The organism is Paraburkholderia xenovorans (assembly GCF_046030735.1).
Taxonomy (GTDB): domain Bacteria; phylum Pseudomonadota; class Gammaproteobacteria; order Burkholderiales; family Burkholderiaceae; genus Paraburkholderia; species Paraburkholderia xenovorans_A.
Genome location: NZ_JAQQBV010000001.1, coordinates 113,683 through 169,750 on the forward strand (window position 1 = coordinate 113,683; position 56,068 = coordinate 169,750).

54 protein-coding genes, 1 other RNA gene and 1 riboswitch (2 of these 56 running past the window's edge) are annotated in these 56,068 nt (G+C 63.6%); of the genes, 31 read left to right on the forward strand and 24 right to left on the reverse strand.

Annotation, left to right across the window (positions count from 1 at the left end; genetic code table 11):
* The 5 genes from leuS to PQQ51_RS00540 all read left to right on the forward strand — a co-directional run.
* Nucleotides 1-2,445, forward strand: the 3' portion of a protein-coding gene (leuS, locus tag PQQ51_RS00520; protein ID WP_408493913.1) for a leucine--tRNA ligase. It extends 156 nt beyond the left edge of the window; 2,445 of the gene's 2,601 nt are visible here — the last part of the coding sequence; its start codon lies beyond the left edge, outside the window; its stop codon occupies nt 2,443-2,445.
* 74 nt (nt 2,446-2,519) lie between these two features.
* Nucleotides 2,520-3,071 (forward strand): LPS-assembly lipoprotein LptE, encoded by a 552-nt coding sequence (locus PQQ51_RS00525; protein WP_408493915.1) that lies wholly within the window; start codon nt 2,520-2,522, stop codon nt 3,069-3,071.
* 66 nt (nt 3,072-3,137) lie between these two features.
* Entirely contained in the window at nt 3,138-4,256 is a 1,119-nt protein-coding gene (gene holA / locus PQQ51_RS00530) for a DNA polymerase III subunit delta (RefSeq protein ID WP_408493916.1), read from the forward strand.
* 248 nt (nt 4,257-4,504) lie between these two features.
* Nucleotides 4,505-5,776: a glutamate-5-semialdehyde dehydrogenase gene (locus PQQ51_RS00535; protein WP_408493917.1), complete on the forward strand. Its 1,272-nt coding sequence runs from the start codon at nt 4,505-4,507 to the stop codon at nt 5,774-5,776.
* Between the two features lie 75 nt (nt 5,777-5,851).
* Nucleotides 5,852-6,268, forward strand: a complete 417-nt coding sequence (locus PQQ51_RS00540) for a CopD family protein (protein ID WP_408493918.1) — start codon at nt 5,852-5,854, stop codon at nt 6,266-6,268.
* Between the two features lie 65 nt (nt 6,269-6,333).
* Here the strand turns inward: PQQ51_RS00540 and PQQ51_RS00545 are convergent, their stop codons facing one another.
* On the reverse strand, nt 6,334-7,188 hold the full coding sequence (locus PQQ51_RS00545) for a MurR/RpiR family transcriptional regulator (protein WP_408493919.1): 855 nt from the start codon (nt 7,186-7,188) through the stop codon (nt 6,334-6,336).
* Between the two features lie 305 nt (nt 7,189-7,493).
* Here PQQ51_RS00545 and edd point away from each other — a divergent pair, with 305 nt between their 5' ends.
* From edd to PQQ51_RS00565, 4 genes are all read left to right on the forward strand, one after another.
* Entirely contained in the window at nt 7,494-9,398 is a 1,905-nt protein-coding gene (edd, locus tag PQQ51_RS00550) for a phosphogluconate dehydratase (RefSeq protein WP_408493920.1), read from the forward strand.
* Between the two features lie 111 nt (nt 9,399-9,509).
* The gene (locus PQQ51_RS00555; protein WP_408493921.1) at nt 9,510-10,151 is read left to right on the forward strand and encodes a bifunctional 4-hydroxy-2-oxoglutarate aldolase/2-dehydro-3-deoxy-phosphogluconate aldolase; all 642 of its coding nucleotides are present in this window, start codon (nt 9,510-9,512) and stop codon (nt 10,149-10,151) included.
* A 334-nt stretch (nt 10,152-10,485) separates the two neighbouring features.
* A complete protein-coding gene (locus PQQ51_RS00560) occupies nt 10,486-11,871 on the forward strand; it encodes a GntP family permease (RefSeq protein WP_408493923.1) in 1,386 nt (461 codons plus the stop codon).
* Nucleotides 11,872-11,881: 10 nt separating this feature from the next.
* Entirely contained in the window at nt 11,882-12,376 is a 495-nt protein-coding gene (locus PQQ51_RS00565; RefSeq protein ID WP_408493924.1) for a gluconokinase, read from the forward strand.
* A gap of 94 nt (nt 12,377-12,470) precedes the next feature.
* Here PQQ51_RS00565 and purB read toward each other — a convergent pair whose 3' ends face one another.
* The gene (purB, locus tag PQQ51_RS00570; RefSeq protein WP_408493926.1) at nt 12,471-13,859 is read right to left on the reverse strand and encodes an adenylosuccinate lyase; all 1,389 of its coding nucleotides are present in this window, start codon (nt 13,857-13,859) and stop codon (nt 12,471-12,473) included.
* Between the two features lie 172 nt (nt 13,860-14,031).
* On the opposite strand from purB, the gene PQQ51_RS00575 reads away from it, so the two are divergent.
* The 6 genes from PQQ51_RS00575 to PQQ51_RS00600 all read left to right on the forward strand — a co-directional run bounded on the left by PQQ51_RS00575 (nt 14,032) and on the right by PQQ51_RS00600 (nt 19,821).
* A complete protein-coding gene (locus PQQ51_RS00575; protein WP_408493928.1) occupies nt 14,032-14,994 on the forward strand; it encodes a LysR family transcriptional regulator in 963 nt (320 codons plus the stop codon).
* A 139-nt stretch (nt 14,995-15,133) separates the two neighbouring features.
* A complete protein-coding gene (locus PQQ51_RS00580) occupies nt 15,134-16,456 on the forward strand; it encodes a Glu/Leu/Phe/Val family dehydrogenase (RefSeq protein ID WP_408493929.1) in 1,323 nt (440 codons plus the stop codon).
* A 249-nt stretch (nt 16,457-16,705) separates the two neighbouring features.
* A complete protein-coding gene (locus tag PQQ51_RS00585; RefSeq protein ID WP_028196397.1) occupies nt 16,706-17,599 on the forward strand; it encodes a glutamate/aspartate ABC transporter substrate-binding protein in 894 nt (297 codons plus the stop codon).
* Between the two features lie 82 nt (nt 17,600-17,681).
* A complete protein-coding gene (locus PQQ51_RS00590; protein ID WP_408493930.1) occupies nt 17,682-18,422 on the forward strand; it encodes an amino acid ABC transporter permease in 741 nt (246 codons plus the stop codon).
* Complete coding sequence (gene gltK, locus PQQ51_RS00595; protein WP_408493932.1) at nt 18,422-19,099, forward strand: glutamate/aspartate ABC transporter permease GltK; 678 nt, start codon at nt 18,422-18,424, stop codon at nt 19,097-19,099. Before PQQ51_RS00590 ends, gltK begins: the two co-directional genes overlap by 1 nt.
* On the forward strand, nt 19,096-19,821 hold the full coding sequence (locus PQQ51_RS00600; RefSeq protein ID WP_012434314.1) for an amino acid ABC transporter ATP-binding protein: 726 nt from the start codon (nt 19,096-19,098) through the stop codon (nt 19,819-19,821). The genes gltK and PQQ51_RS00600 overlap by 4 nt, the downstream gene beginning before the upstream one ends.
* A 91-nt stretch (nt 19,822-19,912) precedes the next feature.
* On the opposite strand, the gene PQQ51_RS00605 is transcribed toward PQQ51_RS00600, so the two are convergent.
* Nucleotides 19,913-20,857 (reverse strand): class II glutamine amidotransferase, encoded by a 945-nt coding sequence (locus tag PQQ51_RS00605; RefSeq protein ID WP_408493934.1) that lies wholly within the window; start codon nt 20,855-20,857, stop codon nt 19,913-19,915.
* 177 nt (nt 20,858-21,034) lie between these two features.
* Here PQQ51_RS00605 and pyrC point away from each other — a divergent pair, with 177 nt between their 5' ends.
* From pyrC to rnpB, 3 genes are all read left to right on the forward strand, one after another.
* Nucleotides 21,035-22,120 carry a dihydroorotase gene (pyrC, locus tag PQQ51_RS00610; RefSeq protein ID WP_408493935.1) on the forward strand — a complete coding sequence of 362 codons (1,086 nt, stop codon included), beginning with the start codon at nt 21,035-21,037 and terminating at the stop codon, nt 22,118-22,120.
* 11 nt (nt 22,121-22,131) lie between these two features.
* Nucleotides 22,132-22,971, forward strand: a complete 840-nt coding sequence (locus PQQ51_RS00615; protein WP_408493937.1) for a DUF3025 domain-containing protein — start codon at nt 22,132-22,134, stop codon at nt 22,969-22,971.
* 179 nt (nt 22,972-23,150) lie between these two features.
* Nucleotides 23,151-23,565: RNase P RNA component class A (rnpB, locus tag PQQ51_RS00620), an RNA gene on the forward strand.
* Nucleotides 23,566-23,672: 107 nt separating this feature from the next.
* Here rnpB and PQQ51_RS00625 read toward each other — a convergent pair.
* Nucleotides 23,673-24,095 carry an OsmC family protein gene (locus PQQ51_RS00625; protein WP_408493939.1) on the reverse strand — a complete coding sequence of 141 codons (423 nt, stop codon included), beginning with the start codon at nt 24,093-24,095 and terminating at the stop codon, nt 23,673-23,675.
* Nucleotides 24,096-24,776: 681 nt separating this feature from the next.
* Between PQQ51_RS00625 and rplM the strand changes: the two genes are divergently transcribed.
* From rplM to erpA, 3 genes are all read left to right on the forward strand, one after another.
* Nucleotides 24,777-25,205, forward strand: a complete 429-nt coding sequence (gene rplM / locus PQQ51_RS00630) for a 50S ribosomal protein L13 (RefSeq protein WP_074262452.1) — start codon at nt 24,777-24,779, stop codon at nt 25,203-25,205.
* 11 nt (nt 25,206-25,216) lie between these two features.
* Entirely contained in the window at nt 25,217-25,609 is a 393-nt protein-coding gene (rpsI, locus tag PQQ51_RS00635) for a 30S ribosomal protein S9 (protein WP_073429098.1), read from the forward strand.
* Nucleotides 25,610-25,873: 264 nt separating this feature from the next.
* Nucleotides 25,874-26,239, forward strand: coding sequence for an iron-sulfur cluster insertion protein ErpA (erpA, locus tag PQQ51_RS00640; protein WP_408493940.1), 366 nt, complete (start codon nt 25,874-25,876; stop codon nt 26,237-26,239).
* A 101-nt stretch (nt 26,240-26,340) separates the two neighbouring features.
* Here the strand turns inward: erpA and PQQ51_RS00645 are convergent, their stop codons facing one another.
* Entirely contained in the window at nt 26,341-27,471 is a 1,131-nt protein-coding gene (locus PQQ51_RS00645) for an anhydro-N-acetylmuramic acid kinase (RefSeq protein WP_408493941.1), read from the reverse strand.
* A gap of 238 nt (nt 27,472-27,709) precedes the next feature.
* Here PQQ51_RS00645 and tyrS point away from each other — a divergent pair, with 238 nt between their 5' ends.
* From tyrS to PQQ51_RS00660, 3 genes are all read left to right on the forward strand, one after another.
* Nucleotides 27,710-28,960 carry a tyrosine--tRNA ligase gene (tyrS, locus tag PQQ51_RS00650; RefSeq protein ID WP_408493942.1) on the forward strand — a complete coding sequence of 417 codons (1,251 nt, stop codon included), beginning with the start codon at nt 27,710-27,712 and terminating at the stop codon, nt 28,958-28,960.
* A 34-nt stretch (nt 28,961-28,994) separates the two neighbouring features.
* Complete coding sequence (gene dtd, locus PQQ51_RS00655) at nt 28,995-29,453, forward strand: D-aminoacyl-tRNA deacylase (protein ID WP_408493943.1); 459 nt, start codon at nt 28,995-28,997, stop codon at nt 29,451-29,453.
* Nucleotides 29,454-29,565: 112 nt separating this feature from the next.
* Nucleotides 29,566-30,243, forward strand: a complete 678-nt coding sequence (locus PQQ51_RS00660) for a histidine phosphatase family protein (RefSeq protein ID WP_408493945.1) — start codon at nt 29,566-29,568, stop codon at nt 30,241-30,243.
* 71 nt (nt 30,244-30,314) lie between these two features.
* Here the strand turns inward: PQQ51_RS00660 and ruvB are convergent, their stop codons facing one another.
* The 3 genes from ruvB to ruvC form a co-directional block, all read right to left on the reverse strand.
* Nucleotides 30,315-31,379: a Holliday junction branch migration DNA helicase RuvB gene (gene ruvB / locus PQQ51_RS00665; protein WP_408493946.1), complete on the reverse strand. Its 1,065-nt coding sequence runs from the start codon at nt 31,377-31,379 to the stop codon at nt 30,315-30,317.
* Nucleotides 31,380-31,488: 109 nt separating this feature from the next.
* Nucleotides 31,489-32,070: a Holliday junction branch migration protein RuvA gene (gene ruvA / locus PQQ51_RS00670; protein ID WP_408493947.1), complete on the reverse strand. Its 582-nt coding sequence runs from the start codon at nt 32,068-32,070 to the stop codon at nt 31,489-31,491.
* 141 nt (nt 32,071-32,211) lie between these two features.
* A complete protein-coding gene (gene ruvC, locus PQQ51_RS00675) occupies nt 32,212-32,754 on the reverse strand; it encodes a crossover junction endodeoxyribonuclease RuvC (RefSeq protein ID WP_408493949.1) in 543 nt (180 codons plus the stop codon).
* 214 nt (nt 32,755-32,968) lie between these two features.
* On the opposite strand from ruvC, the gene PQQ51_RS00680 reads away from it, so the two are divergent.
* Entirely contained in the window at nt 32,969-33,208 is a 240-nt protein-coding gene (locus PQQ51_RS00680; RefSeq protein ID WP_408494282.1) for a hypothetical protein, read from the forward strand.
* Between the two features lie 131 nt (nt 33,209-33,339).
* On the opposite strand, the gene purH is transcribed toward PQQ51_RS00680, so the two are convergent.
* From purH to PQQ51_RS00705, 5 genes are all read right to left on the reverse strand, one after another.
* Nucleotides 33,340-34,905, reverse strand: a complete 1,566-nt coding sequence (gene purH / locus PQQ51_RS00685; protein WP_408493950.1) for a bifunctional phosphoribosylaminoimidazolecarboxamide formyltransferase/IMP cyclohydrolase — start codon at nt 34,903-34,905, stop codon at nt 33,340-33,342.
* Between the two features lie 45 nt (nt 34,906-34,950).
* Nucleotides 34,951-35,184, reverse strand: a complete 234-nt coding sequence (locus PQQ51_RS00690; RefSeq protein WP_007180440.1) for a Fis family transcriptional regulator — start codon at nt 35,182-35,184, stop codon at nt 34,951-34,953.
* Nucleotides 35,181-36,248, reverse strand: a complete 1,068-nt coding sequence (dusB, locus tag PQQ51_RS00695; protein ID WP_408493951.1) for a tRNA dihydrouridine synthase DusB — start codon at nt 36,246-36,248, stop codon at nt 35,181-35,183. Before dusB ends, PQQ51_RS00690 begins: the two co-directional genes overlap by 4 nt.
* Before the next feature lie 230 nt (nt 36,249-36,478).
* Nucleotides 36,479-37,696 (reverse strand): UbiH/UbiF/VisC/COQ6 family ubiquinone biosynthesis hydroxylase, encoded by a 1,218-nt coding sequence (locus PQQ51_RS00700; RefSeq protein WP_408493953.1) that lies wholly within the window; start codon nt 37,694-37,696, stop codon nt 36,479-36,481.
* A 6-nt stretch (nt 37,697-37,702) separates the two neighbouring features.
* A complete protein-coding gene (locus PQQ51_RS00705; RefSeq protein WP_408493954.1) occupies nt 37,703-39,109 on the reverse strand; it encodes an aminopeptidase P N-terminal domain-containing protein in 1,407 nt (468 codons plus the stop codon).
* 264 nt (nt 39,110-39,373) lie between these two features.
* On the opposite strand from PQQ51_RS00705, the gene PQQ51_RS00710 reads away from it, so the two are divergent.
* The gene (locus PQQ51_RS00710; RefSeq protein WP_408493955.1) at nt 39,374-39,988 is read left to right on the forward strand and encodes a glutathione S-transferase C-terminal domain-containing protein; all 615 of its coding nucleotides are present in this window, start codon (nt 39,374-39,376) and stop codon (nt 39,986-39,988) included.
* A gap of 105 nt (nt 39,989-40,093) precedes the next feature.
* Here PQQ51_RS00710 and lnt read toward each other — a convergent pair whose 3' ends face one another.
* The 7 genes from lnt to PQQ51_RS00745 form a co-directional block, all read right to left on the reverse strand.
* Nucleotides 40,094-41,788 carry an apolipoprotein N-acyltransferase gene (gene lnt / locus PQQ51_RS00715; protein WP_408493956.1) on the reverse strand — a complete coding sequence of 565 codons (1,695 nt, stop codon included), beginning with the start codon at nt 41,786-41,788 and terminating at the stop codon, nt 40,094-40,096.
* 58 nt (nt 41,789-41,846) lie between these two features.
* The gene (locus PQQ51_RS00720) at nt 41,847-42,740 is read right to left on the reverse strand and encodes a CorC family transporter (protein ID WP_201644024.1); all 894 of its coding nucleotides are present in this window, start codon (nt 42,738-42,740) and stop codon (nt 41,847-41,849) included.
* Between the two features lie 297 nt (nt 42,741-43,037).
* Nucleotides 43,038-43,733 (reverse strand): gamma-glutamylcyclotransferase, encoded by a 696-nt coding sequence (locus PQQ51_RS00725; protein ID WP_408493957.1) that lies wholly within the window; start codon nt 43,731-43,733, stop codon nt 43,038-43,040.
* A 33-nt stretch (nt 43,734-43,766) separates the two neighbouring features.
* Entirely contained in the window at nt 43,767-44,237 is a 471-nt protein-coding gene (ybeY, locus tag PQQ51_RS00730) for an rRNA maturation RNase YbeY (protein ID WP_408493958.1), read from the reverse strand.
* A gap of 78 nt (nt 44,238-44,315) precedes the next feature.
* Complete coding sequence (locus PQQ51_RS00735; protein ID WP_408493960.1) at nt 44,316-45,395, reverse strand: PhoH family protein; 1,080 nt, start codon at nt 45,393-45,395, stop codon at nt 44,316-44,318.
* Between the two features lie 34 nt (nt 45,396-45,429).
* Nucleotides 45,430-46,803, reverse strand: a complete 1,374-nt coding sequence (gene miaB, locus PQQ51_RS00740) for a tRNA (N6-isopentenyl adenosine(37)-C2)-methylthiotransferase MiaB (RefSeq protein ID WP_408493961.1) — start codon at nt 46,801-46,803, stop codon at nt 45,430-45,432.
* A gap of 198 nt (nt 46,804-47,001) precedes the next feature.
* Nucleotides 47,002-47,976, reverse strand: a complete 975-nt coding sequence (locus PQQ51_RS00745) for a LysR family transcriptional regulator (RefSeq protein ID WP_408493962.1) — start codon at nt 47,974-47,976, stop codon at nt 47,002-47,004.
* 146 nt (nt 47,977-48,122) lie between these two features.
* On the opposite strand from PQQ51_RS00745, the gene PQQ51_RS00750 reads away from it, so the two are divergent.
* The 5 genes from PQQ51_RS00750 (at nt 48,123) to ribB (ending at nt 51,766) form a co-directional block, all read left to right on the forward strand.
* A complete protein-coding gene (locus PQQ51_RS00750; protein WP_408493963.1) occupies nt 48,123-48,524 on the forward strand; it encodes a VOC family protein in 402 nt (133 codons plus the stop codon).
* 23 nt (nt 48,525-48,547) lie between these two features.
* Nucleotides 48,548-49,714 (forward strand): MFS transporter, encoded by a 1,167-nt coding sequence (locus PQQ51_RS00755; RefSeq protein WP_408493964.1) that lies wholly within the window; start codon nt 48,548-48,550, stop codon nt 49,712-49,714.
* Between the two features lie 192 nt (nt 49,715-49,906).
* Complete coding sequence (locus PQQ51_RS00760) at nt 49,907-50,596, forward strand: helix-turn-helix domain-containing protein (protein ID WP_408493965.1); 690 nt, start codon at nt 49,907-49,909, stop codon at nt 50,594-50,596.
* 134 nt (nt 50,597-50,730) lie between these two features.
* Nucleotides 50,731-50,900, forward strand: a riboswitch (FMN riboswitch).
* Nucleotides 50,885-51,007 (forward strand): hypothetical protein, encoded by a 123-nt coding sequence (locus PQQ51_RS00765; protein ID WP_408493966.1) that lies wholly within the window; start codon nt 50,885-50,887, stop codon nt 51,005-51,007. It overlaps the preceding riboswitch by 16 nt.
* Before the next feature lie 39 nt (nt 51,008-51,046).
* Nucleotides 51,047-51,766, forward strand: a complete 720-nt coding sequence (gene ribB / locus PQQ51_RS00770) for a 3,4-dihydroxy-2-butanone-4-phosphate synthase (RefSeq protein ID WP_408493967.1) — start codon at nt 51,047-51,049, stop codon at nt 51,764-51,766.
* Nucleotides 51,767-51,872: 106 nt separating this feature from the next.
* Here the strand turns inward: ribB and PQQ51_RS00775 are convergent, their stop codons facing one another.
* From PQQ51_RS00775 to glpD, 4 genes are all read right to left on the reverse strand, one after another.
* Nucleotides 51,873-52,559, reverse strand: a complete 687-nt coding sequence (locus PQQ51_RS00775; RefSeq protein ID WP_408493968.1) for an HAD family hydrolase — start codon at nt 52,557-52,559, stop codon at nt 51,873-51,875.
* Nucleotides 52,560-52,707: 148 nt separating this feature from the next.
* Nucleotides 52,708-53,421 carry an MIP/aquaporin family protein gene (locus PQQ51_RS00780; RefSeq protein WP_408493970.1) on the reverse strand — a complete coding sequence of 238 codons (714 nt, stop codon included), beginning with the start codon at nt 53,419-53,421 and terminating at the stop codon, nt 52,708-52,710.
* Between the two features lie 97 nt (nt 53,422-53,518).
* Entirely contained in the window at nt 53,519-55,018 is a 1,500-nt protein-coding gene (gene glpK, locus PQQ51_RS00785; protein ID WP_408493971.1) for a glycerol kinase GlpK, read from the reverse strand.
* Nucleotides 55,019-55,151: 133 nt separating this feature from the next.
* Nucleotides 55,152-56,068: the 3' portion of a glycerol-3-phosphate dehydrogenase gene (gene glpD, locus PQQ51_RS00790; RefSeq protein WP_408493972.1), read on the reverse strand. Its footprint extends 613 nt past the window's final position; the window shows 917 of its 1,530 coding nt (coding positions 614-1,530); the start codon falls outside the window, past its right edge; its stop codon occupies nt 55,152-55,154.

The following is a 56,068-nucleotide window of genomic DNA, read 5'->3' on the forward strand; positions in this document are numbered from 1 at the left end:
GTGCGCAACTACACGATCAACGACGTGATGTACCGCTATCTGCGGATGAACGGCTACAACGTGCTGATGCCGATGGGATGGGACGCGTTCGGCATGCCGGCGGAAAACGCGGCGATGGCGAACAACGTGCCGCCCGCGAAATGGACCTACGACAACATCGCTTACATGAAGAAGCAGATGCAGTCGATGGGCCTCGCGATCGACTGGTCGCGCGAAGTCGCCACCTGCAGCCCGGATTACTACAAGTGGAACCAGTGGCTGTTCCTGAAGATGCTGGAAAAGGGCATCGCGTACAAGAAAACCGGCACGGTGAACTGGGATCCGATCGATCAGACCGTACTCGCCAACGAGCAGGTGATCGACGGCCGCGGCTGGCGCTCGGGCGCGCTGGTCGAAAAGCGCGAAATCCCGATGTACTACATGCGCATCACGCAATACGCGGACGAACTGCTGAACGATCTCGACGGCCTCGGCTGGCCCGAGCGCGTGAAGATCATGCAGCAGAACTGGATCGGCAAGAGCTTCGGCGTAAACTTCGGCTTCCCGTATGAGATCGACGGTGAACAGAAGCTGTTGCGCGTGTTCACCACGCGTGCCGACACGATCATGGGCGTGACCTTCTGCGCGATCGCCGCCGAGCATCCGCTCGCCACGCGTCTCGCGCAGGACAAGCCGGAATTGCAGGCGTTCATCGAAGAATGCAAGCGCGGCGGCGTGGCGGAAGCCGATGTCGCGACGATGGAAAAGAAGGGCCGGGGCACCGGCTTCTACGTCACGCATCCGTTGACGCAGGAGCAGGTCGAAGTGTGGATCGGCAACTACGTGCTGATGAGCTACGGCGAAGGTGCGGTGATGGGCGTGCCGGCGCACGACGAGCGCGACTTCGCGTTCGTGAAGAAATACGGTCTGCCGATCAAACAGGTGGTGGCCGTGGAAGGCAAGCCGTTTTCCACCGAAGCCTGGGAAGAGTGGTACGGCGAGAAGACCGGCACGCTGATCAACAGCGGCAAGTACGACGGTCTCGCGTACGAGCAGGCGGTCGACCGGATTGCCGCGGACCTGAAGGAACTCGGCCTCGGCGACAAGCAGATCACGTGGCGTCTGCGTGACTGGGGCGTGTCGCGCCAGCGTTACTGGGGCACGCCGATTCCGATCATCCACTGCCCGACCTGCGGCGACGTGCCGGTGCCGGAAAAAGATCTGCCGGTGGTGCTGCCGGAAGACCTCGTGCCGGACGGCACGGGCAACCCGCTCGCGAAGTCCGAAGCGTTCGTGAACTGCGTCTGCCCGACTTGCGGCGGCGCGGCGAAGCGCGAAACCGACACGATGGATACCTTCGTCGATTCGTCGTGGTACTTCTACCGCTATGCGTCGCCGGATGCGAAGACCATGGTCGACGAGCGCACCGACTACTGGGCGCCGATGGATCAGTACATCGGCGGCATCGAGCACGCGATTCTTCACCTGCTGTACTCGCGCTTCTGGGCGAAGGTGATGCGCGACCTCGGTCTGATCAAGTTCGGCGAGCCGGCGAAGAATCTGCTCACGCAGGGCATGGTGCTCAACGAAACCTATTACCGCGAAAACGAAGTGGGCAAGAAGACGTGGTACAACCCGGCCGACGTCACCGTCTCGTTCGACGACAAGGGCCGCCCGGTTGGCGCCGTGTTGAACTCGGACGGCCAGCCGGTGGTGCTCGGCGGCGTCGAAAAGATGTCGAAGTCGAAGAACAACGGCGTCGATCCGCAATTGCTGATCGATCAGCATGGCGCTGACACCGCGCGTCTGTTCGTGATGTTCGCCGCGCCGCCCGAGCAGCAGCTCGAGTGGTCCGGCTCGGGGGTGGAAGGCGCGAGCCGCTTCCTGCGTCGTGTGTGGAACTTCGGTCAGGCGAACGAGGGCGCGCTGCGTACAGGCGGCAACGGCGGCACGTTCGACGCCGCGAAGCAGAACGATGCCGACAAAGCGCTGCGCCGCGAAATCTACAGCGTGCTGAAGCAGGCGGACTTCGACTATCAGCGTCTGCAATACAACACGGTGGTGTCGGCGGCCATGAAGATGCTCAACGCGCTCGACAGCGCGAAGAGCGCGCAACCGGCGGTGCTGCGCGAAACTTACAGCGTGATGCTGCGCGTGTTGTACCCGGTGGTGCCGCATCTGACGTTCCAGTTGTGGCAGGAGCTCGGTTACGCCGACGAATTCGGCTCGCTGCTCGACGCGGCGTGGCCGAAGGTCGACGAACAGGCACTGGAACAGGCTGAAATCGAACTCGTGCTGCAGGTGAACGGCAAGGTGCGCGGCGCGCTCACGGTGGCGAAAGACGCGTCGCGTGAAGCCATCGAAAAGCTCGCCGCCGCTCACGAGGCGGTCGAGAAGTTCAGCGAAGGCCGTGCCCCGAAGAAGATCGTCGTGGTGCCGGGCCGACTCGTGAACGTGGTCGTTTGACGGCGCATGCCGACATGGCGGCGGGGCGGTGCCCGTCCCCCGCTGCGCAATCCACTGCGAACCCAGGAGCCAATGTGACTCGCAGATTGTTTCTGACGCTGGCTTGCAGCGTGATGATGTTGTCCGCTTGCGGCTTCCAGCTGCGCGGCCAGCAGGACTATGCGTTCAAACGCCTGTTCATCGCCGGCGGCTCGGCGGCGGGCAGTGCGCGTCTCACGCGTCTCGTGCAAGGCGGCAGCGACACCGTGGTGGTGACTTCGCCGGCTAATGCCGATGCGACTTTGCAGATCACCGAAAGCCGCGGCTTGAGTACGCTGACGTTGAATTCGCTGGGGGTTGTCGAAGAGTACCAGGCGAATCTGTCGATGCAATACACGCTGATCGGCAAGGACGGCACGGTGCTGATTCCGCCGAGCATCATTGCGCTGAACCGCGCGATGACTTATAGCGACCAGTACTCGCAGGCGAAGGTGGCGGAATCCGACCTCCTGTTCGCGGACATGGAAAGCGACGCGATCGATCAACTGTCGCGGCGTCTTTCGCTGGTGAAGTCGATGCATCCGGCGCCTGGGCAGGAAGTGCCGGGAGTGGCGCCGCGTGCGCCGTTGCCGCCGCCGCCGCTGTGAGTGTCGTGGCCGATTCATACCGGGTTTGCCGCCTTTGTCTTTGTTCAACCTCGCCGATCGGTAGCCATGCAACTGCGACTTGACGCGCTCGAAGCGCATCTCGCCAAGGGACTCGCCGGACTGTACGTCGTGTTCGGCGATGAGCACCTGCTCGCCCAGGAAGCCGGCGATCGCATTCGCGCCACGGCGCGCGCGGCCGGCTTCACCGACCGATCGGTGTTCACCGTCGAGCGCGGCTTCGACTGGAGTTCGCTGCTCGGCGCGAGTCAGTCGATGTCGCTGTTCGGCGATCGTCAACTGGTCGAGTTGCGCATTCCATCGGGCAAGCCCGGCAAGGAAGGCGGGGATGCACTGAAGGCGCTCGCCGCCGCCGTCAACGACGACGTGCTGACAATGATCACGCTGCCGCGGCTCGACGCGGCCACGCAGAAGTCGGCGTGGTTTGCCGCGCTGTCCGAAGCGGGTGTCGCGCTGAAGATCGATCCGGTCGAGCGCGCGCAATTGCCGAACTGGGTCGGCCAGCGGCTCGCGGCGCAAGGTCAGCGCGTGGCGGCCGGAGAGGAAGGGCGGCGCGCGCTGGCGTTTATCGCCGAGCGCGTGGAAGGCAACCTGCTCGCCGCGCATCAGGAAATCCAGAAGCTCGGGCTGCTGTATCCGGCCGGATCGCTCAGCTTCGAACAGATTCACGACGCCGTGCTGAACGTCGCGCGTTACGACGTTTTCAAGCTGAACGAAGCGATGCTGGCGGGCGATGTCGGCCGCCTGTCGCGCATGCTCGACGGCTTGCGCGGCGAAGGCGAGGCCGCGGTGCTGGTGCTGTGGGCGGTCGTCGAAGAAGTGCGCACGCTGTTGCGAATCAAGCGCGGCGTGTCGGCGGGCAAGCCGCTCGCGGTGCTGGTGCGCGAGAACCGCGTGTGGGGTCCGCGCGAGCGGCTGATCGGCCCGGCGCTGTCGCGTGTGACCGAGGGCACGCTGGAGAAGGCGCTCGCGTTGGCCGCGCGGCTGGATCGGCAGGTGAAGGGGCTGTCCGGCGGCACGCCGGGCAACCATCGCAACGATCCGCCGCCCGATCCGTGGGACGGCCTGTTCGAACTCGCCATGACGGTGGCTGCGCCGAAAACCGCGGCCGCACCGCCGCCACGACCTCGTACGGCGCCGGCAGCGTCGGCACGAAGGCCAGTCTGATCAAAGGCGGCCGGCGGTAGGTTCACAGGTTGATCGAACCGTCGCGCCAACGTGTCGCAGCCGGCGCCGATTGCGCAGTCCGGTGCGTGATTGGCCGGCATCGACGGCCCGAGCGAGCCGGCGTCAGCGGTGCTCACGGCCGCCGCCGCGGCAAGCACAGCGCCTTCTCCCGACTTACAATCGCTTGATCTTTCGCTAATTCTGTCCGTCCGCTGCACGTGAACGTGCGCGGCACCACGAGAATCACCATGGATATCGACCAGTACATGACCGACCTCGGCCGCCGCGCGCGCCACGCTTCGCGTGCGATGGCGCGGGCGTCGACGGCGGCAAAGAATGCGGCGCTCGCGGCGGTGGCCGAAGCGATCGAGCGCGACGCGGCGTCGCTGAAAGAGGCCAATGCGCGCGACCTCGCGCGAGCCCGCGACAAAGGTCTCGACGCGGCGTTCATCGATCGCCTGACGCTGTCGGACAAGGCGTTGAAAACGATGGTCGAAGGCTTGCGGCAAGTCGCCGCGTTGGCCGATCCGATCGGCGAGATCAGCAACCTCAAATTTCGCCCAAGCGGCATCCAGGTCGGCCAGATGCGCGTGCCGCTGGGCGTGATCGGCATCATCTACGAATCGCGGCCGAACGTGACGATCGACGCAGCCGCGCTGTGCCTGAAGTCCGGCAACGCGACGATTCTGCGCGGCGGTTCGGAAGCGCTCGAATGCAACACCGCGTTGGCGAAGCTGATCGGCGAAGGGCTGGAGGCCGCCGGTTTGCCGCAGGACGCGGTGCAGGTGGTGGCCACGTCCGACCGCGCCGCGGTCGGCAAGCTGATCACGATGACCGAATACGTCGACGTGATCGTGCCGCGCGGCGGCAAGAGTCTGATCGAGCGCTTGATGAAAGAAGCGCGTGTGCCGATGATCAAGCACCTCGACGGCATCTGCCACGTGTACGTCGACGACCGCGCGGATCTCACCCGCGCGTTGACGGTGTGCGACAACGCGAAGACGCACCGCTACGGCACCTGCAACACGATGGAAACGCTGCTGGTCGCGCGCGGCATCGCGGCGGAAGTGTTGCCGCCGCTGGGCAAGCTGTACCGTAGCAAAGAGGTCGAATTGCGCGTGGACGCCGCCGCGCGCGCGGTGCTCGCCGAGGCGGGCGTGGGTCCGCTCGTCGACGCGACCGACGAAGACTGGCGCACCGAATACCTGGCGCCGGTGCTGGCGATCAAGGTGGTCGACAATCTCGACGCGGCGATCGAGCACATCAACGAATACGGCTCGCATCACACCGACGCGATCGTCACCGAAGACCACGACCGCGCAATGCGCTTTCTGCGCGAAGTGGATTCGGCAAGCGTGATGGTCAACGCGTCGACGCGTTTCGCCGATGGTTTCGAATTCGGTCTGGGCGCGGAAATCGGCATCTCGAACGACAAGTTGCACGCGCGCGGGCCGGTGGGGCTGGAAGGGCTCACGTCGCTCAAGTACGTCGTGCTTGGGCATGGCGAAGGGCGCCAGTAATTCCTTTGAGTAACACCACGAACGCGCCACGAAGAGTGCGGACCTTCACGATAACGAGCCGCACAAGGACAACTGATGCTTTGGGTAAAAACGTTTCACATCGTTCTGGTTGCCTCATGGTTCGCCGGCCTGTTCTATCTGCCGCGCATCTTCGTCAATCTGGCGATGGAAACGGAACCCGCGGCGACCGCGCGTCTTCTGACAATGGCCCGCAAGCTGTTTCGCTTCATGACGTTCATCGCGGTGCCGGCGCTCGCGTGTGGGCTGTGGCTATGGCTCGCGGTCGGCATCGGCCGCGGCCAGGGCTGGATTCACGCGAAGGTCGGTGTGGTCGTGCTGCTGATCGTTTATCACGCCTATTGCGGCGTGCTGCTGCGGACCTTCGAGCGCGGTGAGAATCGTCGCACGGACAAGTGGTATCGGATGTTCAACGAATTGCCGGTGCTGGGGATGCTTGCGGCAGTGGCGCTGGTGGTGATCAAGCCGTTCTGAAGCAAAAACGCGGACCCGTTGTCGCGGTCCGCGTGTCACATCTGTTCAACGCAATAGTTCGTGCGCTACGCGCCCGTCGCCGGGTCCTGAATCCGCCGCCGCGACAAGACGTCCTTCGCCTGCGCCAGTTTCTCGACCAGCTCCGGTCCGCGGCTCAGCGCCACTCCCACCGCCAGGATATCGCCGATCGCCAGATGCGATACGCGCGAGGTCATCGGCGAAAAGATGTCTGTGTCTTCATCGACGTTGGCAAACAGGCCGACGCTCGCCAGCCGCGCCAGCGGCGAATTGCCGTGCGTGATCGCGATCACCTTCGCGCCCGCCGCCAGTGCCGACTTCGCCGCGTCGACGATATCGCGCGTGCGGCCCGTGTTCGAAATCGCCACCACCACGTCGCCTTCGCCCAATAGCGACGCCGACATCAGAAACGTGTGCGGGTCCGCATACGCGACGCTCGGCATGCCCAGCCGAAAGAACTTGTGCTGCACATCCAGTGCGGCGATACCCGAGCCGCCCGCGCCGTAAAACTCGATACGCCGCGCCTTCGCCAGCAAATCGATGGCCGCCGCCACGCTATCCGACGACAGATTGTTGCGCACCTGGATCAGTGCGCCGATGGTCCGGTCGAGCACCTTCGCGGCGACGCCGGGCGCTGGTTCGTCGGGACGCACGTCGCGGTAGACAACCGGCACTTCGGCCGCAATGCCCTGTGCAAGCCGGATCTTGAACTCGCGAAAGCCCGAAAAGCCGAGCGCATGACAGAACCGCGCGATGGTCGGCTGGCTCACGCCGGCGCGCGCGGCCACTTCCGTCATCGACAGATCCAGCACCTCGCGTGGCGCTTCGATCACGTAATCGGCCAGCTTGCGCTCGGACGGGCGCAACTGGTCGCGCATCTCTTCCACCTGGGACAGCATCATCGGAGAACTCGCACTATGCTGAAGAATGCGTGGACTATATCCGATTGCCGAGGAAGGTACAAAAACTACATATCGTGATGTAGGTGTAATCCCTAGGTTCGGCCCTAAATGCCGCATAAGGCCAGCCTGTAAGGCGGTAAGGCCCGTTGACAGATGCCGCATCGCAGCAAGACTCGTCATTGCGATCGTGTAGTTTTTCTACTAAGATTGCGGCGTCGACTGATTCGACATTCCCCCGCGATACCTACCTGGCATAAAGCGCGCGCATTGAACGAGCACGTGTCGCCAGCGACGAAGGAGCTCCGATGGTTTCCCCGCATTCGCAATTGTTGAAGGTCACGCAACGCGTGATCGAGCGCAGCAAGCCCACGCGCGAGGCCTATCTGGCCCGCATCGAACAGGCGCAGGGCAAATTCCCGGCGCGCGGCGCGCTGTCGTGCGCGAACCTGGCGCACGGTTTTGCCGGCCTCGAAGGCAACGACAAGCTGGTGATCAAGCAGATTCGCCAGCCGAACATCGGCATCGTCTCCTCGTACAACGAAATGTTGTCGGCCCACGCGCCGTACAAAAACTACCCGGACATCATCAAGGACGCTGCGCGTGAAAACGGCGGCGTCGCGCAATTCGCGGGCGGCGTGCCGGCCATGTGCGATGGCGTCACGCAGGGCAACGCGGGGATGGAGTTGTCGCTGTTCTCACGCGAAGTGATCGCGATGAGCACGGCGGTCGCGCTCACGCACAACATGTTCGACGCGGCGCTGTGCCTCGGCATCTGCGACAAGATCGTGCCGGGCCTGTTGATCGGCGCGTTGCAATTCGGCCATCTGCCGACGATTTTCGTGCCGGCGGGTCCGATGGGCAGCGGCCTGTCGAACGACGACAAAGCGAAGACGCGCCAACTGTTCGCCACCGGTCAATGCGGCCGCGACGCGCTGCTCGAAGCGGAAGCCGCCGCGTATCACAGCCACGGCACCTGTACTTTCTACGGCACCGCCAACAGCAACCAGATGCTGATGGAAGTGATGGGCCTGCATCTGCCGAGCGCGGCCTTCGTGCATCCGCACACGCCGCTGCGCGACGCGCTGACCGCGCAGGCCGCGCGGCGCGTGCTCGATCTGACGGTGGAGCGCGGCAATTACACGCCGATCGGCCATGTGGTCGACGAGAAGGCGATCGTCAACGGCATCGTCGCGTTGCTGGCGACGGGCGGCTCGACCAATCACACGCTGCATCTGGTCGCGATCGCGCGGGCGGCCGGCATCGTGATCGACTGGGACGACTTCGATACGTTGTCGCAAGCGGTGCCGCTGCTCGCGAAGATCTACCCGAACGGCAAGGCCGACGTGAACCACTTCCACGCGGCGGGCGGCGTCGCGTTTCTCGTGCGCAATCTGCTGGAAGGCGGCTTGCTGCACGAAGACGTCAACACGGTCGCGGGCAAGGGCCTGCATCACTACACCGAAGAGCCAAAGCTGCTCGACGGCAAGCTGCAATGGGTGCCGGGCGCGGCGCAAAGCGAAGACACGACGGTGCTGCGCGGCATCAAGGAACCGTTCCAGCCGGACGGCGGTTTGCGTCTGATGCAGGGCAAGCTCGGTCGCGGCGTGATCAAGATTTCGGCGGTCGCGACGCAGCATCGCAAGGTGAGGGCGCCGGCCATCGTGTTCGATTCGCAGGAAGCCGTGCAGGCCGCGTTCGACAACGGCGAGCTGAAGCGCGATTTCATCGCCGTGGTGCGCTTTCAGGGCGCGCGCGCAAACGGCATGCCCGAGCTGCATCGTTTGACGCCGCTGCTCGGTGTGTTGCAGGATCAGGGTTTCCACGTCGCACTGGTCACCGACGGCCGCATGTCGGGCGCGTCGGGCAAGGTGCCGGCGGTGATTCATCTGTCGCCGGAAGCGTTGCTGCAAGGGCCGATCGGCAAGGTGCGCAGCGGCGACACGCTGGTGATCGACGCCGATGCCGGCGTGCTCGACATCGAAATCGACGCGGCTGAATGGGCGGCGCGCGAAGGCGCTTTGCCGCAGCACCAGGCGGAAAACGAAGTCGGCTTCGGCCGCGAGCTGTTCGGCGTGTTCCGGGCGGCAGCGGCGCCGGCGGAGTTGGGCGCGTCGGTGTTCGGTCCGCTGGTCGGCGAGCACGCGACGCGGCACGGCGAACCGGCGAGCGCGAAGACCCACGCCGAAGAACACGCGAAAGCACACGGCTGAAAGCACGAAGGGCACGAAAGGCTCGACGGCCAAGCCGCAAAACACGTGAACGAACGAACACCCAAGCACCACTCAAGCCAGCTAAACGCTGCAGAAACAAGGAGTCTGACTATGACGTCGAAAACAGTAAGCGATATCGTGCGCCTCGGCCCGGTGATTCCGGTGCTCGCGTTCGACTCGGTCGAGCAGGGCGAAAACGTATCGCGGGCACTGCACGCGGGTGGCGTGAAGGTGCTGGAAATCACGCTGCGCACCGCAGCGGGCCTCGAAGCGATCGAACGCGCGAGCCAGTTGGCCGAAGACATCGTGGTGGGCGTCGGCACGATCACGAAGCCCGAGCACTGCGCTCAGGCGAAGAAAGCGGGCGCGCAGTTCGGCGTATCGCCGGGCCTCACGAAAGACATGCACAAGGCCGCACAGGACGCCGGCTTGCCGCTGCTGCCGGGCGTGATGACGCCCACCGACATCATCACCGCGCTCGAACTCGGCTACGAGATCGTGAAGTTTTTCCCGGCCCAACAAGCCGGCGGCGTGCCGATGCTGCAAGCTTTTCACGGTCCGTTTCCGACGCTGAAGTTCTGCCCGACCGGCGGCATCACCGCGGAAACGGCCACGCATTTCCTGTCGCTGCCGAACGTGGTGTGCGTCGGCGGTTCGTGGCTCACGCCGAAAGCCGCGCTGGCCGCGCAGAACTGGGACGAGGTGACCCGTCTCGCGCGTGCCGCCAGCCAGTTGGCCGCGCCTTCGCACTGAGTCGAAACAGCCGGCGTTCAGGTCTTTTTTCGCAGGACTTGATGAAGGAGCCTCGTCGTTGCAGCCGTTCAGGTTGTCGCGACGAGGCTTTTTTATGCGCGACGCACCGGACTCGCGCACGTTCCAAGGCTACAGACAGTAAAATTCAGCGTCCGCGCGGCCTGACCGGTTTCACGCACTGCAGCAGGCCGCCGTGAGACAGACGCCAGCCGCGTTTCACATACACATACGAAAACGCTGGGTCGCCGCAAGGTTTCTGGCGGTCCCCGACGGGGCCGCCACGAAGCGCCAGCTTGGCGGCGCCCACAATCAATAACGCAAAAGGAGGAGCTTCATGGAAGCTGTCCACGGCAGCACGCTGCTGGTCTTCGCAGTGATCGCCATCGCCTTGCTGATTTTGCTGATCACGCGCTACAAGGTTTATCCGTTCCTCGTCCTGATCATCGTGTCGCTGCTGCTCGGGCTCGCGTCCGGCATGCCGATCGGCACCATCGTCAAATCGTTCGAAACGGGTAACGGCAACACGCTCGGCCACATCGCGATCGTGGTGGGCCTCGGCACGATGCTCGGCAAGATGATGGCCGAATCGGGCGGCGCCGAGCGTATCGCCACCACATTGATCGACAGGTTCGGCGAGAAGAACATTCATTGGGCGATGATGGTCGTCGCGATCATCGTCGGCTTGCCGGTGTTTTTCGAAGTCGGTTTCGTGCTGCTGATTCCGATTGCGTTCAACGTCGCGAAGCGCACCGGCAAGTCGCTGCTGCTGATCGGCCTGCCGATGGTCGCGGGTTTGTCCGTCGTGCACGGTCTGATTCCGCCGCACCCGGCCGCGATGCTCGCGGTGCAGGCGTATCACGCCGACATCGGCAAGACGATCGCGTACGGTCTGATCGTCGGCATTCCGACGGCGATCGTCGCCGGTCCGCTGTTCGCGCTGCTGATCAGCCGCGCGATCAAGCTGCCGAAAGACAACGCGCTCGCCGCCCAATTCCTCGGTTCCGCCGACAGCGCGAAAGACGCCGACGGCAACGCTGCGCCGAAACGCGAACTGCCGAGCTTCGGCATCACGCTGTTCACGATTCTGTTGCCGGTGATCCTGATGCTGATCGGCAGCTGGGCAGACCTCGTGTTCGCGCCGAAAACGCTCGCCAACGATCTGCTGCGTTTCGTCGGCAACTCCGACGTCGCGCTGCTGATCGCGGTGCTGGTCAGCTTCTGGACCTTCGGTGCGAGCCGCGGCTTCAATCGCGAGCAGATCCAGAAATTCTGCGGCGAATGTCTGGCGCCGATCGCGGGCATCACGCTGATCGTCGGCGCGGGCGGCGGCTTCGGCCGCGTGCTGATGGACAGCGGCATTTCGAAGGAAATCGTCAATGTGGCCACGGCGATGCATCTGTCGCCGCTGCTGTTCGGTTGGCTCGTGGCCGCGCTGATCCGTCTCGCGACGGGTTCGGCGACGGTGGCGATGACCACCGCGTGCGGCATCGTCGCGCCGATCGCATCGGCGAGCGGCGTGCAGGTCACGCCGGAATTGCTGGTGCTCGCCACCGGCTCGGGCTCGCTGATCTTCTCGCACGTGAACGACGGCGGCTTCTGGCTGATCAAGGAATACTTCGGTATGACGGTGGGGCAGACCTTCAAGACATGGTCGCTCCTCGAAACCATCATTTCGCTGATGGGCTTGGGTTTGACCTTCGCGCTAGCGACGGTCGTGTAAGGAGTTTTTGATGATTCTGATCGCAATGGGCGTGTCGGGCGCCGGCAAAACGAGGATTGGCGAAATGCTGGCTGAACGCCTGCAGTGCGCCTTCACCGACGGCGACGCATTTCACAGCGCCGCGAACAAGGAGAAGATGCACAAAGGCATTCCGCTCACCGACGAAGACCGCTGGCCGTGGCTGAAAACGATCCGCGCGGCGATCGAGGAAAAGCAGAAGGCGGGCGAGACGGCGGTGTTCACGTGTTCGTCGCTGAAGCGCTCGTATCGCGACATCCTGCGTAACGGCGACGAGGACGTGATCTTCGTGTACCTCAAAGGCTCGCGCGAAGTGCTGGAAGAGCGGCTGACTACGCGTACCGGTCACTTCTTCGATCCGTCGCTGCTGCAAAGCCAGCTCGACACGCTCGAAGAGCCGGGCGAGGATGAGGCGATCACGGTGAGTATCGAGCTGTCGCCGGAAGCGATCGTCGAAGAGGTGCTGGTGCAGGTGGAAAAGCGCTGAGGTTTCCGGCTCGCGCCTGGTTGGCTTCGGCGATAAAAAAGGCGCTCCGTTCACACGGAGCGCCTTTTTTCATGCGGTCAGCTTAGGCGGGACTTCAAGCAATCCGCTTGGCCAGTTCAACCGCCTTGCCGATGTACGAAGCCGGCGTCATTGCGAGCAAACGGTCTTTCGCGTCTTGCGGAATCGCGAGGCCGCTCACGAACGTTTGCAGCGCTTCGCGCGTGATGCCCTTGCCGCGCGTCAGCTCTTTCAACTGCTCGTACGGGTTCTCGATGCCGTAACGGCGCATCACCGTTTGCACCGGCTCGGCCAGCACTTCCCAGCAGTTGTCGAGATCTTCGTTCAGACGCGCTGCGTTCACTTCGAGCTTGTCCAGGCCGCGGATCAGCGAGTCGTACGCAAGCAGCGAATAACCGAACGCGACGCCGATATTGCGCAGCACGGTCGAGTCGGTCAGATCGCGCTGCCAGCGCGAGATCGGCAGCTTGTCGGCGAGGTGGCGCAGCGTGGCGTTCGCGAGACCCAGGTTGCCTTCCGAGTTTTCGAAGTCGATCGGGTTGACCTTGTGCGGCATCGTCGACGAACCGATTTCACCGGCCTTCGTGCGCTGCTTGAAGTAACCGACCGAGATGTAGCCCCACACGTCGCGGTCCAGATCCAGCAGGATCGTGTTCGCGCGCGACACCGCGTCGAACAGCTCGGCCATGTAATCGTGCGGTTCGATCTGGATCGTGTACGGATTGAACGTGAGCTTTAGGCGCTGTTCCACCACGTCGCGCGAAAACCCTTCCCAGTCGAATTCCGGATACGCGGACAGATGCGCATTGAAGTTGCCGACCGCGCCGTTCATCTTGCCGAGCAGCTCGACCTTCGCGATGCGCTGGATCGCGCGTTCCAGACGCGCGGCGACGTTCGCGATTTCCTTGCCGAGCGTGGTCGGGCTCGCCGGCTGACCGTGCGTGCGCGACAGCATCGGCTGTTCGGCATGCGCATGGGCCAGCGCGACGAGACGCTGATGCACCGAGCGCAGCGCCGGCAGGATCACGTGTTCGCGGGCGCCCGCGAGCATCAGACCGTGCGACGTGTTGTTGATGTCTTCCGACGTGCACGCGAAGTGAATGAATTCGCTCGCGCGCTCCAGTTCTTCCTGACCCTTGACCGACTCCTTCAACCAGTACTCGACCGCTTTCACGTCGTGATTCGTCACGCGTTCGATTTCCTTGATGCGCGCGGCGTCGTGCGCGGTGAAGCGCTCGGCCAGTTGCAGCAGGAATTGTTCGGACGCTTCGGAAAAGCGCGGCACTTCGGCGAAACCGGCGCGCGACAGTGCGATCAGCCAGTGGATTTCGACGGTCACGCGGTTGCGCATGAAAGCGGCTTCCGAGAGCCACTCGCGCAGCGCTTCGGTTTTCGACGCGTAACGGCCGTCGAGCGGGGAGAGCGCGTTCAGCGCGAACAGGGTATCGGGGCGGGTGTCGGACATGATTGGGCGCTTATTGGGCCGGACGGGCCGAATTGGGTCGATGGACGCTCGGCGAGCGCGCAAGGACCGGTTCTGGAACGGAGGGAATCGCGAATTTTACCATCCAACCCGGCGCGTTACGCCGCGCCGTTAGAATGCTGACTTCTTCCTTCTCGCCGGCAGCAGGCTTCGCATGGAACTGAAATGGCTCGAAGACTTCGTTTCGCTCGCGGAGACGCGTAGTTTCAGCCGCTCGGCCGAACTGCGGCACGTCACACAGCCGGCGTTTTCGCGGCGCATCCAGGCACTCGAAGCGTGGCTCGGCACGGAACTGATCGACCGTTCGGTTTATCCGACGCGTCTGACCGCGGCCGGCCAGGTGTTCAACGAGCAGGCGCTCGCGATGCTGTCGCAATTCCACGAGGCGCGCACGCTGCTGCGCGGCCATACGGCGACGCCGCAGGCGACCATCGAATTCGCGGTGCCGCACACGCTGTCGCTCACTTACTTTCCACGCTGGCTGCAACGGATCGAAGCGCAGATGGGCCCGATCCACACGCGGCTGCGCGCGCTGAACGTGCACGACGCAGCGCTCGCGCTGGTGGAAGGCGGCTGCGATCTGATGATGGGCTATCACCATCCGAGCCATCCGGTCGCGCTCGATCCGGGCCGCTACGACATGCTCACGCTCGGCAACGAGCCGATCAGTCCGTTCTCCGCGCCGGGCCGCGCGGGTCGTCCGCGTCACACGCTGCCGGGCACCGCCGACGCGCCGACGCCGTATCTGTCGTACACGCCGAACGCGTATCTGGGCCGCATGACCGAAGTGATTCTGGCCAACGCGCCGGAGCGGCTTTACCTCGATCGTCTGTACGAAACCGACATGGCCGAAGGGCTCAAAGCGATGGCGCTGGCCGGCCACGGCGTCGCGTTCCTGCCGCATAGCGCGGTGGAAGACGCGGTCGCGGACGGCAAGCTGATCCGCCTCGATCGCGCGACGCGCGGTACACCCGAAGGCCAGCTCACGCTGAGCATGGAGATCCGCCTGTACCGCGACAAGCTCGCGGCAAAGAGCGACGATGCGCGGCAGATACTCGTGCGCCAGCTGTGGGACGTGGTCACCGACGAGCTCAAACAAAGCCCGGACACCGCGTGAATTTCCTGCTCGCGCACGACGCAAAATTGCGCGTTTTCCAGGGTTATGCAAAAAAAACATAATCGGATAAGGAAACGGCATTGGATTTCAAAACGGCGTTTTTCGACAATGCTGTTACCCGATCAACGCCGGAGCGTTCATGTCATCCCAGCAACAAGCCGCACAAGCTGCACAAGCCGCATCAACGTTGCAGTCCGTTCCCTCCTACCTGAATAAAGACGACCTCGGCCCGTGGGGCAACTACCTGCGTCAGGTCGATCGCGTCGCGCCGTATCTCGGCTCGCTGTCCCGCTGGCTCGAAACGCTGAAGCGCCCGAAGCGCATTCTGGTCGTCGACGTGCCTATCGAACTCGATAACGGTACCGTCGCGCACTTCGAAGGCTATCGCGTGCAGCACAACGTGTCGCGCGGTCCCGGCAAGGGCGGCGTGCGGTATCACCAGGACGTGACGCTGTCGGAAGTGATGGCGTTGTCGGCGTGGATGTCGGTGAAGAACGCGGCCGTGAACGTGCCGTACGGCGGCGCGAAGGGCGGTATCCGCGTCGACCCGCGCACGCTTTCGCGGGGCGAGCTGGAGCGCGTGACCCGCCGCTATACCAGCGAAATCGGCATCATCATCGGACCGAACACCGACATTCCCGCGCCGGACGTGAACACGAACGAGCAGATCATGGCGTGGATGATGGACACGTACTCGATGAACCAGGGCCAAACGGCCACGGGCGTCGTGACGGGCAAGCCGATCGCGCTGGGCGGCTCGCTGGGCCGTCGTGAAGCGACGGGCCGCGGCGTGTTCGTGGTGGCGTCGGAAGCGGCACGCCGCATCGGCGTCGAGATCGAAGGCGCGCGCATTGCCGTGCAAGGCTTCGGCAACGTGGGCGGGATCGCCGCGCGTCTGTTCCAGGAAGCCGGCGCGAAGCTGGTCGCGGTGCAGGATCACACCGGCTCGCTGTACAAGTCGACGGGTATCGACGCGGTCGCGCTGCTCGACCACGTGGCGAAGACGGGCGGTGTGGGCGGTTTCCCGGAAGCCGACGCGGTCACGAACGAAGAGTTCTGGAACGTCGAATCGGACATCCTGATTCCGGCCGCGCTGGAAAACCAGATCACCGAAAAGAACGCCGGCAAGATCAAGACGAAGATCGTCGTGGAAGGCGCGAACGGCCCGACCACGACCGCGGCCGACGACATCCTGAACGATCGCGGCATCCTCGTGATTCCGGACGTCGTGGCCAATGCGGGCGGCGTGACGGTGTCGTACTTCGAATGGGTGCAGGACTTCTCGAGCTTCTTCTGGACCGAAGACGAAATCAATCAGCGCCTCGAACGCGTGATGCGCGAAGCGTTCGCCGCGGTGTGGCAGGTGTCGAGCGAGCAGAAGGTGTCCGTGCGGACCGCGGCGTTTATCGTCGCGTGCAAGCGGATTCTGGAAGCGCGCGAATTGCGCGGCCTGTACCCCTGATTTTCTCCAGATTGTTTGCGCGAAACGGCGGCCCGCTCACTCGCGGGCCTTGCCGACTTTAGCTTCGACGCGGTTCACGAGACCGCGTGCTGGGCCCGGCGGGCGGCATCGGATCGATGCCGCCCGCCTTCGCCTATCCGGCAACAGATCGACGGATCTGACCGGCGCGCAACAAACATGGTTTATAGCCATACTTTCAGAATAATTACTTTGCTAAACTGGCGCCGGTTCTTGCCAAGGAGATCACACATGAAGGTTAAAAAAGCTGCGCTGCTGCTCGCGACTCTCGGACTGTTTACGGTTGGCGCGCACGCGCAAGACGCTGGTACGCTGAAAAAGATCAAGGACACGGGCGTCATTTCGCTGGGGCATCGTGAATCGTCTATCCCGTTTTCGTATTACGACGACAAGCAGAACGTTATCGGCTATTCGCAGGAATTCGCGCTGAAAGTCGTCGAGGCGGTGAAGCAGAAGCTGAACATGCCGAACCTGAAGGTCAAGCTGACGCCGGTTACGTCGCAAAACCGTATTCCGCTGGTGCAGAACGGCACGGTCGACATGGAATGCGGCTCCACCACCAATAACGCCGAGCGCCAGCAACAGGCTGCGTTCTCGAACACGATCTTCGTGATCGGCACGCGTCTGATGACCAAGAAAGACTCGGGCATCAAGGATTGGGCCGACCTGAAGGGCAAGACGGTGGTGACCACCGCCGGCACGACCTCCGAGCGCCTGCTTCGCAAGATGAATCAGGACAAGAGCATGGGCATGAACATCATCAGCGCGAAGGATCACGGCGAGTCGTTCCTGACGCTCTCCACCGGCCGTGCTGCCGCGTTCATGATGGACGACGCGCTGCTCGCCGGCGAACGCGCGAAGTCGAACAACCCGGGCGATTTCGTGATCGTCGGCACGCCGCAATCGCACGAAGCTTACGGCTGCATGATTCGCAAGAACGATCCGGAATTCAAGAAGGTCGTCGACGACGCAATCGCGAAGGTCGAAACCTCGGGCGAAGCCGATCAGATCTACAAGAAGTGGTTCGAATCGCCGATTCCGCCGAAGGGCCTGAACCTGAACTTCCCGGAAAGCGACGACATGAAGGCGCTCTTCAAGAGCCCGAATGACAAGGCAATCGATTAAACCTTAGCTGTTTTTTTGAAATGCTGAACGAAACGGAAGGGGCCATGCGCTTCTTCCGTTTCTTTTTGCTGGAGTCTTGCTCATGTCATATCACTGGAACTGGGGCATTCTGCTGAGTCCGGTCTCGACCGGCGAGCCGACCACTTACCTGGGCTGGCTGCTGTCCGGCTTCTGGGTGACGATTACCGTGTCGCTGTCGGCCTGGGTGATCGCGCTGATCGTCGGTTCGTTTTTCGGCGTGCTGCGTACCGTGCCGAACAAATGGGCGTCGGGTATCGGCACGCTTTACGTCGCGATTTTCCGCAATATTCCGCTGATCGTGCAGTTCTTCATCTGGTATCTGGTGATACCGGAGTTGCTGCCCGTATCGATCGGCAACTGGTTCAAGCAACTGCCGCCGGGCGCGCAGTTTTTCTCGTCGTCGATCATCTGTCTCGGGCTGTTCACTGCCGCGCGCGTGTGCGAACAGGTGCGCTCGGGCATCAACGCATTGCCGCGCGGCCAGCGCGCCGCCGGTCTCGCGATGGGTTTCACGCAATGGCAGACGTACCGCTACGTGCTGTTGCCGGTCTCTTACCGGATCATCGTGCCGCCGCTCACGTCCGAGTTTCTGAACATCTTCAAGAACTCGGCGGTCGCGTCGACGATCGGTTTGCTGGATCTGTCCGCGCAGGCGCGTCAACTGGTCGACTACACGTCGCAAACGTATGAGTCGTTCATCGCGGTCACGCTCGCGTACATGCTGATCAATCTGGTCGTGATGCAACTGATGCGCTGGGTCGAAGCGAAGACCCGGTTGCCCGGCTATATCGGAGGTAAGTGATGCATCATTTCGACTGGAGCGGTATTCCGGGCGCACTGCCTACGCTGTGGACCGGCGCGCTCGTCACGATCAAGATCACGCTGATCGCGATCGTGTTCGGCATCATCTGGGGCACGATTCTCGCGATGCTGCGGTTGTCGTCGTTCAAGCCGTTCGAGTGGTTCGCGAAAGGCTACGTGACGATTTTCCGTTCGATCCCACTGGTGATGGTGCTGCTGTGGTTCTTCCTGATCGTGCCGCAGGTGCTGCAGAACGTGCTGGGTTTGTCGCCGGATATCGACATTCGCCTCGCGTCGGCCATGGTCGCTTTCTCGCTGTTCGAGGCCGCGTATTACTCCGAGATCATCCGCGCCGGTATCCAGGCGGTGCCGCGCGGACAGGTCAATGCGGCGTTCGCGCTCGGCATGAACTACTGGCAGGCGATGCGCCTGATCGTATTGCCGCAGGCGTTCCGCGCGATGGTGCCGCTGCTGCTCACGCAAGGCATCGTGCTGTTCCAGGATACGTCGCTCGTCTATGTGATCAGCCTCGCCGATTTCTTCCGCACCGCCACGAATATTGGCGATCGTGACGGCACGAACGTCGAAATGGTACTGTTCGCGGGCGCGTGTTATTTCGTGATCTGTGTGATCGCGTCGAGCCTCGTCAAAGGTCTTCAGAAAAAGGTCGCAAGATGATCTCTATCAAGAATGTTTCGAAGTGGTACGGCCAGTTTCAGGTGCTGACCGACTGCACGACGGAAGTCAAAAAGGGTGAAGTGGTGGTGGTGTGCGGGCCGTCGGGTTCGGGCAAGTCCACGCTGATCAAAACCGTGAACGGTCTCGAGCCGTTCCAGAAAGGCGAGATCGTGATCAACGGGCAGTCGCTCACCGACAAGAAAACCAATCTGTCGAAGCTGCGCGCGAAGGTCGGCATGGTGTTCCAGCACTTCGAGCTGTTTCCGCATCTGTCGATCGTGCAGAACCTGACGCTCGCACAGGTCAAGGTGCTTGGCCGTTCGAACGACGAAGCCACGGCCAAGGGATTGAAGCTGCTCGACCGCGTGGGTCTGCGCGCGCATGCGGACAAGTTTCCGGGGCAGTTGTCGGGCGGTCAGCAACAGCGTGTGGCGATTGCGCGCGCGTTGTCGATGGATCCGATCGCGATGCTGTTCGACGAGCCGACTTCCGCGCTCGACCCGGAAATGATCAACGAAGTGCTCGACGTGATGGTCGAACTCGCGCAGGAAGGCATGACGATGATGTGCGTCACGCACGAAATGGGCTTTGCGAAGAAGGTCGCGCATCGCGTGATCTTCATGGACAAAGGCTTGATCGTCGAAGACGACCGCAAGGAAGACTTCTTTGCGAATCCGAAGTCGGATCGCGCGAAGGACTTTCTCGCGAAGATCCTGCACTGAGGCTCCGATATTCAAGCGTGAATTCCGGCGCTCAAACAGAAAACCGCTTCGGAAGAAGCGGTTTTTTCGTTTATGGCTTAGATGCGCGTGGTCAGGATTCGAAAGCGGCGGCGTCGTCGGCCGCTTCCAGGTCGACGGCTATTTCTTCAGTGGCGACTTCCGGCACGGTAGGCGCAATCGTCACCGCAATCGTGCTTGCCGACGCCGATGCGTCCAGCGCGGGATTGCGCAGTTTCTCGAGCACCGAGGCCGGCACGGGAATATTCACGCGGCCGATCACTTCGCCGTGCTGGAACATCAACAGGTCGCCGGGTTTGAACGCGGTCCACACTTCGTTGTCGGTGAGCGGCTTGGTTGCGATCACCGCGACGCGATCTTCCGGCGTCGTGTATTTGGCGAAATCGATCGACACGTCGGCGTCGACCAGATGCGCGGTCGAGAAGGGCCAGCGCCGCACGATGTAGTGCAGATGCGTGGAGCAATGCGCGAACTGCGCCTGCCCATTCGACATCAGGAAGTTGAATACGCCGAATTGCGTAATCTCGCGCGTGAGAACCTTAAGTGCCGCGAACAGTTCTTCGAGCGGCGGCTGACAGCTGGGAAAAGCCTTGCGCAAACCTTGCAGCAGCGCACAGAACGCGAGCTCGCTATCGGTCGTGCCGACCGGCTGGTACACGCCGTTGAGCGTTGGCGAATAGTCCTTCAGGTCGCCGTTGTGCGCGAAAATCCAGTGGCGTCCCCACAATTCGCGCATGAACGGATGGCAGTTCTCGAGCAGGATGTGCCCTTGCGTCGCCTTGCGGATATGCGCGATCGTGTTCTTCGATTTGATCGGGTAGCGCTTGACCATTTCGGCGATCGGTGAGGTGGCCGACGATTGATGGTCGATGAACAGGCGGCAGGCTTTATCTTCGAAGAAGGCGATGCCCCAGCCGTCGGCATGGTGATCGGTGACGCCGCCGCGCGCAGCAAAGCCGGTGAACGAGAACGTGACGTCCGTCGGCGCGGCGCAGTTCATTCCGAGAAGTTGGCACATGTTGCGGGTAAGCCTGTGAACGGGGCGAGCCGTTACAATGATGATTTTCGAAGCATATCACCGAGCCCGAAACGCCAAATAGCAAAATTGACGTGTGTTTGTGCTGCAAAGTCGCGGTTTGAACATGTTTGTCGATTGCGTCGGCGGTTTTTTGCTCGATCTCGTCCCCATCTCGCCATGACCGCTCCTAACGCTTCCATCGATTCTGTCGATTCCGATTCTGTCGATTCCATTACGCTCGCCCGCCCGGACGACTGGCACCTGCACGTCCGCGACGGCGCGATGCTCGCGGCCGTGTTGCCGGACACCGCGCGCCAGTTCGGCCGCGCGATCATCATGCCGAACCTGAAGCCGCCGGTCACCACGACCGCGATGGCCGCGGCGTACCGCGAGCGGATCGTCGCCGCGATCCCGGCCGGCGCGAAGTTCGAACCGCTGATGACGCTCTATCTGACCGACAACACGCCACCTGACGAAATCCGCCGCGCGCGTGAGAGCGGCTTCGTGCATGGCGTGAAGCTGTATCCGGCAGGCGCCACGACGAATTCGGACGCGGGCGTGACCGACATCATGAAGTGCGCGAAGACGTTGGAGGTCATGCAGGAAGTCGGCATGCCGCTGCTGGTGCACGGCGAGGTGACGGATTCGTCGATCGATCTGTTCGACCGCGAGAAGGTGTTCATCGACCGGGTGATGACGCCGCTGCGCGCCGCGTTCCCGGCGTTGAAGGTGATATTCGAGCACATCACCACGAAAGACGCAGTCGACTACATCCGCGAAGCCGGCGTGGCGCCTGGCCTGCTGGGCGCGACGATCACCGCGCATCACCTGCTGTACAACCGCAACGCGATCTTCCAGGGCGGCATTCGTCCGCACTACTACTGCCTGCCGGTGTTGAAGCGCGAGAAGCATCGCGTCGCGCTGGTCGAGGCAGCCACGTCGGGCAATGCACGCTTTTTCCTCGGTACCGATAGCGCGCCGCATGCGAAGGGTTTGAAGGAGCACGCCTGCGGTTGCGCGGGCTGCTATACGGCGCTGCACGCGTTGGAGCTGTACACCGAGGCCTTCGACAACGTTGGTGCGCTCGATAAGCTCGAAGGCTTTGCGAGCTTCTTCGGCGCGGACTTCTACGGTCTGCCGCGCAGCGCGGAGAAGGTCACGCTGCGTCGCGAAGAGTGGACGCTGCCGGCCGAGTTGCCGGTCGGCGATACGCCAGTCGTGCCGCTGCGTGGCGGCGAGTCGATCGGTTGGCGCCTCGTCTGAGGCTGCTGTAAATGCAGGTGCAAGCGGCAGCGCGTGCGGGTTTGGAGTCAGGCTTCGCCGACATCGACTGGACGCGCCCGTGGTTCGCGCAATTCGCGGCGCGCGGCGAGCGCTGGCAGCGCGCGGCGTTAGCGAGCTACGCAGCGTTGCTCGCCGAAATGAACGCCGATGCCGGCCAGATGCAGCAGCGTACCGGCCGCGGCGAGCGGCTTGCGTTCATCGCGCAGGACGATCTGCCTGCGGGCGCGGCCTACGAAGCGCATATCGCGGCGACCGGTTGCGTGCCGACGCGTCACAACCTGCACGACTTCTTCAACGGTTCGATGTGGTTTGCGTTTCCGCGCATCAAGGCGGCGCTGAACGCGCGGCAGTCGGCGGCGATCGATGTGCTCGGCGTGGGGCCGACGCGCGGCGGCGTGCGCGACACGCTGACCTTGTTCGACGAGAATGCGTTGCTGTTCGCGTGCGCCGATCCTGCTTTGAGCGCCGCGTTGCGGGGTTTCGACTGGCAAACGCTGCTGGTTGCGCAGCGCGATGCGTGGGGCGTGCGTTGCGAAGTGCGCTCGTTCGGTCATGCGCTGCTGGAGAAGCTGATCGTGCCGTTCAAGGCGTGCACGGGGCATGCGTGGATCGTCGATGTGCCCGCGGAGTATTTCGGCTGGGACGCCGCGTCGCGCGATGCATGTCTGGACGAGGCGGTCAGCGCGACGCTGCTGGACACTGACGCGCTGACGAGCCGTATGTTCGCGCCGCTTCCCGTGCTGGGGATTCCGGGCTGGTGGCCTGAGAACGAGGCGCCTGCGTTTTACGACGATGTATCGGTGTTTCGGGCGGGGCGTCGCGCGCGTTAGCGCGTGTTGTTTCGTATCGCCTCGCCAATTCAGGCGACACGGGAGCGTTTTCGCAGCGTTTCCCTCGGCAACCCGATCCGTTTAATCAGTTAGCCAGCTTCGGACGCGCGTGCTGTTCCAGCTATTTCTGCCGCAGCGGCGGGCTACCTGGCGTCGTGGATGTTAAAATCCGCCGCAGCAAAGCAGGCTAGGCAGTCGCGGCCTCCGAGGTTTCGGCCGAAGAGGGCGAGGAAAGTCCGGACTCCATAGGGCAGGGTGATGGCTAACGGCCATCCGTGGCGACACGCGGAACAGGGCAACAGAAAGCAAACCGCCGATGGCCCGGCGCAAGCCGGGATCAGGTAAGGGTGAAACGGTGCGGTAAGAGCGCACCGCGGCTGCTGCAAGGCAGACCGGCAAGGTAACCTCCACCCGGAGCAATTCCAAGTAGGCAGGCTAGCATCTTCGAGATGCAGGACGGGGCCCCCGTCACGTCTGCGGGTAGGAAGCTTGAGCGCGTCAGTAATGGCGCGCCTAGAGGAATGACTGCTACGCGCGCCACGTCTTCGGACGAGGCGCGTGCACAGAATCCGGCTTATCGGCCTCGCTTTGCCACTCGACAAAAAATGCCGGCATCCTGGTGGATGCCGGCATTTTGCTTTGGTGATCCGTCCCGCGCGGCAGGCGCAGCGATGATCCGCGCCGAAGCGGCCAGGCCGCGCTTACCCCGCGACGATATCGAACGAATGTGTGAGTTCGGCGGTCTTCGCGATCATGATCGACGCCGAGCAGTATTTGTCGTGCGACAGATTGATTGCGCGCTCCACGGTCGCCGGGTTCAGATTTTTGCCGGTCACGGTGAAGTGGAAGTGGATCTTCGTGAACACCTTCGGATCTTCGCTGGCGCGTTCGGCTTTCAGCGTGACCGAGCAGCCGGCGATTTCCTGGCGGCTTTTCTTCAGGATCATCACGACGTCGTAAGCGGTGCAGCCGCCCGTACCGAGCAGCACCATTTCCATCGGACGCGGCGAAAGATTGCGGCCACCGCCTTCCGGCGCGCCGTCCATCGTGACCAGATGACCGCTGCCCGTCTCGGCCGCGAAAGCCATTCCGTCTTGCCCCATCCAGCTAACTTTGCATTCCATGCTGTGCTCCACCGCGCTGTGCTTAATATCGAAACGGCATTGTAGCCCGGTGTTTGCGTGTCCGCCCGAAGGTACTTTTGCCCGAATTTATGCCAAATAGCCGCTTGCGTGTTGCAGTGCGGCATGTTCGGCCACTTCGGGATTGCCCTGACGGATTTAGGGGTTTTACTCTAGGACAAGACTGCTGAAAGAGCCTTGTGGCGAGTGGAATGCATATGATTTTTAAGGGGAAATGGAGGTGAGGTGGTGTATCCTGAACTTTTTACATTATGAGAATGCATTTCGCAATGCAAATGTTCTTGCGTTGCACAAGGGTGCCTCATATAATCTGCTCCATCGGTTGCAGCAGTGTGCAACCTCCGCTGTCTCCTCCACCTCCTCCTTTGGTGGATTAAACCCGAACCGCTCGTTCGGGTTTTTTTTCGCCCGTGGATTGCCGTCGCCGATTCCGTTTTGCGGCTTCGGAACGGGCCAAGCTACCGTCTCAGGCATGCGGATCGGACGAATTCGGGCGTGAGACGCCGCAAGTTTTGACTCGTCGCCGCAAATTCCTCTATAATTCAAGGCTTTTCCGCATCCGCGCCCGCGGAGGAAGAACCAGGGAGAGCCTGCACGCGCCTCGATGCGCACACTACAAGCAGGAAAAAATACATTGGGCGCAGCAATTTTTTTGGATCGATCATGAAGACGTTTTCCGCAAAAGCCCATGAGGTTACGCGTGAATGGTACGTGATTGACGCGACGGATAAGGTTCTCGGGCGTGTCGCCAGCGAAGTGGCACACCGTCTTCGCGGCAAGCACAAGCCTGAATTCACTCCGCACGTCGACACCGGTGATTTCATCATCGTTATCAACGCCGGTAAGTTGCGCGTCACGGGCAACAAGTCCACGGACAAGAAGTACTACCGTCACTCGGGTTACCCGGGCGGTATTTATGAAACGACGTTCGGCAAGATGCAGGAACGCTTCCCGGGCCGCGCGCTCGAGAAAGCGGTCAAGGGCATGCTGCCGAAGGGCCCGCTCGGCTACGCGATGATCAAGAAGCTGAAGGTCTACGCTGAAGCAACGCATCCGCATTCGGCGCAACAGCCGAAAGCGCTCGAGATCTAAGGGGAGCCCACATGATCGGTAACTGGAATTACGGCACGGGCCGCCGCAAGAGCGCCGTCGCACGTGTGTTCATCAAGGCAGGCAAGGGCGATATCGTTGTGAACGGCAAGCCTATCGCCGATTACTTCTCGCGCGAAACGTCGCTGATGATCGTGCGTCAACCGCTGGAACTCACGAACCACGCTGCCACGTTCGACATCAAGGTCAACGTGACGGGCGGCGGTGAAACGGGTCAAGCCGGTGCGGTTCGCCACGGCATCACCCGCGCGCTGATGGACTACGACGCAACGCTGAAGCCGCAACTGTCGCACGCTGGCTTCGTGACGCGTGACGCTCGTGAAGTCGAACGTAAGAAGGTCGGCTTCCACAAGGCACGTCGCCGGAAGCAATTCTCGAAGCGTTAATCGCTTCGGTGCGATCCGGTTTTCGGGCCGGAGCGCTGCAAAAGCCGCCAACGCTTTCGCGAAGGCGGCTTTTTTATGGTCGCGCGAATATTGTGTGGCCGAGGTTCGGGGCGCCTCGATAGCATTTCGGCGCGCTCGGGCAGACTGGCGGCGGCGCTGGCGGCGTCGACGGAGTTTCGATAAGAACCCATTGATTTTGTGGGCTTCAGCACGATATCGAGATCAGCCCTACAATAGCGGCAAGATGCTTTTTGGAGAGTTCGAATGAACGCAGTCACCGATACACCCGTGACCGAGATGCCCGCCCCCTTCGTTTTTACCGACGCAGCGGCTGACAAGGTCAAGCAACTGATCGAAGAAGAAGGCAATGCGGAGCTCAAACTGCGCGTTTTCGTGCAGGGCGGCGGCTGCTCGGGCTTTCAGTACGGCTTTACTTTCGACGAAGACGTCAACGAAGACGACACCGTCATGAACAAGAGCGGCGTCCAGCTGCTGATCGATTCGATGAGCTACCAGTATCTGGTCGGCGCTGAGATCGACTACAAGGACGACATCAACGGCGCGCAGTTCGTCATCAAGAATCCGAATGCGAGCACCACGTGTGGTTGCGGTTCGTCGTTCTCGGTCTGATGAGCCGTTAAAGGCGTTGAAACAGGTAGTATGAAAAAACGGGGCCTCGTCGGCCCCGTTTTTTATTGCCCGCGTATTTGCCCACGCATAGGTTCATGTGTTCAGCGCGGATAGATCGCGCCCAGCACGCGCTCGGCGGCCGCACCCGTGACCGCCGGCAAATTGCCCGACAGACGCGCCACGCAGCGCATGGCCAGCCACGCGAACGCCAGCGGCTCGACCTGGCTCGGCGGCACGCCCAGAGCGTCGGTGGTCATCACCGGTACGCCGCTCACGCCGCTTTCCTCCAGCGCTTCCTGCAATGCCCGCAGAATCTCCGGGTTGCGCGCGCCGCCGCCGCATACATACACCGCCTTCGCGTCCGAAGCATGTCGCTCGATTTCGCGCGCGACCGTTACCGCGGTCAGTGCGACCAGCGTCGCTTGCACGTCGGCGGGGGCGAGGGTGGCGAACGGCTGCAGCTTCGCATCCAACCATTCGGCATTGAACAGGTCGCGGCCCGTGCTTTTCGGCGGTTGTTGCGCGAAAAACGGCTCGTCGAGCAACGCGTTAAGCAGCGGGCGATCGACCTGGCCGCTCGCCGCGAAATGACCGTTTTCGTCGAAGGGTTTGCCGATGTGACGCTGCGCCCACAGGTCGAGCAGCGCGTTGGCCGGCCCGCAGTCGAAGCCGCGTACGCTGCCCGTCGCGTTCAGGATCGTGATGTTGCTGATCCCGCCGAGATTGCAGACGACCCGCGTTTCGTCTTTCGCACCGAACACCGTGGCGTGAAACGCCGGCACGAGCGGCGCGCCCTGGCCGCCGGCCGCGACGTCGCGGCTGCGGAAATCGGCGATCACGTCGATGTGCATCATTTCCGCGAGCAGCGCGGGGTTGTTGATCTGCCGCGTGTAGCCCTTTTCCGGCCGATGCCGCACCGTCTGCCCATGCACGCCGATCGCGCGCACCTCGGTCGCGGATACGCGGCACTCGCGCAGCAGTTCGTGACAGCACACCGTGTAGCGCGTGGCGAGTGCATTGGCGGCGAGCGCCTCGCGCTCGATTTCGTTGTCGCCCGATTGTTGAAGCGCGAACAGCGCGTCGCGCAACCCTTGCGCGAAGCCGACGAACGCCTCGGCCAGCACCACCGGCGGTTTCCCCTGGGCAAATTTGACGGCCACGCCGTCCACGCCGTCCATGCTCGTGCCGGACATCAGTCCGAAGTAGACGCCGTCTGCGGTGTCTTCTGCCACGTTGCTGCTCCTCTCGAGGTTCGTTGCGATCCGTTTTAGCAGATTATCGACGCAAGCGCGGTTGAATATATTGCGCGGCGACGCCGTCGATAGGGGTGGGTGCAGGCAAAGCAAGCGCGGCATGCTGCTTAACGCGGCGCTTCGAAGCGCGCTTTGCGCGTGCCTCGAACTCCTTCAGTGGGCGCGGCGGCGCGCATCTATGGGACAATCTCTTTTTTCGCGACTTCACGTTTCCAGCATGAGCACCGAGTCCAACAAGCCGAACCCCGCTTCCGCCCTCCCGATCACCGACGAAGTTCGTCACGCGCTCGCAGTCACCAAACGCGGCGTCGACGAATTGCTGATCGAGGACGAATTCGCGCAAAAGCTCGCGAAGAGCCAGGCGACCGGCACGCCGCTGCGCATCAAGCTCGGGCTCGATCCGACCGCGCCTGACATCCACATCGGCCACACGGTCGTGCTGAACAAGATGCGTCAGTTGCAGGACCTCGGCCACACGGTGATTTTCCTGATCGGCGATTTCACGTCGCTGATCGGCGACCCGTCGGGCCGTAACGCGACGCGTCCGCCGCTCACGCGCGAGCAGATCGAGTCGAATGCGAAGACGTATTTCGAGCAGGCCGCACTCGTGCTCGACCGCGAAAAGACCGAGATCCGCTACAACAGCGAATGGTCGATGCCGCTCGGCGCCGACGGCATGATCAAGCTCGCATCGCGCTACACGGTGGCGCGCATTCTCGAACGCGAGGATTTCACCAAGCGTTATCAGAACGGCCAGCCGATCTCGATCCACGAATTCCTGTACCCGCTGATGCAGGGCTACGACTCGGTCGCGCTCAATGCGGACCTCGAACTCGGCGGCACCGATCAGAAGTTCAACCTGCTGGTGGGCCGCGAGTTGCAGAAGCAGTACGGTCAGGAACAGCAGTGCATCCTGACGATGCCGCTGCTGGAAGGGCTCGACGGCGTCGAGAAAATGTCGAAGTCGAAGCACAACTACATCGGCATCAGCGAAAAGCCGACGGACATGTTCGGCAAGCTGATGAGCATCTCCGACGTGCTGATGTGGCGTTACTTCGAACTGCTGTCGTTCCGTCCGATGGACGAGATCGCCGGCTTCAAAAAGGAAATCGAAGCCGGTCGCAATCCGCGCGATTTCAAGGTGATGCTCGGCCAGGAAATCGTCGCGCGTTTTCACTCGCAAGCCGACGCCGAGCGCGCGCTCGAAGACTTCAACCATCGTGCGAAGGGCGGCGTGCCGGACGACATTCCGTCGGTCACGCTCGCGGGCGCACCGCTCGCCATCGGCCAGTTGCTCAAGCAGGCGAACCTCGTGCCGTCGACGAGCGAGGCGGCGCGCAACATCGAGCAGGGCGGCGTGAAGATCGACGGCGCGACCGTGTCCGACAAGGGCCTGAAGATCGAGGCCGGCGAATACGTGGTGCAGGTCGGCAAGCGTCGCTTCGCGCGCGTCACGTTGACCGCATGAAGCTGAAGCCAGTACCCGCAGCGGAATCGAGCCGATGATCGCGCTGATCCAGCGCGTGCGGCGCGCTGAAGTGCGGGTGGGCGAACGCGTCACCGGCGCGATCGAAGCGGGCCTGCTCGCGCTCGTTTGCGCCGAGCGCGGCGATACCGAGGCGGCGGCGGACAAGCTGCTCGCGAAAGTGCTCGGCTACCGCGTGTTCAGCGACGCGGCCGGCAAGATGAATCTCTCCGTGCAGAACCTCGACGGCGCGGGACAGGCGGGCGGTCTGCTGCTCGTCTCGCAGTTCACGCTGGCCGCGGACACGAATAGCGGCTTGCGTCCCAGCTTTACGCCGGCTGCGCCCCCCGACGAGGGCAAGCGTCTGTTCGACTACTTCGTTTCGGCGGCGCGGGCAAAGCATCCGATCGTCGAGACAGGCGAGTTCGGCGCCGATATGCAGGTGTCGCTCGTCAACGACGGGCCGGTCACCTTCTGGTTGCAGACGAACGCCTGAGATTCGGGCCGCGTTGCTGCAAGCGCTCGCGACGCAGTGCTCCACTCCCTTCAGCCGTTTTTGCGACAATGGCGGCTCGGCACAACCGGCGAATGGCGCCCCCTCTCCTTCCATGACCACGCAGATCCTGTTCATCCGTCACGGCGAAACCGACTGGAATCGCATCAAGCGCATTCAAGGTCACATCGATATTCCACTCGCAACGAGCGGTCTCGAGCAGGCTCAGTGCCTTGCGCGCCGCATCGCGCGGGAGGCTAAGGAAGGCGCGCGGCTCGATGCGATTTATTCGAGCGATCTGCAACGCGCGCAGCAAACCGCGCAACCCATTGCCGATGCGCTCGGTTTGCCGCTGCAATTGCGTGAAGGTCTGCGCGAGCGTTCGTACGGAGCGTTTCAGGGCCACGACAGCGACGAGATCGCGATTCGCTTTCCGGATGAATACGCACACTGGCAAACGCGCGATGCGGGCTTTGCGCCGCCCGACGGCGAATCGCAACGCACGCTGTATCACCGCGTGCTGCATGCGATCGAGCCACTGGTGGCCGCGCATCCTGGCGGGCGGATTGCGGTTGTCGCACATGGTGGAGTGCTGGATTGCGTACGCCGTTTCGCGGCTGGCTTGTCGCTCGATGCGCCGCGCGATTACGCGTTGCTGAATACGAGTGTGAATGTGGTCGACTATGCGGACGACGCGCACAGCGCGACGATCGTCTCATGGGCGGACGTGTCGCATCTCGACGCGCCGAGTGCCGACGACAGTTTCAAGAAGGTCCCGGAGCCGGGGCGTTAAGCGCTGCCGATTTCATTCGCGTGAAGGCAGGGCGCTTCACGCGTCACGCCTGGCACTTCTCGCAACTCAGCTCAGGTCGCCGCCGAATCCCACAAACTCGGCAGCGTGCTGGAAGCATCCGGTGCGGCAAGGCCGAAATGCCGATAGGTCAGCAGCGTGGCGACGCGACCACGCGGCGTGCGCTGCAAGAAGCCCTGCTGGATCAGATACGGTTCGAGCACGTCTTCGATCGTGTCGCGCTCTTCGCCGATAGCCGCCGCCAGATTGTCGACGCCGACCGGGCCGCCGTCGAACTTGTGCAGGATTGCCTCGAGCAGCTTGCGGTCCATCAGGTCGAAGCCGACCGCGTCCACGTCGAGCATTTTGAGCGCCGCGTCAGCCACTTGCGCGGTGATGTTGCCGTCGGCTTTCACCTCGGCGAAATCGCGCACGCGGCGTAGCAGCCGGTTCGCGATCCGCGGCGTGCCGCGCGCGCGCTTGGCGATTTCGAATGCGCCGTCCGGGTGAATCTGCGCATTCAGCAACGACGCCGAGCGCGTGACGATGCGCGCCAGTTCCTCGGCGTTGTAAAACTCGAGGCGCGCGACGATACCGAAACGGTCGCGCAACGGATTGGTCAGCATGCCTGCGCGAGTGGTCGCGCCGACCAGCGTGAACGGTTGCAGATCCAGCTTCACGCTGCGCGCGGCCGGTCCTTCGCCGATCATGATGTCGATCTGATAATCCTCTAGCGCCGGATACAGAATTTCTTCGACGACCGGCGAGAGCCGATGGATTTCGTCGATGAATAGCACGTCGTTGGCTTCGAGATTGGTGAGCAGCGCGGCGAGGTCGCCCGCGCGTTCGAGCACCGGCCCTGAGGTTTGCCGCAGATTGACGCCCATTTCACGCGCGATGATGTGCGCGAGCGTGGTTTTGCCGAGACCCGGCGGCCCGAACAACAGCACGTGATCGAGCGATTCGGAGCGGCGCTTGGCGGCCTCGATGAAGATTTCCAACTGGCCGCGCACTTTTTCCTGCCCGACATATTCTTCGAGCTGGCGCGGGCGCAACGCGCGCTCGAACGCTTCTTCGTTCGGCGACACGGGCGTGGCCGCGATGATGCGCTCGGCGGCGAGTTTGTCGGTTTCGATCATCCGTGCATTGTACCGCGCCCGCCTCGTTGCGAAACTCGGCCGAACGGCCAGGGTGCGCGGCGCGTCGCGGTGTGCGAAGCTTTATCCCACGGCGCGCAAGGCCTGAACGTCAGCCTTTGGACAATGCCTTCAGCGCGAGCTTGATGCCCTCGGAAACGCCGGTGCCGGCCGGCACGTTCTTGACGGCCGCCAATGCTTCTTTCTCGGAGTAACCCAATGCGAGCAATGCATTCAGGATGTCGGACGCGTGGTCGGAAGCCGACGCTGCACCGGCCATCGCGCCCAGGTCGGCGCCGATCTTGCCCTTCAGTTCGAGGAGCAGCCGCTCCGCCGTTTTCTTGCCGATGCCCGGTACGCGTGTGAGCCGCGCCGCGTCCTGCATCGTCACGGTTTGCGCGAGTTCGCCCACGCTCATGCCCGACAGCACCGCCAGCGCCATGCGAGCGCCGATCCCGCTGATCTTCAGCAATTCGCGGAAGGTCATGCGTTCGTCGGCGGTGCCGAAGCCGTAGAGCAGGTGCGCGTCTTCGCGCACGATCATTTGCGTGAGCAGCACGACGCGCTCGCCAGTCGACGGCAGGTTGTAGAACGTGCTCATCGGCACGTCGACTTCGTAACCGACGCCGTTGCAGTCGACGAGCAGATGCGGCGGGTTTTTTTCCAGCAGAACGCCGGCAATGCGACCGATCATGGCGGATTCAATCGTGAGAGAAAGGGCGAGTGTAGCGCAGCAGGTGAGCGGAGTGGCGCGGCGTACGGGGGGAGGGTCGACACTTTCTGGCGACGCTCGCGAGGAAGCGGCAACGCGCGCAAAAGCGCTGCGTTGGCGCGCCTATCCAACCAGGCGTCCGCGCCGCACGCGTAGTCCCTTTTTCGCGAGCGAAGGCGCGATGCCGCCGAGCGTGCTCAGCGTGCCGCCGCCGTGCGCGTGGCAGATCGCCATGCCGAGCGCGTCGGCGGCGTCGCTGCCGGGAACGCCCGAGAGGTTCAGCAGGCGCACCACCATCTGCTGCATCTGTTCCTTGGTGGCGCGGCCATAACCGACCACTGCCTGCTTCAATTGCAGCGCCGTGTACTCGGCCACCGGCACGCCGCCCGCGACCAGGCCGCAGATCGCCGCGCCGCGCGCCTGACCGAGCAGCAGCGTGGACTGCGGATTTACGTTGACGAACACTTTTTCGATCGCAGACTGGTCGGGCGAGTGCAGGCGGATCAGCGTCGAAATGCCTTCGAAGATGGTGCCGAGACGCGACGGCAGATCGGCGTCGGCGGTTTTGATCGTGCCGCTCGCGACGTAGCTGAGCTTATGGCCGTGCTGATCGATCACGCCGAAGCCGGTCACGCGCAAGCCGGGGTCGATGCCGAGAATTCTCATGAGGTGCCGCACGTGCGGTAGAAACTGGGTGCTTGCGATACTACAACGAACGCGTCATGCGGCGGGCGGCGTGGCGCGCGGGCGGGGAATAAAAACTGCTGTGGTTTGGGCGGAACAGGGGGCAATGTAGCGGGACCGGCGCAGCGGACGGCATCACGCGCAACAGGTGCAACTGGCGCAACTGGCGCAACAGGCGCAACCGGAGGAATCGCTGATGGAGCGCTATCGGAATCTCCGCGGCGACTCAGGCGTCGTGGCCTACGAGATCGGCGACGACTTCGTCGCGGTTCGCTTCAGACCTGGCGTCACGTATTGGTACACAGCGGCGAGCGTCGGCGCAAAACATGTCGCCATACTCAAGCGTCTTGCCCAGCGAGGGCAGGGGCTCAGCACCTACATCAGCCAGCACGCGGACGTCAGCGGCGGTTATGAACGCAAGGAGCCGGAGGACTGAGCGCGGCGTCGTCCAAAGCCCAGGCTCAAAAACAAAACGGCCCGACGGAATCTCCGCCAGGCCGTTTCACCGCAAGCCAGTTTCAACGAATGCTGCGTAACACCCGCACCACCCGCGTGCCGCAAATCAAATCAATGCCGGAAGTGACGCACGCCGGTCAACACCATCGCGATATTGTGCTCGTCCGCGGCGCTGACCACTTCGTCGTCGCGCATCGAGCCGCCCGGCTGGATCACACAGGTCGCGCCTGCGGCCACCACCACGTCGAGGCCGTCGCGGAACGGGAAGAACGCATCCGACGCTACCGCCGAACCCGTCAGCGTCAAACCGGCGTTCTGCGCCTTGATGCTCGCGATGCGCGCCGAGTCCACACGGCTCATCTGGCCCGCGCCCACGCCGAGCGTCATGCCGTTGCCGCAGAACACGATCGCGTTCGACTTCACGTACTTCGCGACGCGCCATGCGAACAGCAGATCGTCCATTTCCTTCGGCGTCGGGTGACGCTTGGTGACCACGCGCAATTCGCGCGGCTGCACGTTCTTCGAATCGAGCGACTGCACGAGCAGACCGCCGCCCACACGCTTCAGATCGAACGCGTTATGGCCTTCGCCCAACGCGATTTCGAGCAGACGCACGTTCTGCTTCGCCGTGAACACCTGGCGAGCCGCCGCGCTGAACGACGGTGCGATCAGCACTTCGACGAACTGCCTGGCCACAGCTTGCGCAGTGGCTTCGTCCACTTCGCGGTTGAACGCGATGATGCCGCCGAACGCCGAGGTCGGGTCGGTCTGGAGCGCCTTCGCATAGGCTTCGTTCGCGTCCGCGCCCACTGCCACGCCGCACGGATTCGCATGCTTGACGATCACGCAGGCCGGCACGTCGAAGGTCTTCACGCATTCCCACGCTGCGTCGGAGTCCGCGATGTTGTTGTACGACAGTTCCTTGCCTTGCAACTGGTGGTAGTTCGCCAGTGCGCCCGCCGGCACCGCGAGGTCGCGGTAAAACGCGGCGCTCTGATGCGGGTTTTCGCCGTAGCGCAAATCCTGCACCTTGTTGAACGCCAGGTTGAAGGTGGCCGGGTAAGCATTGCGCGACGCGTGCTGCAGTTCGTCGGTCAGGCTGGTCAGGTAGTTCGTGATCGCGCCGTCGTACTGCGCGGTGTGCGCGAACACCTTGGTGGCCAGACGGAAGTTGGTCTTGTACGACACCGCGTTCGCGTTCGCGCGCATTTCGTCGAGCACGACTGCGTAATCCGCCGGATCGACCACCACGGTCACGTCGCGATGATTCTTCGCGGCGGAGCGCAGCATGGTCGGGCCGCCGATGTCGATGTTCTCGATCGCGTCTTCCAGCGAGCACTCTTCTTTCGACACGGTCTGCACGAACGGGTACAGATTCACGACCAGCAGGTCGATCGTCGGGATGTCGTGCTTCTCAAGCGCTGCCATGTGTTCCGGCAGGTCGCGGCGCGCAAGAATGCCGCCGTGCACCTTCGGATGCAGCGTTTTCACGCGCCCGTCCAGCATTTCCGGGAAGCCCGTGTAGTCGGCGACCTCGGTGACGGACAGACCCGCGTCCGCGAGCAGTTTCGCGGTGCCGCCGGTCGACAGGATCTTGACGCCGAGGTCCGACAGCGACTTGGCGAAGTCGACGATGCCGGACTTGTCGGAAACAGAGATGAGCGCTTGCTTGATCATGATGAAGACGAATAGCCGAAGGGAAACGTGGCAGGGCGCCAGAAATTACAACAAACCGTGCTGTTGCAGCTTCTTGCGCAGCGTATTGCGGTTGATGCCGAGATACTCGGCGGCCAGCGACTGATTGCCGCCGGCCTGCTCGAGCACCACTTCGAGCAGGGGTTTTTCCACGCATGAAATGACCATGTCGTAGACGTCGTGCGGATTGGAGCCGTCGAGATCCTGGAAGTACATGCCCAGGCTGTCGCGGACAGATTGTTCGATATTGTTCTTGCTCATGCTGCTAGTCGGTCGGTATGGTCCGGCTCACCGTCGTTCTTGTTGAGCGTTTCGTCGACATAGACGAGGCGGTCTGAGATCGCCTTTTGGGCGTCGAAGAACTCGTTGACGGCGAGGAGTTGTTCGCGCGTGGTGTCCAGCGTATTCATGCGATGCCGGAACGTGTTGGCGCCAGAAAGGCCGCGAGTGTACCAGCCGATGTGCTTGCGCGCAGTGCGCACGCCGGTAAATTCGCCGTAGAACGCGTAGTGATCTTCGAGATGCTCGTTCATCACCTGCTGGATTTCGTCGATGCGCGGCGGCGGCAGCAACTCGCCCGTTTGCAGGAAATGCTCGATCTCGCGGAACAGCCACGGGCGGCCCTGCGCGGCGCGGCCGATCATGATCGCGTCGGCGCCGGTCGCGGCAAGTACTTCGCGGGCTTTTTGCGGCGACGTGATGTCGCCGTTGGCGACCACCGGAATGCGCGCCGCCGCTTTGACGGCGGCGATGGTGTCGTATTCGGCGTCGCCGTGATACAGGTCGGCGCGCGTGCGGCCGTGCACGGTCAGCATCGAGATGCCGGCGGCTTCGGCGAGGCGCGCGACCGCCAACGCGTTTTTGTTCTCGCGATTCCAGCCGGTGCGGATCTTCAGCGTGACCGGCACGGCATCCGGTCCGACGCCCACCGCGCCCACTACCGCCTCGACGATGCGCTGTACGAGCGGCTCGTTCTGCAACAGCGCCGAGCCGGCCGCCACGTTGCAGACTTTCTTGGCCGGACAGCCCATGTTGATGTCGATGATCTGCGCGCCGTTCGCCACGTTGTAGCGAGCGGCCTCGGCCATCATTGCGGGATCGGCGCCGGCGATCTGCACCGCGATCGGTTCGACCTCGCCGGTGTGGTTCGCGCGCCGCATGGTCTTTTCGCTTTTCCACAACTGCGCGTTCGACGCCACCATTTCCGACACCGCATAGCCCGCGCCAAGCCGTTTGCACAGCTGGCGGAACGGCCGGTCGGTCACGCCGGCCATGGGCGCGACGAACAGGTTATTACGCAGATTGTGGGAGCCGAGAGTGGGCATGACGTGGACGCGCGCGCGACCGATTGTTCAGAGGCTGTCAATCGGAGCGTTCGCGAAATGCGAGGGAAAACCGCTATTTTAGCGTTAACGGCTAGCCGGCACCCGACTAGAGTCTGTCGTAACTCATTAAATCTTCTATGAAAGTGGCTGTTTTCATAGAAGCGGTTCGGTGCGGCTCGCGTCAACCTTCATGCAACGTGACGGCGACGCGAGCGGGCCGGCGGCGCCGTTTAGCGGCGTTGGCCGAACATCATCTGGCGGGCGAGCGCGGTTTTCACCGGCGGCAGGAATTCGAGCGCGGTGAGCGCAAGTCCGCGCACGAGCGCCAACGGCGGGAAATCGATCGTGAAAAGGCGTGCGAGCGTGTCGGTCGCACCGATCGTCAGACGCCGGTCCAACGCGCGGCGTTGCGCAAAACTCGCCAGCGCGAGCGGTGTCGGGCCTTCGGTCGACAGCGCGTCGACGAGCGCGTGCGCATCGCGCAGACCGAGATTCAGACCCTGGCCGGCCACCGGATGCAGCGTTTGCGCCGCGTTGCCGATCGCGACCACGCGACCCTTCACCAGCGTATCGACCGCGTTCAGACCGAGCGGGAACGAGGCGCGTCCGTTGATCCCGGTAAAGCGGCCCATCCGGTCGCCGAACGCGGCGCCGAGTTCGGCGAGCAACGCTTCGTCCGGAAGCTGCGCGCGGCGCGCGGCTTCGTCGGGCGCGCAGCACCAGACCAGCGCGTAATTCGCGCCGCGCACGCCGCCCATCGGCAACAGCGCGATCGGCCCTTGCGACGTGAAGCGCTCCCACGCCACGTGCGGCCGCGGCGCCGACACGGTGACCGTGCCGACCAGCGCGGTTTGCCCGTAGTCACGCGAGTCGCGCTCGCCGGTCTTGCCCTGATCGCCGAACAGGCCGCCCTCGGCATTCACCAGAATTCGGGTGCGCAGCGTGCGCGTGACCCCGGCGGTGTCGATCGGCAGCGTGACGCCGTCGTGGTCCTGAACCGGCGCCGCGGCCGACGTGGAACGAAACCAGTGCACGGACGTGGCGTGCACCGCCTCGGCAAGCCCGTGCACGATCGAGCCGTAGCGCAACACGTAACCGAGCGCCGGCAAATCGTGCTCCTTGTGATCGATCAGCGTGCGGCCAAAATGGCCGCGCTGCGACACGTGGATGCGCTCGATCGCGGTGGCGTCGGCGGGCCAGCGCAGCGGTTCGAGGATCATCCGGCTGCCGTGCGACACGGCGATCGCGCGCGGATCGGCGATCGAATCTTCCGGCTCGCGCGCGTCGATTAGCGCGATCTTCAGCGGCGCGGTCGCGCTGCGGCGCGCGAGCCAGCCGGCCAGCGCGAGCCCAACCGGGCCGGCGCCGACGATCGTCACGTCGAAATCGAAGGATTGATCGGACGCGGCGGGTTTCAGAATCACCGTCGACGGGGAGACATCGTTCATTGCGGATTACTTCCTTGTTTCATGGGCCGCGCGGGCTTCCTGCATCAGCGCCTCGATCTCGCTTGCGGCCACCGGCACATCGCGGGTGATCAGTTCGCAGCCGCCCGGCGTGACGATCGCGTCGTCTTCGATACGGATGCCGATGTTCCAGTAGCGCTCGGGCACGCCTTCGGTCGGCCGGACGTACAGGCCGGGCTCGATGGTCAATGTCATCGACGCCTGCAGCGTGCGCCACGGCAGCGCACCCGCTTCGTCGCGCGGCGCGCCGCGCTCGCGGTAGTCGCCCACGTCGTGCACATCCATGCCGAGCCAGTGGCCCGTGCGGTGCATGTAGAACGGCGCGTACGCGCGCTCGGCGATCACGTCGTCGACCGACGCGAATTTCGTGCGGTCGACGATGCCTGTGTCCAGCAAGCCTTGCGACAGCACGCGCACGGCCGCCTGGTGCGGATCGTCGAAGGTGGCGCCGGGGCGCGTCGCGTCGACGGCGGCCTGCTGCGCGGCCAGCACGATGTCGTACAGCTCGCGCTGCGCCGGCGTGAAGCGGCCACTGGCGGGGAAGGTTCGGGTGATGTCGGACGCGTAGCCGTCGAGCTCGCACGCCGCGTCGATCAGAATCAGGTCGCCGTCCTGCGCGATCGCGTTGCCGGCCGGGTAGTGCAGCACGCACGCGTTCGCGCCTGCCGCGACGATCGACGTGTAGGCCGGCGCCTGCGCGCCGAACTTGCGGAACGTGTACAGCAGTTCCGCTTCGAGTTCGTATTCGCGCACGCCGGGGTGGCAGGCCGCCATCGCGCGACGATGCGCTTGTGCGGAGATCTGGCCGGCGCGGCGCATGATCGCGAGTTCGTGGTCGTCCTTGAAGAGGCGCAGGTCGTCGAGCAATGGGATCAGATCGCGCGCGGCGGCCGGCGCGGCCACACCGCCGCGGCTCTGCGCGCGCACCGCGTCGAGCCAGCCTCGCACCTGCGCGTCCAGTTCCGACGACGCACCCAGCGCATAGTGCAGCGCCGGTTTGTCGGCCAGCAGCCGCGGCACCTGCACGTCGATTTCGCCGATGGCGAACGCGGCGTCGAAGCCGAACGCGTCGCGCGCGCCTTCCGGCCCGAAGCGGACGCCTTCCCACGTCTCGCGTTCGACGTTTTTCTCGCGGCAGAACAGCACGGCGGCCGGCTCGTCGGGCGCAGCGCTGGCGTCGAGCACCAGCAGCGCGTCGGGCTCGGTGAAGCCGGTCAGATAGTAGAAGTAGCTGTCATGCCGGTACGGATAATCGGCGTCGCGGTTGCGCAGCTTTTCCGGCGCGGTCGGGACGATGGCGACGCCGCCGCCCGCGGCGCGCAGCGCGGCGAGCACGCGCTCGCGGCGCTTGCGGTAAACGTCGATGGCGATGGTGGGTTCGGTCGGCTGGTTCATCGTGCGATTGTAGCGCCCAATGAGAGGACTTATTTTCCGCGGATACTGGGAGTAAAGACGGTGCCGATGAAAGCCGGCGGCGCGATTGCGCGGCGTGGGCGCGGCCGCTTTGGCCATTCGGCCGGCTAGACGGCGAAGAAGCGACGCGGCAATGTTGCAATCCATCCACAGCGAGCGCTCAAGCGGCTCGCGAAGCGGCGGCGCCGCACTCGCGAGCGCGCCAGGCACTTATACTTTCGCCGAATTCAAAAAGAGGCAGATGGAATGATGAAACTCATCGGTGCGCTCGCCAGCCCGTTCGTTCGTAAAGCGCGGATCGTGCTGGCCGACAAGAGGATCGACTACGAACTGGTGCTCGAGAACGTCTGGGCGCCGGACACTTCTATCCACACTTTCAATCCGCTTGGCAAGGTGCCGTGCCTCGTGATGGAAGACGGCGAGGCCGTGTTCGATTCGAGGGTAATCTGCGAGTACGTGGATACGCTGTCGCCGGTCGGCAAGCTGATTCCGCAGTCGGGGCGCGAGCGCGTCGAAGTGCGCTGCTGGGAGGCGCTCGCCGACGGCATTCTGGACGCGGCTGTGCTGATCCGTCTCGAAGGCACGCAGCGCGCGCCCGAACATCGCGTGGATGCGTGGATCGCGCGGCAGCAGCGCAAGATCGACGAAGCGTTGATCGCGATGTCGCAAGGTCTGGGCAGCAAGACGTGGTGCGCGGGCAATCACTACACGTTGGCCGATATCGCACTGGGTTGCGCGCTCGGCTACCTCGATTTCCGCATGCCGGAGTTGAACTGGCGCGAGCCGCATCCGAATCTGGACAAACACTTCCAGAAGCTGTCGCTGCGGCAGTCGTTTATCGATACGGTGCCGACGGATTGAGCGTCTGAACGTAACGCGTTGCCCGATATGAAAAACGCGCGCACCGGATTGCCCGGAGCGCGCGTTTTTCATTTTGAGCCGGAATTTCCCCGGCTCGACTGCACGTTACTGTTTGCCGTTCGCGCGCCGTGTGATCCCCGGCCCGAACGCAAAACCGAACGCCAGCAGCAGCAACGAAACCGCCAGCACCGTGTTGTTGCCGCTCGTCACATACGGCGTGTTGCCGGTGGTGCCTTGCACCGTCACGTCGAGCGAGCCGATCGTGTACGGCGTCAAGCGGCCGATCACCTTGCCGCTCGCGTCGATCGCGGCGGTCATGCCGGTGTTCGTCGCGCGCAGCATCGGCCGGCCGGTTTCCAGCGAACGCATCCGGGCGATCTGCAGATGCTGGTCCAAGGCGATCGTGTCGCCGAACCATGCGAGGTTGGTCGAGTTGACCAGCACGCCTGCGGGCGTCGAGCTTTCGCGGATGTTCCGCGCGATTTCCTCGCCGAAAATGTCCTCATAGCAGATGTCGACCGACACCGGCTGGTTGTGCACGATGAACGGCTTCTGCACCGGCGCACCGCGCGCGAAATCGCCGAGCGGAATGTTCATCAGATTCACGAACCAGCGGAATCCCCACGGCACGAATTCGCCGAACGGCACGAGGTGGTGCTTGTCGTAGCGATAGATGTCGCGCGTGCCGGGCGTCACGCCGAACAGGCTGTTCGTGTAATCGGTGACCTGGCCTTCCGGCGTGATCGTGCCGCCGATCGCGCCGAATATCACCGCGCTGCCGGTCGTGTCCGAGAAGTTGCGCACCGCCTGTGCGAACTGCGGCGGCAATTGCTGCGCGAGCACCGGGATCGCGGTTTCCGGCGTGACGATCAGGTCGGCGGGCTTCGACGTGATCATCTGCTGGAACTGGTCGATCGCGGCACGCATGCCGGCTTCTTCGAACTTCATTTCCTGTTTGACGTTGCCTTGCAGCAGGCGCACGGTCAACGGCGCGTTGGCGGGCGTCGTCCATTGCGCGAGCGGCAGTAGCAGGCCCGCCGCGATCAGCGCGAGCACCGCCAGCGCCGGCACCGCGACACGTGTGCCGCGCTTCGCGTCGTTGGCGGCGCTGATCGGTTCGCGCACGCGGTGCAGTGCCTGCACGATCAGCGCGGCGACCAGCGCCAGCATCCAGCCGACCCCGTACACGCCCGCGACCGGCGCGAAACCGGCCAGCGGACCGTCCACCTGCGCATAACCGCTTGCGAGCCACGGAAAGCCGGTGAATACGAAGCCGCGTAGCCATTCGCCGAGCGCCCACGCGCTGGCGAACGCGAGCGCGCCGTGCCAGGTCGGTGAAAACGGTGTGTTGTCGTCGAATGCGCCATTGCGCGCGTGTCCGGCGCAGAACGACCACACGCCCGCAGCGAGAGCCGGATAAATCGCCAGATAAAGCGAGAACAGCACCACCGCCGCGCCCGCTAGCGGCGCGGCCATGCCGCCGTAATCATGCATGCTGACGTACAGCCACCACACGCCGGTGACGAAGTTGCCGAAGCCGAAAGCGCCGCCCGTCAGCGCGGCGCTTTTCCAGCTGGTGGTGCGCGTGAGCCACGCGAAGAAGAACGCGAAGATCGCAATCTCGAGCCAGCCGCCGTGCGGCGTCGGCGCGAACGACAGCGTGTTGGCCGCACCGGCGGCCAGTGCGACGAGGTAGTGCCAGCGCGGCAGCGCGCGGCCACGCGTCGGGAGGATCGCGAGGGTCGCAGAGGTGGCGTCACTCACGCCGCGGCGCGAACGGGAAGTTATCGGGTCGGCCATTGTTGCGCGGTCGGCGTGAGGAGTTGAAAAGGCGATTGAGAAAGCGAAATGACGACGCTCAGGTTTGCACGTGCTGCGCTTCACGCTCGCGCTGACCGGCGAGCGGATCGCGGCGCACCAGCAGCATGTGAATCTGGCGGGCGTCGCCGCGCAGAATTTCGAAGATCAGATCGTCGAGACGGACTTTTTCACCGCGATGCGGCACACGCCCGAAATGATGCGTGACGAGGCCGCCGATCGTGTCGACTTCGTCGTCGGAATAATGCGTGCCGAATGCCTCATTGAACTGTTCGATCTCGGTCAACGCGCGCACGCGGAAACGGCCGTCCGGCGACGCGATGATGTTGCCGCTTTCCTCGTCGAAGTCGTATTCGTCTTCGATATCGCCGACGATCTGTTCCAGCACGTCTTCGATCGTGATCAGGCCGGCCACGCCGCCGTATTCGTCGACCACCACGGCGAGGTGATTGCGATTCACGCGGAAGTCGTGCAGCAGCACGTTCAGGCGTTTCGATTCCGGAATGAAGACGGCCGGGCGCAGCATGCCGCGCACGTCGAATTCTTCTTCGGCGTAGTAGCGCAGCAGGTCTTTCGCGAGCAGTACGCCGATGATGTTGTCGCGATTGCCTTCGAACACCGGGTAGCGCGAGTGCGCTTTTTCAAGCACGTACGGGATGAATTCGGCGGGATTGTCCGCGATGTTGATCGCGTCCATTTGTGCGCGCGGCACCATGATGTCGCGGGCGCTGAGTTCGGACACCTGGAACACGCCTTCGATCATCGACAGCGAGTCGGCATCGATCAGGTTGCGTTCGTGCGCGTCCTGCAGAATTTCCAGAAGTTCGGCGCGCGAGTCGGGCTCGGGCGAGATGAAGTCGGTCAGACGCTCGAGGAGTGAGCGCTTTTCCTGCGGTTTGTCGGTTTGTCGTCGACTGGGATACGTGTCGTTCATGTTAGTGCGCCCGGCGAGACTGGGCGCGCTGTTGCAGAGCATTAAGGATACACCAGGCACATGGCAGGACCGTGTCCCGCCGGGCTGGGCGATGGGTGACGCAGGGTGAAAACGCCCAGCCGCGTGGGCGTGGCGTGGGTCAATCCTAACTGATTACGCGCGGAAAAGCGTTGTGGAGCAAAAAAGCGCGGCGGCGGTGGTGGCGTGGCGTTGGCTTTGGCGGTGCTGTCGGCGTCAGCGGTGGGGATACGTCGCGGTCGGCTCGCGGTTGCGCCATAGCTGCGTTGGTAGCCGCCGCTATTTCCGCGCGGCCTCGCGGCTTTCCGCATGACACCGCTCGAGCAGCGCTTCCAGCGCCCGGTCCGGCATCCCGCTTTCGCGCAGCGCATGCACGGTGCGGCTCACGTAATCCAGCGTGGTGCCGTAGCGGCCGCACGCGCAGCCGAACACGGTCTTGACCACGTCGTCGCGCAGCTTGCCGGTGTAGGTCGGCACGTCGCGGCGCATCACGAACGCGAGCGCGTCGACCCGGCGGCCGTCGGCGAGCACGCACGGCAGCCACGCCGGGCGGTACGAACCCATCGCCATTTCACGGCGCCACAGCGCGTCCAGATGCGGCATCGCGCCCTGCGCGGAAAGACGGAACGCGATGCCGGTGCACGAGCCGCCGCGATCGAGCGCGAGCACGAGGCCCGGCTGTTCGGGCGTGCCGCGATTCACGCGCGACCACAGATACAGCCCGCGGTGATAGCCGTGCACTTTGGAGCGGGTCGCTTCGACGGTCGGCAGGCCGGGGTTCCAGATCAGCGAGCCATAGCCGAACAGCCACAGATCGCTCTGGCGATCCCAGTCGCGCAACGTGCAATCGAGCGACGCGCGCAACTCTTCGTCTGTCAGCAGCCGCGATTCGCCGAGCGCCGGTGGGTAGTCCGGGCAGGGCGGGCGGTTGTTGGCATCGGCATCGGCGTCGGCGTCGGCGGAAAAGGTGCTCACGGTGGCTTCTGACGTGTGTTGAGTTGAGGACGGTTACGACGGTTGCTGATACGGATCGGGAAAACCGAGCTTGCCGAGGATTTCGGTTTCGAGCGCTTCCATTTCCTCGGCTTCTTCTTCGACCTCGTGGTCGTAGCCCTGCGCGTGCAGCGTGCCGTGCACCAGCAGATGCGCGTAATGCGCAAGCAGCGGCTTGCGCTGCTCGGCGGCTTCTTTTTCCACCACAGGACAGCACAGGATCAGGTCGCCCGTCACCGGATCGTCTTCCGATTCGGCGTACGCGAAAGTCAGCACGTTGGTGGCGTAATCCTTGCCGCGATAGGTGCGGTTCAGCGTGCGGCCTTCTTCGGCGTCGACGAAACGCACGGTCAGTTCGCCGTCCGCGAACAGCGCCGCCTTGATCCAGCCGGCCACGGTGGTGCGCGGCAGCAGCGCCTTGTGTTCCGGCCAGGCCCTGGCAGCGGGAAATTGCAGATTCAACGTCAGTTTCGGAATGCGGCTCATGCGTGATCGCTGGGGTGCTTCGTTTTCAAAGCCTGGTTTCTGATGCTTCGTTCCGGCGTTGCGGTTCAACCGTGCCGCCTAGCGCGAATCCGCGGGATTGGCGGTTTTCTGCGAATGCGCATCGTATGCCTCCACGATTCGCGCCACTAGCGGATGCCGCACCACGTCTGCGCTGGTAAAACGCGTGAGCGCGATGCCGCGCACGTCCGCAAGCACCTGCTGCGCTTCGATCAGGCCGCTCTTGTGGCCGCGCGGCAAGTCGACCTGGGTCGTGTCGCCGGTGACCACCGCCTTCGAGCCGAAGCCGATCCGCGTCAGGAACATTTTCATCTGTTCGGGCGTGGTGTTCTGCGCCTCGTCGAGGATGATGAACGCGTGATTCAGCGTGCGGCCGCGCATGTACGCGAGCGGCGCGATTTCGATCATCTGCCGCTCGAACATCTTCGCGGTTTTGTCGAAGCCGAGCAGGTCGTACAGCGCGTCGTAGAGCGGACGCAGATACGGATCGACCTTCTGCGCCAGATCGCCCGGCAGGAAACCGAGGCGCTCGCCCGCTTCGACGGCCGGCCGTGTCAGCACGATGCGCTTGACCTGGTCGCGTTCGAGCGCATCCACCGCGCAAGCCACCGCCAGATACGTTTTACCCGTGCCCGCCGGGCCGATGCCGAAGGTCACGTCGTGCGCGATGATCTGCTTCAGATACTCACGTTGCGCCGGCGTGCGGCCGCGCAGATCGGCGCGCCGCGTGTACAGCTTCGGGCCGAGTTCCGCGAGGTCGTCGTCGGCGCTGTCGGCCGGCTGGTCGAACGGGTGGTCCGGATTGCCGGGGAAACGCGGATCCGGCGCTTCCGTGCCATTACCGTTGCCGTTGCCATTTGCGCGAGGCCGGGCCGGCTGACGCACTTCGACGAGCGCGAGCTGGATGTCGTCGACCGACAACGGCTTCTGCGAGTTGTCGTAGAACTTTTCGAGCGCGGTGAGCGCGAGTTTCGCGCCGCGCCCGCGGATCGTGATGCGGTGGCCGCGGCGTTGCAGCGTCACGTCGAGCGCCTGCTCGATCTGCCGCAGATTTTCGTCGAGCGGGCCGCAGAGGTTGGCGAGCCGCGCGTTGTCTTCGCGCGGTGCGGTGAATTCCAGATGCTGCTGAGTGGTCTTCAAGGCGGTGGATCGATCCTGTCGGTTTCGATACAGCTTAATGGGTCGCGGCGGTTGCGTCGTCGTGAACCAGCACGAGTTCGCCACGCAGCGAATGTGGGTACGCATGGACGATTTTCACGTCCACCATCTGACCGATCAGCCGCGCGTGCGACGCGAGCGGCGCCGGGAAATTCACCACGCGGTTGTTTTCGGTGCGGCCCGCAAGCTCGTTCGGGTCTTTGCGCGCCGGGCGTTCGACCAGAATCCGCTCGACCTTGCCGACCATCGAATCGCTGATGCGCTGCACGTTTTCTTCGATCGTGGCTTGCAGATGCTGCAGGCGTTTGAGCTTCACGTCGCGCGGCGTGTCGTCGTGCAGATTCGCGGCGGGCGTGCCGGGACGCGGGCTGTAGATGAACGAGAAGCTGGTGTCGTATTGCATGTCGTGCACCAGCGCCATCATCTTGTCGAAGTCTTCTTCCGTTTCGCCGGGGAAGCCGACGATCATATCCGTGGACAGCGACAGATCGGGGCGGATCGCCCGCAGCTTGCGGATCACCGACTTGTATTCGAGCACCGTGTAGCCGCGCTTCATCGCCATCAGAATGCGGTCGGAGCCGTGCTGCACCGGCAGATGCAAATGGCTGACGAGCTTGGGCACCTTCGCGTAGGTGTCGATCAGGCGCTGCGTGAATTCCTTCGGATGCGACGTGGTGTAGCGAATCCGTTCGATGCCCGGAATATCCGCGACGTACTCGATCAGTTGCGCGAAGTCGGCGATTTCGGTCGAGCCGAGCGTGATGCCGGCGCGGTACGCATTCACGTTCTGACCGAGCAGCGTGACTTCGCGCACGCCCTGGTCGGCGAGGCCGGCGATTTCGGTCAGCACGTCGTCGAGCGGGCGGGATACTTCTTCACCGCGCGTGTAGGGCACGACGCAGTAGCTGCAATACTTGCTGCAGCCTTCCATGATCGATACGAACGCGCTCGGGCCGTCGACGCGCGCCGGCGGCAGATGGTCGAACTTTTCGATTTCGGGGAACGAGATGTCGACTTGCGCGCGGCCGCTCGCGCGGCGCTGGTCGATCATTTGCGGCAGACGGTGCAGCGTTTGCGGGCCGAACACCAGATCCACATACGGTGCGCGCGCAACGATCGCCGCGCCTTCCTGACTCGCCACGCAACCGCCGACGCCGATGATCAGGTCCGGATTCGCTTCTTTCAGTTCGCGCACGCGGCCGAGGTCGGAGAACACTTTCTCCTGAGCCTTTTCGCGCACCGAGCAGGTATTGAACAGAATGACGTCCGCGTCTTCAGGCGTATCCGTCTTGACGAGTCCTTCGGCCGCGCCGAGTACGTCGACCATCTTGTCGGAGTCGTACTCGTTCATCTGGCAGCCAAAGGTCTTTACATAAACTTTCTTGGTCATCGATTTTCGCCGGTCGCAGTGGTTACCTGGGGGCGTCTTAAAAGGTGAAGAGGGACTGCGCTTGCGGGCGGTGTACGGGACAGCCGCGATTGGCCGAGGGCGGCCGGGGTGGCCATTCAACGGCGCTTTCAGGTTCGGCGACCTTGCCCGACAACCCTGCCGAAGCGGGTTTGCAGCATAGCTCGACATTATAGCCCTTCATGACGATGCGGTTTTCGCCGCGCCGCGCGCCGACGGCGCTTGCGACGGCAAGCCCAGCAAGCTTTCCAGTTCGCCCGACACCTGCGCGAAACGCTCGCTCAGAAAATCCAGCAGCACGCGCACGCGCGGCGCCATGAAGCGGTTGCGGTGGTACAGCGCGTGCAGCGGCGCGTCCGGATAACGCCATTCGGGCAGCAGGATTTTCAGGCCGTCGGCGCGCAGGTCCGCTTCCACGTCCCACATCGACTTGATCACGATCCCGTAGCCGCGCAGCGCCCATTCGCGGGCTACCGCGCCGTCGTTGGTCTCGCGCGCGGCGTCGAGCGGCACCGTGTAGTTCTGCACCTCGTCGCCACGCGTGAAGCGCCATTCGTTCGCAATGCCGGAGGCGGTGCCGAGCACGATGCAGTCGAAATTCGCCAGATCGTGCGGGTCTTCCGGTTCCCCCTTGCGCGCAATGTAATCCGGCGACGCGCACAGCACGCGCCGGTTCGGCGCCAGTTTGCGGGCGACCAGCGAGCTGTCCTGCGGCACGCCGAAGCGGATCGCGAGATCGATGTCCTCCTGCACCAGATTCGCGAGCGAGTCCGACAAGGTCAGCGCGAACGTCACCTCCGGATAGTGCGCGTTGAATTCGTCGAGCCAGTGCATCAGCAGGTTGCGGCCGAAGTCCGACGTCGCGGACACGCGCACCTTGCCGCGCACCACGCCCTGGCCGGCTTGCAGCGCGGCTTCGGCGTCGTCGAGCGATTGCAGCGCCTGACGGCAGCAACTCAGGTATAGACGGCCCTCATCGGTCAGCCGGAGCTGGCGGGTGGTGCGCTCGAACAGCCGCGCTTTCAGGCCGGCTTCGAGCTTGGCGAGGCGCGCACTGGCGGCGGCGGGCGTCAAACCCATCTTGCGGCCCGCCGCCGACAGGCTGCCTTGTTGCGCAGCTTCGACAAAGAGCCGGATGTCGCCGAGGTTATCCATGGTGTTGGACTTTCAAGCAGAATTTGAAAATGCTTCAAATGCTACGCCAATTATCAAATTGGCGCCGTCCGCCGACAATGCGTGCCTCGAAATCCTTTTTGCCTCAGGCCGCCCGGCCGTCAAGGCAAGCCCTTGGGGAGCTCACCATGCAACTCGATCACGCGACGATCGTCACCGCCGACCTTGCTACCGCCCGACGGTTTTTCGTCGAGGTCGCGGCGCTGGAGGAGGGCGCGCGGCCGCCGTTATCGATCGACGGCTACTGGCTCTACGCGGACGGCCGCGCGGTGATTCATCTGGTCGACGCGACCGTGCCGGCGCACGTGGGACGCACTGCGCCTCGCATCGACCACATCGCGTTCCGGCTCACGAGCGCCGCCGAATGGCAGGCGTTGCTGCAACGCCTGCGTGCGACGGGCACGCGTTACCAACTCGCCGACGTGCCGCCAATGGGACCGCAGGAAGCGCAGATGCAACTGTTCGTCGCGCTCGCGCCGGGTGTCGTCGTCGAATTCGTCACGGCGCGGCAGCACGCTCAACACGCTTAACTTTCAGAACCTGGAGAAACACGATGCCCATTCCACTTCTTGCGCTGGCGATCAGCGCTTTCGCGATCGGCACGACCGAGTTCGTGATCATGGGCCTGTTGCCCGAGGTCGCGCACGATCTGGCCGTGTCGATTCCGTCGGCCGGTTTGCTGGTGAGCGGCTATGCGCTCGGCGTCGCGGTCGGCGCGCCGCTGCTCGCGGTGCTCACCAGCAGGATGCCGCGCAAGCTCGCGTTGCAATTGCTGATGGGCGTGTTCATCGTCGGCAATACGTTGTGCGCGATTGCGTCCAGCTATTCCGTGCTGATGGTCGCGCGCGTGGTCACCTCGTTCGCGCACGGCTCGTTCTTCGGGATCGGCGCGGTGGTGGCGGCGTCGCTGGTGCCGGCGGAAAAGCGCGCGAGCGCGATTGCGCTGATGTTCACCGGCCTGACGCTCGCCAACGTGCTCGGCGTGCCGTTCGGCACGTTCATCGGCCAGGAGTTCGGCTGGCGCGCGGCGTTCTGGATCGTCAGCGCGTTCGGCGTGGTGTCGCTGCTCGGCGTGACCGCGCTGGTGCCGAATCGTCACGATGCCGGACCCGTCGGCCTTGGCCACGAAGTGCGCGTGCTGAAGGATCCGCAAGTCTGGACCGCGCTCGCGATGACAGTGCTCGGCTTCGGCGGCGTGTTCGTCGTGTTCACCTATATCGCGCCGATTCTCGAACAGGTGAGCGGTTTCTCGCCGCGCGGGGTGACGCTGATTCTGGTGCTGTTCGGCGTCGGCTTGACGATCGGCAATACGGTGGGCGGCAAGCTCGCGGACCGCGCGCTGATGCCTTCGCTGATGGGCATTCTGGTCGCGCTCGCGGTGGTGATGGCGATCTTCGCGCGCACCAGCCACTCGCAGGTGGCCGCGGCGATCACCATTTTCGTGTGGGGCATCGCGGCCTTCGCGACCGTGCCGCCGTTGCAGATGCGCGTGGTCGAGAAGGCCGCGAAGGCGCCGAATCTGGCCTCGACGCTGAACATCGGCGCGTTCAACGTCGGCAATGCGGGCGGTGCGTGGCTCGGCGGTCTGGTGATCGGCCACGGTTATGCGCTCGATACGCTGCCGTGGGTGGCCGCGGCGGTCAGCGTGGCGGCGCTGCTGCTCACGTGGTTCGCAGCCCGTACGGATGCGCCGGCAACCACGGTGGCGCAGCGCGCGTGAGGCTGGTGGCGATGAGCGCGCGGGCGCGCGCTCCGAACGCTTATGAAAAATTCGCACAAGCATTGCCAGAATCGCCCTCCGCAATACTGATAACAGTGTGAAGATAACTTCGTTGGGCGCAGCGGGACCCGATGCTATCTTGCTTCCACTAACCGCTTGCCCCGCCATTCGGCGGCGCTACTGGAGGCAATCATGCATTCCCCGCTTGCGCTGGTTCGCGATCCCGCAGCCGATGCCGACGCGTCGCCGCGTGCCGCAGAACCTTTCGATGCACTCGAACATCTGGTCGGCGTGAATCTCGCGCGTTTGCGCGCCGAGCGTCAGTTGTCGCTCGATGCTTTGGCCCGTGCGTCGGGTGTGTCGCGGGCCATGCTCGCGCAAATCGAATCGGCGCGCAGCGTGCCGTCGATCAAGGTGCTGTGCAAGGTCGCAGCCGCGTTGAAGGTGTCGGTGGCGGCATTTCTGCGCCGCCACGCGACGAACGGCTTCGAGCATCTGCCGGCTGAGCGTTCGTCGCGCATCGTCAGCGCGAATGGACGTTACTCGGCCCGCCCGCTGTATCCGGATGCCGAACCGACCGTCGCCGAGTTTCACGAGCTGCGCATCGCGCCGTTGCATACCGAAGCCGGCACGCGCCGCGCGCCGGGCACCACGGTCAATCTGGTGGTGAGCGAAGGCACGCTGGAAGTCAGCGTGCACGACCAGCGCCAATTGCTGGCCACCGGCGACGCGATCGTATTCGACGCCGACCAGCCGCACACACTGCGCAATCCCGGCGACACCGAAGCACGCGCGTTTCGCGTGACGTTGAAAGCGGAAACGCCGCCGCGTTGGGACGTGCCCGCGCCGCAGGATGTCGCGCGTACCGCTGCGCCGGTTTGACGAGTTTGACGAAACAGGTTTATCACGCGGGTGTTCTGTGTTGAGCGCCGGGATGTCCGCCTGATCAGTATGGGTTGCGCTGCAGGTCTCGCGCGACTGCTGTATGCTTCGCCAGCCGGTCGATCCGGCAATCAGTGCGTCTTCAGGGCGGGGTGAGATTCCCCACCGGCGGTATGCCGGCAGCGCGAAAGCGTGAGCCGGTGAGCCCGCGAGCGCCCGTGTCGTCAGTGTTTTGGACATGGGGTCAGCAGATCTGGTGAGAAGCCAGAGCCGACGGTTAGAGTCCGGATGAAAGAAGATGTGCAGATAGTCATGTTCGTTTCCGTAGCGCCGCTCGTGGTTCAGGTGGTGCGCGAGCGTCGCATCGCGCGGCGTTCAACGGCGCGTCTTTGTCTGTTTGCAATGCCCTGAAACGTTTCTCGCCCAACTTTTGCGATGAGCGTTTCAACTATGTCCTTTGCTACTTTTCCTGCCCCGTCGGTGATTGCGGATAGCGCAGTTCTCGACCTCCCATTGCTCGCCACCGAGCCCGTTCCGCCGCGTATCGCCGCCGCCTTGCAAGCGATGCGCGATGGCCGTGCCGTCGTGTTGCAAGACGATCACGACCGTGAGAACGAAGCCGATCTGATTGTTTCCGCCGAGCGTCTTTCCGTTGAAACCATGGCTTTGCTGATCCGCGAATGCAGCGGCATCGTCTGCCTGTGCCTGCCCGACGAGAAAATCCGCGCACTCGAATTGCCGCCGATGGCCGTCAACAACGAAAGCCGTCACGGCACCGCGTTCACGGTTTCGATCGAAGCGCGCGATGGCGTGACGACCGGCGTATCGGCGCTCGACCGCGTGACCACGATCCGCGCCGCGATCGCCGATACGGCGAAGCCCGCCGACATCGTGCGCCCGGGCCACGTGTTTCCGCTGCGTGCGCAGCCTGGCGGCGTGCTCGCGCGTCGCGGCCACACCGAGGGCACCGTCGACCTGGCGATCCTCGCGGGTCTGCAGCCGGCTGGCGTGCTGTGCGAACTGATGAACCCCGACGGCACGATGACGCGCGGCGCGGATGTCGAGCGCTTTGCGCAGCAACACAATCTGCCGATCCTGACGATCGCCGAGCTGGTGGAATTCCGTCAGGCGCTGGCGACGGCGCGCGAATGCGTAGCCGACGAGGCGTGACGGATCGAACGCGCACATACGTAAGCACATGCCATTGAAAAAGCCGGCTCTCGTGGCCGGCTTTTCTTCGTGTGCGCGAAACATGTGCTAGACACGCTTGCTCGAACTACGACTGCACGTCGCCGAATTCACCGCGCACACCGGCTTCGATCAGCGCCGGCAATTCATCCATGTGCTTCATGATTCGTGTGATCCCCATCTTGCGTAACGCATCGGCGTAACCGTCGGGGATATGGCTCGCGCCGACGAACGCGATCGTCTTCATGCCGGCCGCGCGTGCCGCGTTCAACCCCGCCACGCTATCCTCGACGACGACGCAACGCGACGGCTCCACGCCCAGCGTTTTCGCGGCGAACAGATACACGTCGGGATACGGCTTCGGCCGCGCGACCTGTTCCGCGCTGAAGATCCGCTCGCCGAAAATCTGCTGCAAGCCCGCGCGCCGAACCGACGCGTTCACGCGCGCCATCCGGCTGTTCGACACGACCGCGGCCGGCAACGTGACGCGTTGCAACGCGTCGCGCACGCCGTTGATCGGGCTCAGCGAAGCCGCGAGTTCGAGCTCGACGTTGTGCTCGATGGTGTCGATGAAATTGGCCGGCAGTGTGATGTCGAAGGTTTTCTCGATGCCTTCGAGAAAACGCGAGGTCTGCTGGCCGAACGCCGTTTTGACGATGGGTTCGAAGTCGAGGCCGGGGAACGTGGCGCTCAGCGTTTCGAACATCACGCGGTCCGCAATGATTTCGCTGTCGACGAGCACGCCGTCGCAGTCACAGATGAGGTGGTCGATCATGCCTGAGAACGTAAAGCGGAAAGCGCGCGAGCAAGGGATTCGCAAGCTCGCGCGCGGAGATTGAAAGCGTCATGATACGTGCTTTGACGCGGGCTGCCTCGCGCCAAAAACATTGGATCTCGCGTTTCCCGGGCCTGAGTCGACCGGTTCAATGCGCGTGCAGCGACAGGAACAGGCCGGCCGCGACCGAACCGCCGAGCAACGGTCCGAACACCGGAATCCATGCATAACGCCAATCGCTGTCGCGCTTGCCCGGAATCGGCAGAAGCGCGTGCATCAGACGCGGCGACAGATCGCGCGCGGGGCTCATCGCGTAACCGGTCGGGCCGCCGAGCGAGATGCCGATGCCGAGCACCAGCAGGCCGACCGGCAATGCGTCGAGCGCGCCAAGTCCGACTTGCGGCGACGCGAGATACAGCACGCCGAGAATCAGCACGAAGGTCGCGATCATTTCGGTGAGCAGGTTGTGCGGCACGCTGCGAATTGCCGGCGACGTGCAGAACACGCCGAGCTTCACGTCCGCGTCGCTTTCTTTCGCGAAGTGCTGGCGATACGCGATCCACACCAGCAACGCGCCGGCCATCCCGCCGAGCATTTGCGCCGCGATGTAGCCGGGCACCTTTGCCCATGCGAATTTGCCGGCCAGCGCGAGGCTGATCGTCACGACCGGATTCAGATGCGCGCCGCTGTACGAAGCGGTGACGTACACGGCGATGAACACGGCCATCGCCCAGCCCATCACGATTACGATCAGGTCGGCGCCTTTGCCCTTCGTGCGGGCGAGCAGCACGTTGGCGACCGCGCCGTCGCCCAGCAGTACGACGAGTGCGGTGCCGATGAATTCCGCAATGTAAGGCGACATGGTTTGTTATCCGAAATATATGGGTTGAAGAAACCGCCTGGAAAGGGCGGTTTCGTTATGTCTGGAGGAGGTCTAAGCGTTGAGCGGATTGAAACGCTCAGGGCGTATCGGCCCAGGCCTTCGCGGCGCGAATCGCGCGCTTCCAGCCGTCGAGGCATGCTTTGACTTCAGCGTGCGGCAGCGCCGGTGTAAAGCGGCGGTCGAGCTTCCACTGGCTTTGCAGTTCGTCGACGTCTTTCCAGTAGCCCACCGCGAGTCCGGCCAGATACGCAGCGCCGAGAGCGGTGGTTTCCGCTACCTTCGGGCGCACTGCGTCGACGCCGAGAATATCCGCCTGGAACTGCATCAGCAGATTGTTCGCGCAGGCGCCGCCGTCCACACGCAATTCGCCGATGCGAATGCCCGAGTCGGCTTCCATCGCCTTCAGCACGTCGAGCGATTGATACGCGATCGAATCGAGCGCGGCGCGCGCGATATGCGCGGAACTCGTGCCGCGCGTGACGCCGAACAGCGTGCCGCGAGCGCGCGCATTCCAGTGCGGCGCGCCGAGACCCGCGAACGCCGGCACCAGGTAGACGCCGTCGGAGTGCGGCACGCTGCGTGCAAGCGCTTCGATTTCCGCAGCGTTCTTGATGATGCCGAGGCCGTCGCGCAACCATTGCACCACCGCGCCGCCGATGAAGATGCTGCCCTCGAGCGCGTAGTTGATCTGGTCGCCGATTTGCCACGCGATCGTGGTGACGAGGTTGTTCTTCGATTCGATCGGTTTGTCGCCGGTGTTCATCACGAGGAAACAGCCGGTGCCGTAGGTGTTTTTCACCATGCCGGATTCGGTGCACATCTGGCCGAAGAGGGCCGCGTGCTGGTCGCCCGCGATGCCCGCGAGCGGAATCTTCGACGCGAATACGGTGGTCTTGGTCGGCCCATAGACCTCCGACGAAGGCCGCACTTCCGGCAGCATGCTGCGCGGAATCTCGAGCGCGTCGAGCAGTTCGTCGTCCCACTTCAGCGTGTGGATGTTGAACAGCATGGTGCGCGACGCATTCGTCACGTCGGTCACGTGCAGGCCGCCTTTGGTGAAATTCCACACCAGCCAGCTATCGACGGTGCCGAACGCGAGGCGCCCTTGCTTCGCCTTTTCGCGCGCGCCGTCGACGTTGTCGAGAATCCAGCGGATTTTGGTGGCCGAGAAATACGAGTCGATCGGCAGGCCGGTTTTCGCGCGGACTTTTTCTTCGAGGCCCTGTTCCTTCAACTGGTCGCAGAAGTCGGCCGTGCGGCGGTCTTGCCAGACTATCGCGTTGTAGATCGGGTGACCGGTTTCGCGGTCCCACACGATGGTGGTTTCGCGCTGATTGGTGATGCCGATCGCGGCGATCGACGTGCCGTTCATGCCGGCGCGCGTCACGGCCTCGGCTGCGACGCCGGCTTGCGTCGACCAGATTTCCTGCGGATCGTGCTCGACCCAGCCCGGACGCGGATAGATCTGCTCGAATTCTTTCTGCGCGGTCGACACGATATTGCCGAGCCGGTCGAACAGCATCGCACGCGAGCTGGTGGTGCCTTGGTCAAGCGCGAGGATGTACTGATCCTGCATTGTGTCTTCTCCATGCGTTTTATGATTCGCCGGACTGCTCCCCGGCGACGGATGCGGCTTTTAGTTTTTGATGGGCGGCGCCGGATTGCGTTCGTGCATTCCGGCGCGCCGAAGCGCAGACGGCGCGAGCGGACTAGGCGTTCTGGCGAGCCGATTCGTGGGCGAACCACGCGTCGATCTCGCGCGTGACCGTGTCGAGCGTGCCGGGCTCGACATGCAAACCGAGTTTTGAGCGGCGCCACAACACGTCTTGCGCACTGCGCGCCCATTCCACGTCGCGCAGATAGACGAGTTCGGCTTCGTACAGTCCTGGCGCGTATGCGCGGCCGAGGTCCGCCACCGAGCGGGCCGCGCCGAGCACGTTCCCGATGCGGGTGCCGTAAGCGCGCGCGAGACGATGCGCGAGATCGGCCGGCAACCACGGATATTGCTGTTTGACGCCGGCAAGAAAGCGCTCGAAGTTCGCCTGCGGTATGTCGCCGCCGGGCAACGGCGCGCCGGCGGTCCACGAAGGCGTGTCGTTTTGCAATGCGCGCGCGAGTTGGTCGACGGCTTCTTCCGCGAGCTTGCGGAACGTCGTGATCTTGCCGCCGAATACCGACAGCAACGGCGCTTCGCCGGCGGGCGCGTCGAGTTCGAGCGAGTAGTCGCGCGTGACCGCCGACGGGTTGTCCGCGCCTTCTTCCTCGAGCAGCGGACGCACGCCCGAATAGGTCCAGCGCACGTCTTGCGGCGAAATCTTCTGCTTGAAGTAGCGGTTGATCGAATCGCACAGGTACTGCGTTTCGTCGGCGGTGATCGCGACTTGCGACGGGTCGCCGCGATACTCGATGTCCGTCGTGCCGATCAGCGTGTAATCGTGTTCGTACGGAATCGCGAAAATGATCCGCTTGTCCGGATTCTGGAAGATGTACGCGTGATCGTGTTCGAACAGCCGGCGCGTGACGATGTGGCTGCCTTTCACGAGGCGCACGCTGTGCGTCGCGGCGCGGCCGAGCGCGCCGTGCAGCAGTTCGCCGACCCACGGGCCGGCCGCGTTCGCGATCGACG

Bases quoted from the DNA above. Each gene is read 5' to 3' on its own strand.
- PQQ51_RS00765 (WP_408493966.1), top strand. From the start codon at position 50,885: ATGAAAGAAGATGTGCAGATAGTCATGTTCGTTTCCGTAGCGCCGCTC.
- PQQ51_RS00775 (WP_408493968.1), bottom strand. From the start codon at position 52,559: ATGATCGACCACCTCATCTGTGACTGCGACGGCGTGCTCGTCGACAGC.
- PQQ51_RS00585 (WP_028196397.1), top strand. From the start codon at position 16,706: ATGAAGGTTAAAAAAGCTGCGCTGCTGCTCGCGACTCTCGGACTGTTT.
- ruvC (WP_408493949.1), bottom strand. From the start codon at position 32,754: ATGAGAATTCTCGGCATCGACCCCGGCTTGCGCGTGACCGGCTTCGGC.
- purH (WP_408493950.1), bottom strand. From the start codon at position 34,905: ATGATCAAGCAAGCGCTCATCTCTGTTTCCGACAAGTCCGGCATCGTC.
- PQQ51_RS00580 (WP_408493929.1), top strand. From the start codon at position 15,134: ATGTCATCCCAGCAACAAGCCGCACAAGCTGCACAAGCCGCATCAACG.
- PQQ51_RS00760 (WP_408493965.1), top strand. From the start codon at position 49,907: ATGCATTCCCCGCTTGCGCTGGTTCGCGATCCCGCAGCCGATGCCGAC.
- PQQ51_RS00605 (WP_408493934.1), bottom strand. From the start codon at position 20,857: ATGTGCCAACTTCTCGGAATGAACTGCGCCGCGCCGACGGACGTCACG.
- PQQ51_RS00590 (WP_408493930.1), top strand. From the start codon at position 17,682: ATGTCATATCACTGGAACTGGGGCATTCTGCTGAGTCCGGTCTCGACC.
- PQQ51_RS00615 (WP_408493937.1), top strand. From the start codon at position 22,132: ATGCAGGTGCAAGCGGCAGCGCGTGCGGGTTTGGAGTCAGGCTTCGCC.
- ybeY (WP_408493958.1), bottom strand. From the start codon at position 44,237: ATGAGCCGCATTCCGAAACTGACGTTGAATCTGCAATTTCCCGCTGCC.
- ruvA (WP_408493947.1), bottom strand. From the start codon at position 32,070: ATGATCGGTCGCATTGCCGGCGTTCTGCTGGAAAAAAACCCGCCGCAT.
- glpK (WP_408493971.1), bottom strand. From the start codon at position 55,018: ATGCAGGATCAGTACATCCTCGCGCTTGACCAAGGCACCACCAGCTCG.
- ruvB (WP_408493946.1), bottom strand. From the start codon at position 31,379: ATGATCGAAACCGACAAACTCGCCGCCGAGCGCATCATCGCGGCCACG.
- PQQ51_RS00700 (WP_408493953.1), bottom strand. From the start codon at position 37,696: ATGAACGATGTCTCCCCGTCGACGGTGATTCTGAAACCCGCCGCGTCC.
- ribB (WP_408493967.1), top strand. From the start codon at position 51,047: ATGTCCTTTGCTACTTTTCCTGCCCCGTCGGTGATTGCGGATAGCGCA.
- rpsI (WP_073429098.1), top strand. From the start codon at position 25,217: ATGATCGGTAACTGGAATTACGGCACGGGCCGCCGCAAGAGCGCCGTC.
- PQQ51_RS00780 (WP_408493970.1), bottom strand. From the start codon at position 53,421: ATGTCGCCTTACATTGCGGAATTCATCGGCACCGCACTCGTCGTACTG.
- PQQ51_RS00710 (WP_408493955.1), top strand. From the start codon at position 39,374: ATGATGAAACTCATCGGTGCGCTCGCCAGCCCGTTCGTTCGTAAAGCG.
- PQQ51_RS00535 (WP_408493917.1), top strand. From the start codon at position 4,505: ATGGATATCGACCAGTACATGACCGACCTCGGCCGCCGCGCGCGCCAC.
- dusB (WP_408493951.1), bottom strand. From the start codon at position 36,248: ATGCCCACTCTCGGCTCCCACAATCTGCGTAATAACCTGTTCGTCGCG.
- edd (WP_408493920.1), top strand. From the start codon at position 7,494: ATGGTTTCCCCGCATTCGCAATTGTTGAAGGTCACGCAACGCGTGATC.
- PQQ51_RS00690 (WP_007180440.1), bottom strand. From the start codon at position 35,184: ATGAGCAAGAACAATATCGAACAATCTGTCCGCGACAGCCTGGGCATG.
- holA (WP_408493916.1), top strand. From the start codon at position 3,138: ATGCAACTGCGACTTGACGCGCTCGAAGCGCATCTCGCCAAGGGACTC.
- gltK (WP_408493932.1), top strand. From the start codon at position 18,422: ATGCATCATTTCGACTGGAGCGGTATTCCGGGCGCACTGCCTACGCTG.
- erpA (WP_408493940.1), top strand. From the start codon at position 25,874: ATGAACGCAGTCACCGATACACCCGTGACCGAGATGCCCGCCCCCTTC.
- PQQ51_RS00625 (WP_408493939.1), bottom strand. From the start codon at position 24,095: ATGGAATGCAAAGTTAGCTGGATGGGGCAAGACGGAATGGCTTTCGCG.
- PQQ51_RS00680 (WP_408494282.1), top strand. From the start codon at position 32,969: ATGGAGCGCTATCGGAATCTCCGCGGCGACTCAGGCGTCGTGGCCTAC.
- tyrS (WP_408493942.1), top strand. From the start codon at position 27,710: ATGAGCACCGAGTCCAACAAGCCGAACCCCGCTTCCGCCCTCCCGATC.
- miaB (WP_408493961.1), bottom strand. From the start codon at position 46,803: ATGACCAAGAAAGTTTATGTAAAGACCTTTGGCTGCCAGATGAACGAG.
- lnt (WP_408493956.1), bottom strand. From the start codon at position 41,788: ATGGCCGACCCGATAACTTCCCGTTCGCGCCGCGGCGTGAGTGACGCC.
- dtd (WP_408493943.1), top strand. From the start codon at position 28,995: ATGATCGCGCTGATCCAGCGCGTGCGGCGCGCTGAAGTGCGGGTGGGC.
- pyrC (WP_408493935.1), top strand. From the start codon at position 21,035: ATGACCGCTCCTAACGCTTCCATCGATTCTGTCGATTCCGATTCTGTC.
- PQQ51_RS00600 (WP_012434314.1), top strand. From the start codon at position 19,096: ATGATCTCTATCAAGAATGTTTCGAAGTGGTACGGCCAGTTTCAGGTG.
- PQQ51_RS00720 (WP_201644024.1), bottom strand. From the start codon at position 42,740: ATGAACGACACGTATCCCAGTCGACGACAAACCGACAAACCGCAGGAA.
- PQQ51_RS00565 (WP_408493924.1), top strand. From the start codon at position 11,882: ATGATTCTGATCGCAATGGGCGTGTCGGGCGCCGGCAAAACGAGGATT.
- PQQ51_RS00755 (WP_408493964.1), top strand. From the start codon at position 48,548: ATGCCCATTCCACTTCTTGCGCTGGCGATCAGCGCTTTCGCGATCGGC.
- PQQ51_RS00560 (WP_408493923.1), top strand. From the start codon at position 10,486: ATGGAAGCTGTCCACGGCAGCACGCTGCTGGTCTTCGCAGTGATCGCC.
- rplM (WP_074262452.1), top strand. From the start codon at position 24,777: ATGAAGACGTTTTCCGCAAAAGCCCATGAGGTTACGCGTGAATGGTAC.
- PQQ51_RS00545 (WP_408493919.1), bottom strand. From the start codon at position 7,188: ATGATGCTGTCCCAGGTGGAAGAGATGCGCGACCAGTTGCGCCCGTCC.
- PQQ51_RS00660 (WP_408493945.1), top strand. From the start codon at position 29,566: ATGACCACGCAGATCCTGTTCATCCGTCACGGCGAAACCGACTGGAAT.
- PQQ51_RS00750 (WP_408493963.1), top strand. From the start codon at position 48,123: ATGCAACTCGATCACGCGACGATCGTCACCGCCGACCTTGCTACCGCC.
- purB (WP_408493926.1), bottom strand. From the start codon at position 13,859: ATGTCCGACACCCGCCCCGATACCCTGTTCGCGCTGAACGCGCTCTCC.
- PQQ51_RS00705 (WP_408493954.1), bottom strand. From the start codon at position 39,109: ATGAACCAGCCGACCGAACCCACCATCGCCATCGACGTTTACCGCAAG.
- PQQ51_RS00745 (WP_408493962.1), bottom strand. From the start codon at position 47,976: ATGGATAACCTCGGCGACATCCGGCTCTTTGTCGAAGCTGCGCAACAA.
- PQQ51_RS00555 (WP_408493921.1), top strand. From the start codon at position 9,510: ATGACGTCGAAAACAGTAAGCGATATCGTGCGCCTCGGCCCGGTGATT.
- PQQ51_RS00575 (WP_408493928.1), top strand. From the start codon at position 14,032: ATGGAACTGAAATGGCTCGAAGACTTCGTTTCGCTCGCGGAGACGCGT.
- PQQ51_RS00540 (WP_408493918.1), top strand. From the start codon at position 5,852: ATGCTTTGGGTAAAAACGTTTCACATCGTTCTGGTTGCCTCATGGTTC.